Consider the following 57,671-nt stretch of genomic DNA (forward strand, 5'->3'; position numbering starts at 1 on the left):
GAATATCAGATTCGTCACCTCAAACAGGCCCAGAATCTGAAGGCTGACCCCGGAGTCCTTACGCACGGCAAAGGCCAGGTCCTCATATAAACGGTTTCCGCTTTTGTCCAGAAAAGCGTTCATTATTTCCTCAAAAAAAGTATCGGGATTCTTTCTGACCTCCTGCACCCGGTATTCTTCCTTCAGGCAAATGTGGATCAGGAATGTATAGTAATCGCCGTTTCGGAATATGCGCTCCGTATATTTCTCTTCCAGATATCCGTTCCATTCCTTCAGGGTAAATTCCTTTTTCTGCCGAAGCCAGTGAAACAGCTCGGACAGAAGAATTTCAAAGTTGTCATAGATTCTCTGTTCTATGGCCTCGTCTTCGTATATGTATGTCTCTTCGACCTGCTCCCCGATCTTTTCCCCGGTCTCCTGCTGGTCCGGACGGTAAGTCAGGAGATGATCCAGGTTCGGCAGGTAGAAGCTTTTCCGTATTTTCAGATTCGCCAGCGGCCGGATCAGTTCCCCTAAGAGATCGGCCCGGTCCCGTTCCATCATGCGGGACACCGCCTGCCTGAAATCAAAGGAGCTTCTAAGGGACTGTACCCGGGCTTTTAAGATCCGCTCATCAGCCTGCTTTTGAAGCTGGGTGCAGGCGGTCAGCAGCTCGCTGTGCTTTTGCACCGCTTTCTTTAGTTCCAGTTCCAACGCATAGATATCATCCATGGCGCGGTAATACTGGCTGGTATATTCGCCGGAAGCCTCGTCCTGGGCCGCCCGCTCCAGGGCTTTGTGGATCAGTTCGCTGTTTTTCCGGAACAGATGCTGTTCCTCCTCAAACCAGCGCATACCCGTATCCAGAAATTCTTCGTAAGCCCGGACGCCTTCAAACACATCCTGTCCCAGTATCCGCAGCACCTCATTTTTTCTGCTCTGCAGCCGGCTCACCTCATTGTTGATACGGCGGACCACCTCCGCGCCCTGGCGGAAGTTCTGGCTGTTGATCAGCTTTTCCAATAGTAGCTGTTCCACGCTGATGGTGCTTTCTTCCTTGATCTCTTTCGTGTCCAGATAGAATTCCACCGCTTCGGAGGTAATGGAATAGCGCACGGCGCCGTCCTGGATACTGCTCTTGATCAGCCGCATCCGGATTGTTTTTTGCTTCCGGTCCGCCGGGTCAAAATAGTCATATCGGAACGGTTTCCCCTCGTTTGTGATCTTATCAAAAATATAGGAAACCAGTTCCTTATTCTCCTCTTCTTCCAGATAACATTCAAAATCCCGGCGCAGCAGAGCCGTGACAAAAGTCTCATATTCTGAATAGAGGACTTCCTTTTCTTTGAAATTATTCTCTTCTATAAAAAAACGCAGAACGGCCAAAAGTATATATCCCATATCCAGCCGGCTGTATTTTCCGTCTTTAAATTGAGTAAAAGACGTCTCTGCCAGCTTAAAATACGGATAATATTTACGTATATGGCCGATCCGCTCATGATGTTCTTCGATGATCTCATGCAGCATCATATGTGTGCCTGTCATTGGGTGCTCCCTCTTTTATAAAAATAATCAATTGTACTTTTCGCCGAGCTTTGTTTCCCTTACCTTTTTTCGTACGCTCAGTACCAGGCCGGGAGAGACCGACAGCTCATCGATTCCCATATTCAGAAATGTCTCCGTCAGCGTGAGATCCGCCCCCAGCTCTCCGCAGATTCCCACCCAGATTCCCTCCCGGTGGGCGTTATCAGCGATCAGCCGGATCAGCCGCAGGATCGCCGGATGATGAGGGTCACAGATCTGCTCCAGTTTTGGATTCTGCCGGTCGGACGCCAGTGTATACTGCACCAGGTCGTTGGTTCCGATGCTGAAGAAATCCACTTTCTTCGCCAGCAGATCACTGATCAGCGCGGCCGCGGGCGTCTCGATCATAATCCCCTGTTCCACATCTCCAAACGGAATCTGCTGCTGTTTTAATTCCTCCTGCACTTCCCCTACGATCTCTGCGATCCGGTCTACTTCCTCCACAGAAATAATCATCGGATACATAATCGATACGGTCCCATACGCGCTGGCTCTGTAGATCGCGCGAAGCTGTGTCTTAAAAATCTCCGGGCGGTCCAGGCAGATCCGGATAGCCCGGTATCCGAGCGCCGGATTTTCCTCCGGTTCCATCTGAAAATAACCGACCTGCTTATCCGCCCCGATATCCAGTGTGCGGATGATTACCTTCCGGCCCGCCATACTTTCGGCCACTTTTTTGTATACCTGGAACTGCTCCTCTTCCGAGGGATAGTCTTCCGATTCCAGATACAGGAACTCGCTTCGGAACAGGCCAATTCCACCGGCATCGTTTTGCAGCACAGCCGCCACATCCCCGAAGCTGCCGATATTTGCGTAGATCTCAATCCTTCTGCCGTCCAGCGTGACATTTTCTTTCCCTTTTAACTGCCAGAGCAGCTCCTGTTTCCTTCTCTCTTCCGCCTGTCTGGCTTCCAGTTCTTCTCTTACCCGGGGTTCCGGCTCCAGATAAATCCTGCCATGATAACCGTCCACGATTCCCTCTTTTCCGTCTACGGTATCGTCCAGCGGAATGTTTACACGAAACAGGGCCGGTATATTCATCGTCCGGGCCAGGATCGCCGTGTGGGAATTGGAGGAGCCATGTACGGTTACAAAGGCCAGCACTTTATCTTTATCAAGCTGTACGGTTTCGCTGGGCGCCAGATCATCCGCCACCAGGATTACCGGCTCGGTGAGCTCCATCTGGGAACCGGTGCGGCCGGCCAGTATGCCCACCAGCCGTTCGGAGATATCCCGGATATCCGCCGCCCGTTCCCGCATATAATCATCCTCCATCATACTGAACATCTGTGAAAAATTATCGCCGGTGGAGGCCACCGCATAGGCCGCATTTACTTTCTGGGTGCGGATCATATTCGTGATGGATTCCACATAGTCCGGGTCCTCCAGCATCATCTGATGCACTTCAAAGATGGCGGCGTTTGCTTCGCCCACCTCCTTTAAAGCTTTTTCATACAGGCCGGTTAGCTGCCGCAGCGCCTCCCCCTTCGCCCTTTCAAAACGCAGCAGCTCCTCCTGGGTATTTTCCGCATGCTCTCTCTTGATTTGCTGCTGGTCCTTTCTGTAAACTTTGATCTTCCCTTCTGCTATCCCGCGAAATGCCGTCTTTCCTTCATAAATCTGCATAGATACCGGCCGCTCCTTTCGATTGTTTTTATTCAGCAGGACAAGCTTTCCGGTTGAATAAAAACTTATTTAGATATATTCTTGCCGTTTTTCCGATTTTCTTCCATATATTCTTTCAAACTGGCAAGGGCGTCCGCGAATTTTTTCGAAGAAGCGCTGGGATTTCGTCTCAGTATCCGGTCCTTTCCGGCATTCAGTTTTTGTTCCAGAACTTCATGTTCCGCTATGGCCTCTTTTAATCGAACCCGCAAAGGCTCACGGTCCGGTCCCAGCTGCAGTTCCTCCAGACGCATTTTCAACTCTTGTTTCCGAACGACCCACTGTTCCCTGGTAATCTCTTTTTTAATTTCCAGCTGCATCAGCAGATCCGACATCTCTTCCTTCGCACTGGTTATCATTTCCAGAATCTTCTTCATGCCCCATGCGTCAATGATCGATACTACGGTGTCATAAATAAAGTATATGGAAATACCAATCGCAAGAATAATAGCGGCCAGTTTCGGCAGTCTGAATATCAGGCCTTCGATTGGCTTATGTATCACTTTTATAAGCAGCACCGATAGAGCGCCCCAGCAGAGGGAACTGCTCATACAGATGTATCCTTTGTACTGGATCTTATGGCTGCTGTAATCCCAGTATTTTACCTTAAATATAGATTCCATCAGGGCGCCGATCACAAGTTCCAGCAACGTAGCCCCGATCATTCCCATCAAAAAAATAAGAGCTATATTTTCTCTCACCGGCAGCGTCATAAACAGAATCATTATGGCGCCTTCCCCATAAATAGGAATCAAAGGCCCCCGCAGAAATCCTCTGTTCACAAACCGCCGCTTGCTGACGGATACTACGGTGGACTCAAAAATCCATCCGAAAAAGCAGTAAAAAAAGAAAAACAAAAGCCACTCGTATATTTTGTAAGTATACATTTTCCCTCTCCTTTTGTTATGTGCACCTGGCTGTTCTCATCTTGTAAAGTGTTTTTGTTTGTCGTGCAAACTTGTTATACATGTGTTTTCATTCTAACATAACAGTCAAAATTATACAATAAAACAGAATCACGCCATTCATACCCGATCACGCCGGGCATCCTCTTAAAATAACAAAGTGCAGAAATGTTTTTGGAGAAATATTTTTTGTTGGTTCGGGTTACACTATCGGTGAGGTGATGATGATGTCATATGTGGCTCCCGCACTCCAGGAAAAGTTTGAAACCCTTTCCGTAGATCTGAAAAATGCGATCCTGGAGCGCAATGTTCAGCTCTACACTCTTCAGGATCTCATTAAATGTCTGGAAGATATTGTAAATGAGGCAGAAATGAATTGAGGCACAAAAAAACAGGTGCAAACCTGTTTTTTTGTGCCTCAATTCATTTCTGCCTGATGTGTCATTTTCTGTCTTGTTTCGGATATTCCTTACTGCTATAATGATTTTAGTGCTACCAATAACGGGTATGCGGTTAGCCCTCTGACAGAGGGACTGTGACCCTCTGATTACATAAAAACCCTCTTCACTTGTGATTAGGGAATTTATACGAAAGAGGGTGTTGCAAATGTTGACACTGGAAAGTCTAATCGCTGTCATCGGCCTTGTCCTGACAGCGTTTGGTCTTGGATATGCCATCGGAAGCAATCATAAACCACAAAAATAACCGCTCGGTCCTGAGAAACTTAACGGTTATTTTTTAAACCACATATTCTTGGGCTAACCGTATATTCGGTAGCACTTTCTATAGTTATAATAACACTTTTGTTTTGGAATTGCAATTCCTTCTTTCCCGTCGTTCGCGTCACCAGGTTTATATGTTCCCTACACAGTGACCCCGTACTTATTTACAACATCCACCCTGATCCCAAGCCATTCCTCCACCAGAATAATATACCTTTCCCGTTCCGACAAAGGAAACAGCATATATCCGGTCGTCGGCGCGGACAACCGGTGAGTAGATACCTGCGCCTTTTCCGCGTAGAGAGAGGCCCGCCATTGGTGATAATTATTCGTAACTACCAGCATATCCTGTGGCAGTCCATTGGATTTGATTATTTCTTTTGAGTATGTAAAATTTTCCAGTGTGCTCTGCGCCTTTGGTTCCTGGTAAATGCGTTCCTCCGCTATTCCCGAAGCTATGAGAAAACGGTTCATCACCTCTGCTTCCGTATGCTCTCCCCGCCCGCATCCTGTGACTATAACAGGCATATCCGGATGTTCCTTTAGATACGCGGCAGCCGTCTCAAGCCGGAGTCTCAGCAGATCGCCCGGCTCCTCCCCGTCTACATCCGTTCCCAGCACCACCATGGTGGACTCTGCCGTCGCATCGGCATTTGAACCTGCTGCCCTAATATTCATCACGATCATCACGCCGTCCAATACCGCCCACATCAATACCAGGACTAACATAAGCGTCCGCAGCGTCCGAAATATCCGGGCGGCGCTTTCTCTTCCCATCCGGCCCCAGAAGATATCCAGTATCAGGATCAGGATGCCCGCCACCAGAAGATGCCACAGATAATCCCGTATCCCGATCACCCCAAAAACTATCAGTGCAGCAGCCAGCACACCCAAAATAACTCGCAGCAATATAGTTCCCAATTTCTTAAGCATCACGTCACCCCTCCGTCTGCTCTTCATTTTGCAGTATCATAGGATACTCTGTGCTTCCGTAAAACAATGCAAGTGCAGCGGCGCCAGCATCTTCACACCCTCTCCTATGGCCTCGCTTCCAGTCAGCTGACGGCCTTTCATGGCAAAATAGGTATGATAAAGGGATACTATCTGCAATGGCATTTGCGTCTTGTGCGCTGCCATGGCTTCAAATTTCAACTCATACAGTTCCGTGATATCCACCACCGTGTTGGGTGCGGATGTAAAATAAAATCCCACTCCGGAAAGCTCGCAAGCAGGCGTGGAAGTCCCCTCCGGGTAGGCGGCCAGACTGCAGCTGATGGCTGACTGGGCAGCCGCCCGCCCTGTCACCACGTGATCCCAGTGCGCCTCATAGTATGACCATGGATCCGGGCAGAACAGGGTATCATACTGATTTTGGCGCACCAGCTCCGCGATCTGTCCGGCCAGCCCCGGGATGTCATTCAAGGCGCCGTCTTTTAGGTCCAGATAATAAAACTGCTCCGCGCCCAGAATATGCCCGGCCGCCTCCGTCTCCTCCCTGCGAAGGCGCGCCAGTTCCTCCGGCTTATAGTTCCCCGACATATCACCCAGCCGGCCATCCGTTACCGTGAGATAATCTACCTGACATCCCTTCCTAACCAGATATGCGATAATTCCTCCCATACCCACCTCATTGTCGTCGGGATGGGGCTGTATGCACAGTACCTTTTTGCATTGATCTATTTCGGGCGCGCGAAGAAGTGATTGAATAGCGGTATCTTCCATTTTGATTTCCTCCTTTTTAAATTTAAAATTCCTGATATTTCTGCTTCTGCATCGCGCTGATCGCGTCTTTTTCCTCCTTGCTGATCTTATAAAAGAACAGGGGAATCATGGAGATAAGGAAACAGATACCCGGGACCAGATACATCATGAAGCTGAATCCCCACTGGGTGGTTGCCGTCACCGGCTGGTTCTCCACGTAATGCATCAGTACCAGGCCAAGCCCTAAGATTCCCTTCGCCAGGGTTGCGCTGAATTTATTCAACAGCGTGTTCATGGAGAATACCAGCCCTTCCCCCCGGAACCCAAGCTTCCATTCCGAATAATCGATGCCGTCCATCAGCATGGAAGTGCTGGATACCGTAGTGACGCCCGTAAACGCAAAGCTGGCACCCAGAAAGAGTAACGCGGTCAAAATACTGTCGCCGGCCACAAAAAATGGCAGACTACTGGAGATAAAGCCCAGGATACAGGCCCACATATATACCACCCGTTTTTCAAACCGGGCCAGCAGTTTGGGTGAGACGGCCATCCCCAGGCACATGCCGATGATCAGGCTGATCCCCACGTTGATCAGCTGGCCGGAATCTCCCCACACATAAACGACAAAATACATCTGTGTGACCTGCCGCAGATTATTGACCAGGTTTACAATTAATAGAGATATCATCAGGAGCTTTAACGGCTTATTCCTGGTGATTGTCCGAAGATTCTGCCGGATCGGCACCGCTTCCTTGTCCGGACGGATTCTCTCCCGCATAACCAGGCTCGTAAGGATCATCAGCAATCCCCCGATGACCGCCAGAATCAGAGCGGCGCCGGTGTAGGCTCCCGCTTCCCGTTCCGTCCCGAACGCTTTGATGAGCATGATACCGCACACCGTGACGATGGCGGTCCCCACTGTTCCCCCGATTTTCCCCAGAGTAACCAGCTGATTTTTCTCGTCCGGGTTCTTAGACGCCACGCTGGACAATGCCCAAATCGGTATATCGCACACAGTATACGACATTCCCCAGAGGACATAGCAGATCGCTGCCACCGCTACCGCAGAGGTGCCCAGTCGAAAATCCGTAAAGCATAATACTGTGGTAATGCCGATGAACACAGGCCCGAACAGCAGATAGGGACGGAATTTCCCCCAGCGGCTGCGTGTTTTGTCCGCGATCGCCCCCATCATCGGATCATTGACGGCATCCCACAGGCTGGCGGCCACCACGATCGCGGTAGCCGCTCCCGGAGTAATTCCCAGAAGGTCCGTGAAGAAGAACATAATGTAGGTGCTCATGAAATTATAAATCATGTTCTGCCCCATCAGGCCGCCCGTATAGACCAGTTTTTCCCGTAATTTTAGTTCCTTATCCATAAATCACCCTCTCCTTTCCATTACCGCTTAATCAGCTCCGCATCGTTATGCGCTTCACCGGGCATCCTTCTGTTTGGACAAAAACTGAGCGCCCAGCCGGATTCCGCCCTCCACCGGCGGGTGTGCGAGCTTTACAATATCCGCAGGCGGGACTCCGCCCAGCCGGCATAACTGACTGACTACCGCCCTGTGATAAGCTTCACTGTGAAATAGTCCTCCTGCCAAAACGACACGGTAATCCCCCTGTCCCTCATTACGTATCGCCTTCAGAAGCCCCGCCGCCTGGAGCGCCACCAGTCCGGCGCCTTTCTCCAACAGCTCCCCCGCCAAAGGGGAGTCCGTCTCAAATACGGTGCGGGCCAATGCCGCTACTGTGGTCTGATCTTTGATATCCGCCGCCCACCAGCGCAATTCCTTTGTATCGGATACTCCGGCTGAAGCCATCACCGCGTCAAAAACAGGATCATAGCTTCGGCACCCGTCGCAGTACAGCAGCGCCTGGCTAAGCACAGCAGCCCCCATCCACTGTCCCCCGCCCAGATCACTGTAATCATAGCCCCAGCCGCCTACCCGGTGCATTTGCCCGTTCTCATCGATTCCTACACAGATACAACCGGTTCCCGCCACCACCACGATGCCGGGAGGCAGGCACTGGGCATACAGCGCCAGAACCGCGTCATTACAAAGAATGGTGTTATCTTCCCGAAACCCCTCTTTTCTCAGCAGTTCCATCTGAAATTCCCGGTCCGCGGGGGTGTCGCATCCGGAAAGGCCGAAGACGCTGACCATTAGCGATTTTCTGTCCAATCCCTGTTGTTTCAGCGCGCACAGCCCCTCATGAAGGTTGGCCGAAGCCTTCCGGCGTCCTACGGACTTATGGCTGGTAGCTCCTGCTTCGGCACGGTATCGGGGACTCCCATCCGGCGCCGCCGCCAAAAAACAGGTCTTGCTTCCACCGCCATCCACAGACAGGATAAGTCTCTCCATCATATCTCCCTCCTGTTCGTCCTGGCTATGGCATAGCCATGCCCGGTACGTTCCCTGCACATATGGATCAGACCCTCGATACAGTATTTACTCAGATCGGATAAGGTAGATATCTCCGGCGTATTGGCAGCGCCCAGCGTATCCGACACATACTTTCGGATTCCGTCCGCGTCCTCCTGATTCATCCCTCTCCCGCACAGCACCACAGCCTCCGGATTAAATATGCAGACCACATTTACCAGACAGTCCTTTACGATCCCGACCAGCTCCTGCCTATCCTGTACCTTTCTCACGGCCTGCTCCATCATAACCGGTGCAGACATTCCTTTGCGGAATACAGGGAGATACCCGATCTCTCCCGCGAAATGGGATTTGCCCTGATACAGCTGCCGGTTTATGATCAGCCCCGCCCCCACTCCTCTCTCCAGGTAGATCAAAATCAGGTTGCGGAATTTTCCCTTGTACCGCCGCCGGTGTAATCCCAGCGCGGCTAAGTTAATATCATTTTCCAACAATACGGACGTATCCGGATAACGCTCCACCAGCATCTGCGCCAGCGGATAATCTTCCCAGTCCGGTATACGGGGAATACTGCTCACCTTGCCTTCATGGGTCACGCCGGGCAGTCCGATCCCTATGGCCTTCGGAGCCTGTCCCCCGTTTTTTCCGCCAAATGAATCAATCGCGTCACATAATTTTTCAAACAGTTTGTCTGTACCGGATTCCTTAAGATGAAGTTTTTCCTGTCTGACTACCGAACCCGCAGCATCCACCATCGCACAGGTAAACTCCTCCTCGGTATGATTGATGCATATAAAGTAGTTTGCCATAGGATTGATGCGGTAACACACGGCCTGGCGTCCTCCTGTGGAATCTGCCGTACCGCATTCCTGCAGGATTCCCTCGTCCACCATGGCGTTCACGATCTTTGTCACCGTCACCAGGCTCAGATTCGTAGCCGCCGCAATCTGGGGCTTCGTGGTCATGTCACAGGACCTGGCATATTCTTCCACCAACTGCCGGTTTACTGATTTTAGAATTGAAGGGGTTCCCTTGTAACTCATGGTCTGTCCGTCTCTCTTTCTTAATAAAATTTATTAAGTATATAGTATTACTTTTTTCTCTGTTTGTCAATTCTTAGCTGTTACGCTTTGATTGCTGTCCCAATCCTTTATCTGCCTTCTTCTCCCCGTTATCTTCCTTCACCAAAAGTTAAGTCAATCTAATCTATAATATAATAAGTGCCAATAGACATTTATAATGCTTATTGGCACCCATAGTTGATCAATAACCGTTCTATCATGTTTCTGTTTTACATCTTTTCCTTTGCCCTTTTTAGGCTTCTTTAACATACGTACTGCTCTTGTTTTTACCATATTCATTTGTTATAATAATCACGGTGTTACCAATATCGGGTATGCGGTTAGCCCTCTTTCAGAGGGACTGTGACCCTCTGTTAATATAGAAATCTTATGTTCTACATAAGAAATTTGTACGAAAGAGGGTTTTGCTTATGTTGACGTTGGAAGGTCTGATTGCTGTAATTAGTCTTATACTGACAGCTTTTGGACTTGGATATGCCATAGGAAGCAATCATAAATCACAAAAATGACCGCCCTGTCCTGAGAAAACAAGCGGTCATTTTTGATTAAACTATTTTCTTGGGCTAACCGTATATTCGGTAACACCTTTTATATTATATATAATAGCACTCCCTGCGTCATATTGCAACATTTTCAATGGCTTCCCTCTTTTCTCTTACTCTTATCGGAACGCATCGTTTTTCCATGGGATACCCTGTGGCCTTACGGTATTCACCTGTTTCACACCTTCAATCCCTGACACCCACATTTCCCTTATCCCGTCCCAATCCGTTATCTTCCTTCCCCAAAAGCTAAGCCAAACAAAGTAGAGTCCTCTCTTGACTTTTCCCTTTTTCCTGTTATACTAAAAAAGCCGCAAATCCTCATTAATACTAAGGATTCACGGCAACTAACCCGTGTGTTCGAGACCTTCCACACGTAAAACAAAACTAAAGGAGATTAAAAATGAAAAACAAAAAGGTACTATTCATCACCCAGGCGGCTATGATAGCCGCTGTCTATGTCGTGTTGACACTCGTATTCGCCCCGTTTGGATTCGGGCAGGTCCAGTTTCGCATCTCGGAAGCTCTGACCATTCTTCCCATGTTCACCCCAGCCGCCATACCAGGACTGTTTGTGGGCTGCCTGCTCGGTAATATTCTGGCCGGTTCCATTCTCCCCGACATCCTTTTCGGCAGTCTGGCTACCCTGATCGGAGCCGTGGGGTCCTACCTGTTACGCAAACACCGCTATCTGGTGCCCCTCCCGCCGATCTTTGCTAATATCCTGATCGTACCCTTTATCCTTCGCTACGGATATCAGATCCTTTTACCGATCCCATTTATGATGCTGACTGTGGGAATCGGGGAAGTGGCATGCTGCGGTATCCTTGGCCTCATTCTGATGTTTGCGCTGAATAAATATAAACATCAGATTTTCAAGACGGTATAAGCTTTTTCTACATCAGATTTTCCGGGTTTAGGCACTCCAGCTCAGGCAGCACGAATCTGCCGTCCCTTCGGATCAGCATATCGTCAAAATAGATCTCTCCGCCTCCGTACTCCGGCCTCTGGATCAGAACCAGATCCCAGTGGATCGCGGACTCGTTGCCGTTTGGCGCTTCCTCATAGCAGTTGCCCGGCGTAAAGTGGATGGAGCCCATGATCTTCTCATCAAACAGTATATCCTTCATGGGTTCCAGCACATAAGGGTTCACCCCTATGGCGAATTCCCCCACATATCTGGCGCCCTGGTCCGTGTCGAAGATCTGGTTGATTCTGGTGGTATCGTTGGCCGTGGCGTTGATGATTTTCCCGTTCTTGAATTCCAGACAGACATTTTCAAAGGTAAATCCCTGATAAGGCGAAGGGGTATTGTAGGATATCTTTCCGTTTACCGAGTCCCTGACCGGCGCGGTAAACACCTCTCCGTCCGGGATATTCATCTCTCCGGCACAGGGAATCGCGGGAATATCCCGGATGGAAAAGCTCAGATCCGTCCCCGGACCGGTGAGACGCACCCGGTCGGTGCGATTCATCAGTTTTACCAGTTCCTGCATGGCTGCAAGCATTTTGGAATAATCCAGATTGCAGACTTTATAATAGAAGTCTTCAAAGGCTTCCGTGCTGGTATTGGAAAGCTGGGCCATGGACGCGTTTGGATAGCGCAGAATCACCCATCTGGTTTTGGGGACCCGGATTTCATGGTGCACCGGAGTGGAATACAGTTTCTCATACAGCTTCATTTTCTCCGCAGGCACATCCGCCAGCTCCGATGAGTTGGCAGAGCCTCTGATTCCGATATAGCAGTCCATTTTGGACATTTCAAGCGCATCCACCTCAGCTATCAGTTTCATTTGTTCTTCCGTACAGTTCAACAGGATCTCCCGCTGGACCCGCTGTCCTGTGAAATGGGCGAATGGGATTCCCTTCGCCTCATACACCTCTTTGATGACCGCCCGGGCCAGATCTTCCGTGTCTTCTCCGATATAATGTATATAGACCTTGTCATTTTCCTTCACCTTGCAGGAATACCGGACCAGATTCCGGGCCAGCTGTTTGATTCTTTCATCCATATCAGTTATCCTCTTTTCATTATTCCTGAATTATTTATCAACTTTACGATTTCCATCCCGATTCCTCCTAACCGAACGGTCCCGGGTTTGAATTCCTCTGCGTTCTATTATTTCACATAACTGATAAATACATTCCCCGCAGCCTCAAACATTTCAGAAGATGCTTTTAATCCTTTTTTCTCAATGGATCCGCCGGACGGATTCAGATAACTTACGCTTACCTCATCGTACCCGATAATCAGCACCGCATTGGTTCCATCGATCATGCCCAGCACCGGCGCGCCGTTGCTGATATAGTAAAAGGTCTCTTCCAGGGAACACCCGGTCAGATCCACCGCCCGGTTTTCCAGCTGCTCGTTCAGTATATCCACCGTCGACTGGCCGCTGTTAAGAAATTCCTGGGAATTGATATAGATATCATGCCTCTTCAGCATCACATCCAAGCATACGGAAAGACTGGTTTTACCCTCCTCGATTGTCTCCGCGGACAGATCGGCCAGCTTAGTCCGAAGCTTACGGTTGCCCCGTTCCCATACGTATTTCTGATTATCCGCAACCACGACGCCCATGATCTCATCCGCCTGACGGATAGCCGGACCCGCTTCCGCATATACGGCCTGCAGGCGGCCTCTTCCGTAGACATAAAACCGGCTGCTGGGATCCGCGGCTTCTTCCAGCACTACTTCCCTGGAATCCTCAAACAGTACCTCCTTCGGGTGAAGTAGCTTGGGCTTTGTATTTTCCACCGGCCACAGCAGGGAGATCTGATACACCGTCTCCTTTAATTCCGACACATAGCTGCCGGCATTGACCTTCTGTTCCTCCTGCGCCGCATTGGTCATGATATAGTCCTCATCTGTCCGGGTGTATCCGCCCGCACTTCGTTCTACCCGGTACAGGGTAATCCTGTTGTTGGAGACAGCCGCATCGGATATATACAGACCGGAATCCCCATAGTTCAGATCCTTGGCGATCGCGCCCTTCTGGCCTTCTTCCTCATTCAGAATCACCAGCCGGTACATCGGGAACAGGACATTCCCGGTCACTTCCGTCTCCAGATCTTCCTGCCTGGCAGCTCCGTACATAAAATCCGTATCCACGAATCCAAGCGCCCGGATATATTCCCCCTCTTCGGCATTTACCGTATGATGGAACCCGTTTTCCAGATCCATGACGGTAATACTGGTGGAGTGATACGGGTCGTTTTGTTCCTGCCAGGCGAACAGCCGGTTATCCCCCGACACATTGTAACAGCCTTCTTTGATACCGGAAGCCAGCGTCTGACAGCTTCCCGATGCCAGATCGATCTGGTAGAGGCTGCCGTTGATCATCAGGAACAATTTTCCCGCTTTATTTACATAGGAAAGGACGCCCACATCCTGATCCAATAACTGAAAGGATTTGGGGCTGCTGATAAAAGCCGTCTCCTCAATCGTATTCGATACGCTGCTGAACTTGTAGACGCAAACGCCGGATTTACCCTCATGCCGCCCCCGGTTCATATAGCCATAGACCATAAAGTCCGTATTTCCCTCTTCATCCACATCTATGATCTTGATCTCATGCTGGTCATAGGAAGCCCGCTGGTCTTTCCCGTCATAAAAGCTGAACACCCGCGACATCTTATCCTCGGTCTGGTCGTACTGCCACATCTCCCGTTCCTGGACAAAGCTGATCTTATCTCCCTTTTCATTTGTCTTAAAGTCTATCTCACTATCCCGGATTCCCAGATAGATCGACTGTTTCCCGAACTGGGCTCCCTCCTGGTCGAACACCTGCTCCATGGTCCGGTCATAGTCAAGCAGGTACATCCGGTCCTGCGTATAGCGTACCCGGAAAAACTCGGATACATGGTAACTCTCCGACTTGCCATTTTCATCCGGGGCGGTCACCGTATACTGCAATACGGCGGAGGTGGCGGTGGGACTGATCTCCTTTATGGATACTTCCGCTTCGCCGGCCCGTTTTACTTCCATTTCCCCCCAGTTCACCTGGGACAGCTTACTGTGAATGGTCACATGCTGAAACGTGGAATTGTCCCCCTGGGAATTCGGTTCCAGATATTTTGATATGTCAAAATCCGCCTCCTCTTTTTCAAAAGTGGCGTCACTGAAAGACTGCATAAAGTCAACGCAGTCCTTTGCGTGCATCTCCTCGTCATAGACGATACGGGTATAGTAATCTACCGTGGCGTCCTCTGTCTCCACGATCAGTTTCAATATATATTCCTGTCCCTGCTCTAACAGGTCTTTGATCGGCAGAACCACGCGGAAATATCCGTCACTCTGGGAAAAGTCCGTCACCTGCGTATCTTCCACCAGGCGGGTGGTGTCAATGCTGCGCACTTCATAGGTAAGATTACGTATCGCATTGCCGTATTCCCGGATCAAAACGGTAAGCTTCCGGTCCTGCGGCAGCGGTGTAATGGAATCCCGGACATAATTCGCGTCCATCTCCTGAGTATAGCCCTGCATACGGTTCACCTGCATGCCCTCTACTTCCGTATACGCCACAGGCAGCGTGGCCGCCGACATCTCGGCCGTCAGGCCGGTATTTCCTTTATCTAAAATACTGCTGAACGCAACGACTCCTCCTGCAAACACCAGCAGCAGCACAACGATCCGAATCAGTAAATTCTTCATTTGATCTTTCCCTTCACTTCAGATTGTTCACACAGCAACCTTTCCAAAGAAGGATGGACCCCCAGAAAATCCCGGCACGCCTCATACCGCTGCCGGCTGTCTTCCATTTTACGCGTTTTCACGGCACGTATCAACAAGTTCTTCGGCGTATGCTCCATGTCGATGAACTCCAACATCTGCACCCGATACCCCTGCTGCTCCAGAAGCTCTGCCCGCAGCGCGTCCGTCGCCAGCGCGGCGATCCGCTCCTTAATAATCCCGTACCGAAACAGCGGCTCCAGAACATCGCTCCTGATCTGCCCGTTCAGCTCATGCTGGCAGCAGGGCACCGATAAAATAACCTTTGCGTTCCACCGGACCGCTTTGGCCAGCGCGAAATCCGTCGCCGTGTCACAGGCATGAAGGGTAACCACCATATCCACCTCAGATACCCCTTCATAATCCGCGATATCCCCGGTCAAAAAATCCAATTTGTCATATCCATACTGTCTGCTCAACTGATTGCAGCGGTCAATCACTTCTTTTTTCAGATCCAATCCGATAATCCTTATATCATATCCTTCCAGCTCTTTCAGATAATAATACATGGCAAAGGTCAGATAAGATTTTCCGCACCCAAAATCCAGTATCGTAAGCTGCCGTCCTTTCGGAAGCTCCGGCAGCACATCCCGGATAAATTCCAGGAACCGGTTGATCTGCCGGTATTTATCGTATTTGCTTTTTACCACAGCCCCTTCCCGGGTCATGACGCCCAGATCCACCAGAAAAGGAACCGCCGTCCCCTCCGGCAGCACATACTGTTTCTTGCGGTTATGAGACAGATCTCCCTGCTCTTTTGCCTGCTTAAGGCGCTGCCGTTTTACATTCACCCTGCCTTTTTTACTGACCAGGACATTCACGTTCTCCCGCTTTGTCTCCGCCTGCAGCTGCTTAAAATGATGCTCCATTTTCTCCATCACATAGGCCGCCGCCTGATCCGTCTCCAGATTCTGATGGAACACCTGGTTATTCCGGAATTCTTCCGCCTGAAAATACACCTGGTCCCGCCGAAGCATCGGCCGCATCTTTATCTTCACACAGCCATCCGGATTCCTGGCGCCGCTCATGGTCACCTGTATCAAATCTATATTCATTATATCCTGTAATACCAGCCTTAATTCCTCCATACATTCTCCTCTGCCGTATCTGCTATCCAAAAAGTTTTCTATTGCTCTTTATTGTAATAGTTTTCCCGGATTCTGTCTACTGGGGTTTTGGGGGACCTTACAGTACAGGCTTTGGAGAACCTTACGGTACAATATAAGTACACACTTCTGCCTGCCGGATGTTTCCATAATTATCTGTCAGGGTGCTTAAAATACGGATCGTTTCTCCGGTGCTGCAGTCGTTTAGCTGGTCCTGAAATTGGGCGTAGATATAGCAGTCACTCATTACGCTTTCCTTGTAGTCTTCAGGGTTGATGTCCAGGGTTTTTTCCAGGACCGTACGGCCGTTTTGTATGACAAGGATCTTGCCGGATACGGGATAATTTAACGGACGGGGAGAGTCGTTCCCACTATATTCATAGATAGGAGTAAACGTGGCAGCGGCTGTACCGTCAATTTTGATTCCCTGACCGGATTTTGTAATAGTCAGGTCATCCACTCCTCCCACCGGCATGATAAATGTATGGACTACATCTTCTATGTCGAGGAATTCACTGCTGATTTTTCCTTCGTTAATAAAATTGATCTGAAACTTCAGGGACGTTTCATCATCTGCGATAGGGAGTTCTGCAGCAAAGCAGCCATTTTCGTAAAGGGCCCCTGCAGAATATTCCCGGATTCCATGGAGCAGGAATTCGGCGTTGGTTCCCTCTATATAGGTTTTAGGGGTTACTGTGATTTTCAGGGTTAGCTGATGATCGGATAGCTTCAGACCGGTTGGCTTTATCTCGTAGTCCGCGATCAGGCTTTCCTGCTTTTTTGCCGACTCTTCCAGATCGTTTTTGATGCCAAGGATCTGTCCCGTAACATCGGAGGTGATACTGCTGATCTGCTGATCCAGTCTGTCGATTCTCTGGTTGATACTGCGGATATTAAAGAACAATAACACAAACAGGCCTGCCAGGATCAGGAATACCGCGGCGGCTGTCAGTGCCAGTGCCGTATGCAGCTTTTTTTGCTCTTTCAGCCGGCGGATCTGTTCTTCATATTCCTGGATGCGTTCCTGTTCGGTTCCGTCCCCGGCTTCCCCCAGAAGCTGGGTCAGAGGGATACCGAACAGAGCGGCCAGCTCCTGCATCCGGTCCAGCGTGGGGCATACAGCCCCGCTCTCCCATTTGGATATGGTCTGTCGGGATACCCCCAGCTGTTCAGCCAGCTGCTCCTGGGACATACCTTTTTCTTTTCTTAGCTTTTGTATATTCTGATAAAATTTCATGCAAAGCTCCTTCCCTTGACAGGTATGTCTTATTTTAACCCTTGAGTCCCCCGGAATCCAGAAATTTTCACTTTACATCAGGTAAATTTTCAGGTGCAGTCTTGCCCATTACCACTTTGTATCATAATACAGATCTCATAAAAATCCCCCGGAATCGGATCTGCGGCCGTCTGTGTGTTCCTGACTGCCGGCAGATCTGCTTCCGGGGTATTTTCAAAGTACCTTTATTCTACTGTCTGATCACGGATCATGACTTTCTGAATTTCAGCGATGTACATGGTGTGATAATCCTTTGTAGGATACCACTTTTCATCATTTTCCTTCTCGTCAAAGTTTTGCGGAGGCATCTGCGCGTGATAGAGACGTTTACATACAAAAATCATATCCGCCTCTTCAAACGCGGCCGTCCCATCCAGAAAGAGGGGCGTCAGTCCGGCCCGTTTCACTTTATCCTCATCTCTGCCCGATACGCTGCCGCAGATGTTCAGGGCTTCCCGGTAAGCTTCCCCGAAGAACGCCACCGTAAACTTATCGCCGGCATCCACAAATTCCTTCGTATATCTGCTCTCTCTGATATAAACGGTAACCGTATTCTTTCCCCATAATACGCCTACTCCGCCCCAGCTGGCAGTCATCGTATTGAATTTATCCTCGTTTCCGGCGGTAATCAGCATCCATTCCCTCCCGATCTTGGTAAATGGATTGAACAAAAGCTCCTCCGCCTTTTTCTCTGTGAATCCCATCCGTCATCCCATCCTTTCCAGCTTAATAATGATAATCTTTGCAGACTATTATATCATATCTCATGAAATCCCAATAGACACCTCCACCCTTTTCTGGTATTTTATTAAATAACAGTATCTGTAAATGAGGAGAGACTTCCATGCATTCATCCGTTGAAACATTGAACCAAATAATAGAAAGCGGTAAGACAAAGGTATCTATGCCTTGCGGAAAGCTTCTGGCGCTGGGTATCCTGGCCGGGATCTTTATCTCCGTCGGAGCCGTGGCTTCCAATACCGTATCCAGTACAATAGAAAACCCCGCGCTGGCCAGACTGTTAAGCAGTCTGGTGTTTCCCGCGGGGCTTATAATGGTAGTTATGGCCGGCAGCGAACTCTTTACCGGTAATAACCTGATCATGATCGGCGCACTGCAAAAGCAGATTCCGATTGGGGGTATGCTTCGTAACTGGGCGGTCGTTTATCTGGGAAATCTGCTGGGTTCCCTGTTTACTGCCTTTCTGATCGCAGTCAGCGGGCAGCTAAACCTCTTCGGTTCTCAGGCGGCCGTAACCACGATCCGGACCGCGGCGGCCAAATGCGCGTTAGACATCCCGCAGGCATTTGTGCTTGGCATTCTGTGCAATATCCTGGTGTGTGTCGCGGTTCTGATGACCTACCGGTCGGTATCCGTCACCGGAAAAATCGCAGCGTTATATCTGCCGATTTTGGTCTTTGTCCTCTGTGGCTTTGAACACAGCGTGGCCAATATGTATTTTATACCGGCCGGTCTGCTGGCCGCGGCCGATCCCGGTTATGCGCAGGCCGCGTTATCGTCCGGGGTATCCTTTGATTCCCTCACTGTGATGAACGGTATAAAAAATCTTATCAGCGTATCCCTTGGCAATCTGGCCGGCGGCGCCGGCCTGGTCAGCTGCTTTTACTGGTATTCTTACAGGCGCTGACTCTTCTTTTCCTGAGCCGGCCGGCTTACGGGCGCTGCCCCTTCTTTTCCTGATGACGGCGAATGGCCTCGTAGATCAGGCGGACCCCCAGATTGATAAATAACAGCAGCATACACATCGCGGCGGCAGGAGCAGTGTCTCCCGCCCCTTCCAGATTCACGATCGCAACAGCCGCGAGAGGTACCCGGGCGGAGTAGATAAATACCACCGCCGATACGGTAACCAGCGCGTTTACGAAATAGTAAACGAACATTTCAATAATAGCAGGCAGACAAAGGGGAATGATCACTCTGCCCAATGTATGGTAAAAAGGCACCCCCATGGATTCCGACACCGTCTCGAACTCTTTGTCCAGACGCTTCAGGGATGTGACCGCGGTGGTGAAGGGAACGGAGAAAAAGTGGATGATGTCCGCGAATATCACGATCCAGATCGTGCCGTACAGAGCGTAAAACGGACTTTGAAGCGCATAGGAAGTAAAGGGAATTCCAAACCAGGAAGCGTTAAAAAACAGGATATAGCTAAGCCCTACCACGGTTCCCGGTATGGCCAGCGGGGTAATGCCGAGAAAATAGGTAAGTTTTCTGGTTTTTGGAAATTTCTGTATCCGTTCGGTCATGTAGGCGGTCAGAAAACATGCCACCGTACCCATCGCCGCCGCTGCCAGGGCAATCAGCACCGAATTTCGAAATGCTGCGGTTCCGGCGCCCGCCGCCACCCGTGTCAGATCGTAATTCTTTAACGTCAAAGTCAGGTTATAGGGCCAGAGCTTGATTAAAGACGCAAACAAGGCGACTCCAAAGAATAGCAGCATAGCCGCCGTAATCAGCCAGCAGAATCCTGCTGCCAGGCGGTCCGAGGTTTTGTGGGGTTTGATTACGTAAGGGACAGCCTTGGAGCTGATGGATGCGTTCTGCTTGCTGCTGGTGATCCGGTCGACCGCAAAGGATAACACCGCCGGGAACAGCAGCACGATCCCCACCACCGCGCCCATGTTGAAATTCTGCTGTCCCACCACCTGCTTGTAGACATCGGTGGCCAGCACATTATAGTTGCCTCCTACGACGGAGGGAGCTCCGAAGTCCGTAAAGCTGTAGGTGAAGGACACAAACAGCGCGCTGATCAGCCCGTACTTTACATTGGGGATCGTGATGGTAATCATCTTCCGCCAGGCGGAGGTGCCCATACTGTCCGCCGCCTCATATAACCGGTTATCCGCTCCGGAGAAAGCCACCATCAGGATGGTAGTGGCCACGGGAAAGCAGTAGATGCTTTCCGCTATAATGATGCCGACCTTTCCGTACAGGGGAATTCCCAGGCCGGCCGCGGTCAGTATCCCCTTATTGCCAAACAGATAGATCAGGGCGATACCTAAAAGCATGGTGGGCGCGAAGATCGGCACCATGCCGATATAACGGAAGAAATTTTTAAATCTTATATTTTTCCTGCTTAAGCTGTAAGAAAACAGGAAGGCCAGGCCGACGGATACAAGGGTCGAGACAATCGCCACAAAAAAAGTGTTTCCGACGGATTGCAGCATGGCCGGATTCGTGAAATACCGGGCGAATTGTTCAAAGCCTGCCGGACTGCCGTCGGGTCTTTGAAATGCTCTCACAAAAAGGGTTCCCAGCGGAAATACCAGGAAAATGATTAGAAATACCAGAACCGAGTAAAGGATCAGGCCTTTCAGGAAGTTTTCAATGGATATGTTCTCTAATTTCCGTTTTAAATTCTTCATACTTGATATCCTCTGTCATGCCTTCTCAAAGTGAAGCATTCCTTCCCTCGGTATGGAAAAATAGATCTGCTGGCCGCGCCTCAGTTCCATTTCTTTGAATGTCGTAAACGGGACATCCACATGGAGCGTCAGATCATCGTTTACATGACGGGTTCTGATAAGTATCCGGTAAAAAGAGCCGCGGAACTCGATGTCCAAGATATCGGAAGAGACTCCCTGGGGCATAGCCTTTTTGCTCAATTTTATTTTTTCCGGGCGGACCGCGGTCAGGGGAGAATGCCCCCACTGATAGAGCTCGCCCCGTTCTTTGTCGATAAAGTTAATCGTACCGATAAAATCGGCTACAAAAGGGTTTACCGGAGTCTCGTAGATTTCTTCCGGGGTTCCCTCCTGCATGATATTGGCCTTGTTCATCACCACGATCCGGTCGGCCATGGTAAGCGCCTCATCCTGGTCGTGGGTCACCATAATGGTGGTCAGCTTCATCTGCTTTTGGATCGAACAGATCTGCCGCCGCAGTTCCTGGCGTACCTTCGCGTCCAGCGCGGACAAAGGCTCATCCAGCAGTAAAAAGTCCGGCTCCAGAGCAAGAGCTCGGGCGAGAGCAACCCTCTGCTGCTCGCCGCCCGATAATTGTGCCGGAACTCTTCCCTTGGCATCTGACAAATGTATGATATCAAACAGCCGGTCCACCCTCTTCGTAATATCCCGCTCCCTGATCTTCTGATTCCGCAGTCCGTAAGCCACATTCTCAAAGGCCGTCAGATTCGGAAACAGCGCGTAAGACTGGAACATGATTCCAAAGTTTCGTTTGGAAGGGGGAAGATGGGTAACATCCCTGTCGTTTATGTAGATCTTACCGTCGCTTGGAGCCTCCAGTCCCGCCATGATCCGAAGCAGCGTTGACTTCCCACATCCCGACGGCCCCAGCAGGCATACAAATTCGCCTTTGTCCACCGAAAGATGTATATTGTGCAGTGCCACGTTTTTGTGGAATGTCTTGCTGACACCCTCCGCTCTTAATCCAACACTCATGCTCTAAAACTCCTTATTCTTTCTGAGCACTCTTGGCATCATAACGCAATGTCCATTCGTCCAGAGTAGTTTCCCGGTTTTTAGCCAGGTTCTCAAAATCCATAGGCTTAATCAGCTGGTCTACCGGGTTCTGCGCATATCCTTCCGGTACGCCGCTACCCACGCCGATCGCCACAATCGGATAGTTTTCCGCGTATTTTTGCATAATATTGTCGGAAATAGCCCAATCCAGGAAAGTCTTGCTGATCTCTTTTTGATCCGCTTTTTTAATCAGGGCATTTGCCTCCACATCCCAGCCGGAACCTTCGCTTGGAAATACAGCTTCCGCGATCTCCGGTCCGACTTCCGAAGCAGAGTTGATGCAGCGGTAGCCAAAGGAGATTCCGATCCCGTATTCTCCGGAAGCGGCTTCTTTTGCAGGCTGGGAACCGGAATGTGTGTAGACGGCTACGTTTTTATCCAGCGCGTCCAGGTATTCCCAACCCTTTTCTTCTCCCATCAGCTGCAGAATTCCATTGACGGTCAGCAGGCCGGTTCCGGAGGACGCCGGATTCGGCATAGCAATCAGGCCTTCGTATTTGGGGTCCAGCAGATCTTCATAGGAAGCCGGCACCGTATCGATCCCTTTGGATTTTAATACTTCTTTATTGACCAGCCAGGCGGTTTCCCAGGCGTCGATACCAACCCAGTCAGGCACTTCCGCCGCATCCTTGAATTCAGGCAGGATACGGTCCACACCCTCCGGGGCATACCCTTCCAGCATGTCATTCTGTTTTAATACCAGCAGGCTGGTAGCGGATAATCCCCATACCACATCGGCGATCGGATTATCTTTTTCAGCCAGCAGCTTCGATGTGATGATTCCGGTGGAATCTCTTGTAATATGGATGGTAACATCGGGATTCTGCTCTTTGAATTCGGTCAGATAATCCGTAACCTGTTCATCCTCCAGAGCCGTATAGATATTAAGTTCTTTTTCGTTCACAGCCGCGGACTGCGTCTCATTGGCCGGCAGCTGGGTTGTGGATGCCTCTCCCTGGGCGGCAGATTCATCTCCCTGGACGGTACCGGCAGCTGGTTCGGACGGGCTCTCCTGCGTTTTCTTCACGCATCCTGTCAGGGTGCTCATGACCATTGCCAGCATGCAGGCCGTTACAATTAATTTTTTCATTTGAAACCTCCTCATTTTCCTTCATCATTTTTTATTTCATGTTTTACACAAGCCATATTGTAATGGTTCCGTGTGAATTCCTCTTCATGTCGGAGTTAGATGTATGTAAATTTTTATAATCTGGTTGGGTACCAGGTAACGGTATATTACCCCTCATCTCCAAACCAGATCCGGCTCTTATCCGGAGCCGGATAAGCGCCCAATCGGGTCTGGGTCTGCTCGTAACGCCCGTGGTAGTCGCTTCCCCCGGTGAGAATCAGCTGATACCGGCCGGCAAGCGCCTGGATTCTCTGCATATCTTCCGGCCCGTTTGAGGGATGCCGGTACTCGATGCCGTCTAATCCCGCTTCCAGCAGAGCCGGAACCAGATCCAGATTCTGCTGCTGCCCCGGATGAGCCAGCACGGCAAATCCATGATCTGCCTTGACCGCCTCCACCGCAGCCTCCGCTTCCGGATAGGTGATATCAAAATCGCAGGGCCCTCCGTTTTTGAATATTTCCCGGTAGACCCTTCCGAACAGACAGTCAGACTGATTCGTTCTGAGCAGATAATCCAGTATGTGCTGCTTATAGATGCAGTCACATGCCATCCCCTGAATCTCCTCCCTTTCCATCATAAAACCCAGCTTTCTCAATATCTCGATCTGCTTCAGGCAATTTTCCTGCCTTTTTTTCCGTGTCTCTTTTCCCAACTTCTCAATATGTACGCTTTGGGTGTAAGCATAGCCCAGAATATGTACTTTGCGGTCGTATTTATAGTCGTAGGCGGAGAGTTCGACCCCCGGAATGATCCGGATGCCGTATCCTTCTGCCAGGCTTCCGTACAAAAACGCGCCGTTTACGGTATCGTGGTCTGTGAAGGACAGATGGGTTAGTCCCTGTTTCTTCGCCCTCTGTAAAACCGCCGCCGGCGGTTCGCTTCCATCTGATACGGTTGTGTGAATATGCATATCTGCCTGATACATTTTTCCTCCGTCTGTGCGTCTCCCCGCACATAGGTATAGGTGAAATTTAGTTCCCGCTAATGCTCTGCTGTAAATCTTCCCCCGGAAATATTGTAAATATGGTCACATAGCCCTTCCATAAATTCCAGATCATGAAAAATACCGATCATGGAGGTCCCTTCCTTCTTTAACCGCGTCAGCAGTTCTTTCACAAGAAGCTTCGTGTCATTATCCAGGGAAGCCGTCGGCTCGTCTAAGAGCAGCAGCCGCGGCGCCTTGACCATAGCATGCGCCAGGTTCAGCCGCAGTTTTTCCCCTCCGGAGAAGGTATTGGGATAAATATCCCAAAGATTTTCATTGAGCCGGAAATACCGCAGCATTTCCTCCGCCCGTTCTGCCGCTTCCTGCCGGGAAAAGCCCGCGTCCAGGGCCCCTGCGATCACATGCTGTTTCGCCGTGGTCCTCGGCAGGGTGGACAGAAACTGGGAGACATATCCGATCTCCGCCTTGCGCAGACGGATGATCGTCTGTTCATCCGCCCGCACCAGATCAATCAGGCCGGAAGCCAGCGAATCATAGAGCACTTTACCGGTTGTGGCCAGATAGGTTCTGTAAATGCACCGGAGCACCGTAGATTTTCCGGCTCCGGAGGTTCCTACGATTCCCACGAATTCTCCTTTGTTTAGCGCAAAGGAAATATGGTTACAGCTTCTGATCTCCTGTTTTTGTTCGTGTAGATAGAAATTTTTAGACAGATCTTCTATTTTTAATATATAACCCATTTTTACTCCATTCCCGTATTCATACAGTCCACTACCAGATTGCCGTTAACCATCACCTTTTGAATAACCGGCAATTCCCCGGAACTGTCCACAAACACGATGTCCGCTTTTTTTCCTGTTTCCAGCGATCCGTACTCCGAACCAATACCAACCGCTGCAGCCGGATTTTTCGTGACATAGGCTACCGCCTCCGGCAGCGCAACTGCGTACCGGCGGTTTAGCAGAAACACGGCGTAGAGCAGGGATTGGGGATAATAGTCTGATACCAGCACATCCGCCGCCTTCTCCCGGATAGCCTGCAGGGCCGACAGGTTGCCGGAATGGGAACCGCCCAGCAGGATATTTGGCGCTCCCAGCACGGTCAGATACCCCTCCCGTACCGCTTCCTTTGCCACCTCCAGCGTAATGGGAAATTCACTGATGCGGACCCCCAGCTTCCGGTTTCTCTTAAGCTTCCCGATACTGTCGTCATCATGGCTGGCGACGGCGATTCCTCTGGATGCGGCCAGATCCGCCAGGACTTTTAACTGTTCCTGCGATGCCTTTGGTTTCTGTTGTTCCTGTTCCACCAGCTGTCGGAATTCCCGGTCCGTTAAGTTTTTCCCCTCATCCGGCTGATGCTTCCGGTAAACCGACAGATCCTGATACTGTCCCTGCCCCGGCGTGTGATCCATAAAAGAGACCAGATCCGTCATGCCATTTGCAATCATCTCTTCCACCTGCGGATAGCACTCCAGATTATCGATCTCATACCGCAGATGGTAGTAATGGCGGATCAGTCCCGGCCTCTGTTTTTTCTGCCGGATCAGTTCCGCCAGTCTGCGGACCTGGGAGGCTTTACGGATCTCTTTCACATCCCAGGTTCCCTCCCGGTACATGGAGATTGAATGGAACATGGAGGTGATCCCGCACATAGCAAGCAGCCGCTCCGACTCCGCAAGCGCCATATCAAAGTCCATCAGCGCAGTGGAGCGGGGCTGGATCAGATTTTCTATCATATCCGAATGGATATCGATCATCCCTGGCATCAGATACACGCCATGGGCATCGATCACCTGATCGGTTTCCTGCATCTTCCCCTCATCCGCCGGAAGAATCCCGGCAATCCGGGAACCTTGTATCAGCAGGTCGTATCCTTCCAGCACAGAATCCGGGGTGATCAGTTTGCCTCCCGTAATTCTGATTCTTCGTTCAGTCATATTTACCTCCTGTGGCGCATTTACTGCACTCTTTTCTTTTATAATAGGGAATGCACCAGCTGCTGGGTGTAGGGATGCTGGGGATCATCCAGAATCTGGTCCGTCAGTCCCTGTTCGATAATCCGGCCGTCCAGCATAACGATGGTCCGGTCCGCCAGCATACGGATTACCGCCAGATCATGGGACACTAACAGCATGGAAATATGGAATTTCTGGCGGATCGTACGGATCAGTTCCAGCACTCTGGCCTGAACCGACAGATCCAGTCCCGTGGTTACTTCATCCAACAGCAATATGGCCGGGTTGTTTGCCAGCGCTTTGGAGATCTGCACTCTTTGCTGCATACCGCCGCTGAAATTTTTCGGCGGTTCTTTTTTTCTGCTCTGGAGAATCTCCACCGCGTCCAGTAATTCGGTTACCCTGTCGTTCATCCGGGCGTAATTCCGGTGCCCCGCCGCGATCAATTTCTCCGCAATATTTCCGGCGCTTGAATAGTCCATCTTCAGTCCCAGCATGGGATTTTGGTACACCATTCCCATGATGTGATTCTTAATAAATTTTTTCTGCTGCAGGCTCTGGCTGAAGATTTCTTCCTCTCCGCCCTCATAATCCCGCAGGTAACCCCGGCCTTCCGTTACCGGGAAATCAAAATACAGGCTTTTCATCAGGGTGGATTTGCCGGAACCGGATTCGCCCACCACACCCAGGATCTCTCCCTCATACAGCTCGATGTTCACGTCTTTACAGGCCCAGACCGTCTTGCAGTGCGGACATGTATTTTTGTCCAGTTTTCCCCCGTTTCTGCAATATTCGCAGGTTCTTCCATAACGCACGGTGAGATGTTCGACTTTAAGCACTGATTGTTCCATCCTGCCGCCTCCGTTCTCTTCTCTTTCTGCAAAATCCGGTATCGCTGCATTCATATACCTTGCGTCCGGTCCCCTCCTCGATCAACTCGTCCAGATACACGCCGGCAGCGCCGCACAGGCGGCAGCTCTTTCCCTCAAAATCTTCCTTTTTAAAGGGAACGTCCGCAAAACACAGGGATTCCACTTTTGTGTGGGGCGGAATCGCGTAGATCTTCTTCTCCCGCCCCGCTCCGAACAGGTAGAGCGTCTCACTGTCATTTAATTTCGGATTGTCATAGCGGGGAATCGGACTGGGATTCATAATGTAGCGCCCCTCGACGCTGACCGGATATTCTGAGCTGATACTGATTTCCCCATAGCGGATCAGATCTTCAAACAGATAGAGCCACATGCCGCTGTACTCCGCCTCCGCATGCATCTGCTTGGTCACCGCTTCCCTTGGCTCCACGATCCGAAGGGGTTCCGGTGTCGGCACCTGCAGAACCAGGATCTGATCTCCTCGCATGGGAATCTCCGGAATCCGGTGCCGGCTCTGGATGATACTGGCCTCCTCGGAATCCGTGGTGATTTTTACATCGGTACATTCCCGCACCAGCTTCTTGATATTTACCGCGTTGACGCTTTCATCACTGCCCTGGTCGATCACCTTCAGCACATCTTCCTTTCCGATAATGGACAGCGTAATCTGGATTCCTCCGGTTCCCCATCCTCTTCCGATAGGCAGCTCCCGTGAACCGAAGGGAACCTGATATCCGGGAATGGCCACCGCCTTTAAGATACTTCTGCGGATTTCCCGTTTTGAGCCCTCATCCAGGAAGGCAAAATTATAGTGTTTTCCGTCAATCATGTGTATTCTCCTTCTCCCTCACCCGGTCCAGCTTGGACTGGAAGGTTACATAATGCGGAAGCTTCAGATGTGATATGAATCCGCTCATTTCCAGACAGTCCCCATGGGTCAGCACGAATTCCTCATCCTGGGATGGGGTGTCCCCCGTGGTCTGAAGGCTGGCATCCGCGATGGCCATGGCGATCGCTTTATTCTCATTGCGTCCGAAGATCAGGCCGTAGCCGCCGGACAGCGTCATTTTCTCAAAATCCTCATCCGTCTCGGTGCTGGACGGCACCAGCGCCTCCACCTCAGTTACGAGTATGTCGCCGATACAGACGCATTCCTTCTCATCCAGCAGATAGGGCACGCAGATTTCCACATATCCGCACCGCAGTTCCGATACGGTGGGATGTACCGCTCCGTAACCGCGCATGGAACTGTAGGCCACGCCGCCCAGAAATCCGGCGTCGCTTCTGGCAAAGGTCTGCAGCCGGGCGCTTCTGGGGGCCGGGAAGGTCAGCAGGTTACAGGTGACGTCAAAGGGCGGGGTATCATCATCCGATGCAGCCCCCTGAAGGACCGAATCGCTCCGCAGCAGATCCGACACTCTGGAGCATATGATATCCGGCGCTTCCGCGGTGTTCGGGTCTTTTGCACTATCCGGGTCTTTTGCACTATCCGGGTCTTCTGCTCCATCCGGGTCTTCCGGGCCTGCACCGGCGGTATGATCCGCATCACTTCCATTCTTCGTATCCAGCAGAGAAAAATCCAGCAGCCTATGGGAATAATCATAAGCCGGCCCCAGAATCTGGCCGCCTGGGATATCCTTGAAAGCAGCCGAAATCCGCCGGATCAGACGCATACTTCCCATATCCACCGGCAGCGAATAGTAATCTCTCTGAAGGGTGGAACGGTAAGCCCGCAGAAGAAATACCGCCTCCTCCACGCTGCCCTCACATTGTTTCAGCGCCAGGGCCGTATATTCCCTGGAATACAGCCCCGCCTCGCTCATGATCTTATCGATCAGCAAAGACATGTGTTCCTGTATGCTCTTCACGCTGATATCTTCTTCGCTGTTCCGAAATATCTCCAGCAGGCGCAGGGATTGTTCAATCGCTTCCTGTCCGCCGGTAACCGCTACATATGCCATGTTTTTTGCTTCCTCCTATTCCGCCATTTTGCAAAGTCTGGGCACGCACATCAGATCGCCCTGGGGCGTTACCAGAAACAATTCGATTCCCAGCGGATATTCCATACGGATTTCCTGCCGGATACGAATCAGATTTTTTATGTAAAGGGTAACCGGCACTTCCAGGGTATCCTTAATTCCAGGGCCGGTCAGCTCGATCCTCTGTTCTCCTGTTATCTGGTCACACAGGATGAGCAAAGTCGCCGATTCCTGCGGGTCCGCATAGGTTCCCCTCTTCACATTCCGGAAGATTTCTTTTATAGAACCGTAGTTCATCTCGGAAGACAGGAACAGGTAATCCGCCTCCTCAAGTGCAGCCGGGGCGCACAGGGTCAGATCGTGAAGCAGATTCTGCAGATTCTGGTTTTTTTCCACGTACATGGTCTGTTCATTGTCCAGAAGCGTACAGCCAATGGCGGACAGCGGTGCGAACCTCTCCGAAAACTTTTCCGCCTGCCCGGCGATCGATACGACCGTTCCGGGATTAGACTCCGCCTTTAACATCTGGCGGAATACCCGCTGGCCGTCATGGACAAAATCAAACTCATAGGCCAGCTGCAGCGGTTTTTCTTTTAAGTATTCCATGCTCTTACGCCTCCCCCATAACCTGAAAGTTTACTTTCGACTTCAGTATCCTGGCATTTTGTTTTGCACGGGATTTCTCCTGGGCTTTTCTTAACCCCTCCAGTTTAGTCAGAATCCCGGCGCTCTCCTTTACCTGCCCGTTTAACGCGGCGTCAATCACGGCAGCCGCCAGCACCTTATCAAAATCATCTCCTGCCAAAATGCTGCTCCCCTTCACTCCATTCACCATCACCATGCATTCGCAGGCCAGCACCTCGCCCAGATAAAACAGTGATCTTTGAATCGACTCCCGCACCTTCACCATAACCAGCGTTTTCTGGGGCTGTTTCATAATCTGAACCGGGTATGCCTCCCTGACCGGCGCAGCGATCTTTACCGCCTCTTCTTTTGTGGCTCTTGCCAGTATGGTTGTAATTTCTTTTTTTGTCATAAAAGCTCCCTTTTTCCATATGATTCATTTTTCTGATATCCTGCTCAACAACGCCATCATAGTCAGCGTTTGTAAAGTTGCCATGTTTCGTTTGTAAAACTCATGTTAAACCAAAGCCGTACCTCTTGTTACACGACATGCCGTCTTGCTATAATACCTTCTATAAAGTGAGGATGCGCCAATGGAGGAAAATATGAAAAGCAAACCTGTTACCTGGGAAGAAATTACCGATACATTAATCAAGGAAATACGCCAAAACCAATACGGCAAAGATGAAAAGATGCCCAGCGAAAACGATATGGCCGCCCGGTTCGGCGTCTCCCGCACTGAGATCCGGCGGGCTTACGGCAGATTAAAGGAGCTGGGCTACATCTATTCGATGCAGGGCTACGGCAGCTTTTTCTCCGGTAAAAAAGAGAAGCTTCCGCTGCAGATGAATGATTCGCTAAGCTTTACGGAAAAGATGAAAAATTTAGACGTATTATATGAGTCGAAAAATATTGAGGCCCGGATTATCAAATATAACTCTCTGATCTACGATATGCTGGAGGCCCCGCCCGATACGGTTGTTTATAAGATACTCCGTCTGCGCATGATAAATGGAGAACCTGCCGCCATACATACCAGCTACCTGCCCCAAAACTATTTTCCAAAACTTCACCAGGATGCCTCAAAGATCATTTCCGTATATGAATATATCCGATCCTGCGGCTATGAGAATCTGGTCAGCGATAAGATCCAGCTATCCCTTTCCCCTCCCGGCCGAAAAGAGAGAGACCTGCTGAAGATTCCCGGTTATGAGTCCTGCCTCGTCCTAAGCGAAATCTGTATATCCCGCCCCAGCGGAACTATTTTAGAGGTAGCCCGCACCGTGTACCGCAGTGACCGCTTTATCTTTCAGCTCTGATCTCTTTAACACGCTTTCCCTTATCTTATATTTCGTGATAAAATAAAAGGGCCGTCCAAGCATTATGGAAGACCGCTGCAACCGACGGTTGCGCAGATTCCATTCCCGCTTGGTAGCCCTTATTTCTAAACTAATCTATACTAAGATATAACCGATACGATTCTTTGACTTATATTCCAAAGCCCACTACAGGAGGTTTACTATGACTTTAGGCCAAAAGATACAACAACTCAGAAAAGCAAGCGGTATCTCTCAGGAACAATTAGCGGAGCAGTTACATGTCTCCCGCCAGTCCGTCTCCAAGTGGGAGCTGGATGACGCCGTCCCGGAGTTGAGTAAAATCATATTGCTCAGTGACCTGTTCGCGATCACCATCGACGAACTTCTCAGAGATTCTCCCCGAAACGCGGGGCCTTCCCCCGAACCGGAAGCCCCCGCCTCCCACAGCGCCGGGACGAATACATCTCCCGGTGGTATGCTGCTCTCGCAGTTGGCCCGCATCAATACCAGCCATCAAGAGATCCTTACCGGTTTTAAAACCATGATCCTGGGTCTTTTTCTCCTGGTTGTTGATTTTCTCCTCTGCTGGGTCTATCAGCTCAAAGAGCAGATTATTGACAATGCGTGGATGCCCGACATCACCTTCTATTTTTCAAAGCAGCCTATGCCTGTATTTTTCTTTCTGACCGCTTTGATTATAGCGGCAGGCCTGATTCTCATGGGCTTTGGCTTTGTCGGCAGATATATGGAGTCCAGGTCCTAGTGGTCCGGCACTCAGCCTTTCTTCCAACGTACCAGGGTTGCCGTGTGCTGACCGTCCCCTTCCGACTCAATTACATACTCTCCAAAATCGGCCGGAATTACCGCCGCCTGGTACAGATTTATCTGAGTCCCATACTCCGGATTATTTTTGCTGTAGATTCTCGCAGTCTTTCCAACAGTCAGGGTTATAATATGGCAGTATTTCCCTTCCGTGTCGTATTCCCCCTTGTGCTGATAGTGAATCCGTTCGATCTCAAAAGGCATCTCCGGCACGGAAGAATAACGGTCAATATAGTATTCTTTGGTCCATTTTATCACGGAAGGTTTCGCCCGCAGTTTCTTATCCACGTAATCCTCCCTGCGGAACTTAGAGACCCGGAAAGAATGATCCAACTGCATATTCAGAGGTTTTCCGGTCATAGTCTTTGTCTTGTCATCCCAGGAATTTCTGGCAAAATCATAGCTGAAAAAGGAATATTCCGTGCCCGCGATAGACGGACAGGTATCCAGTTCCAGTACCATCTGATTACCGCCATGTCCATGGTCTGTGCCCGGCGGGATCAGATACAGGTCGCCCACATTGGATTCCCAGTTGCAGACATAATCTTTCCAGTCCCCGATCACCTCATGGTTATTGGACTTCCTGCATTTGGCCTCCCACTCTTCCAGATCCGCATCATTGTAAAATCCCATCCAGGTGTTGGCTCCCTCGTAGGCTTCCGCGATATAGTAGGTCTCATATCTTCCGATCGGCTCATTAAAATTCGTTTTTACATAATCCGTACTGGGATGCGTGTGGATCGGCATGGAAATCCGTTCCGCCGGCTGCTTATCGGGAAAATACCCGTCATCCAGCCATGCGTCCAAAGGGAACAGATGCGGATAAGTCTCGCTCAGATACCTGCCCAGCAGTTTATCCGGGTATTGCATGAGATTCACAAAGGGCAGATTCAGCTGCTCTTCACGGTCCACATCGATGAGAATGGATAATTCCGGTCCGGCCAGCTCATTCCAGGCATTGCATTCCAATCCCGGGACATCCCAGAAATCTTTATACCGGTATGCTCCCCAGGGACCCGGCTGATAGATTTCCACCTCTTTTACCGGATATTTTAACATCGTCCGGATCACCTCATCATAAGCAGCTTTCGGCAGAATCTTTAATTCTTCTTTTTTCACAGCCTCCACATAATAGTCCATTTTCTCGATGATGAAATGCTTCTGGAAGTGCAGCAGATAATAATCGCAATAATAATATTCCTTCCAGTCATATTGCGGATCCGGCTGATCCAGGGCAAAGGGGATTAATTTTCCGTCCCACATACTCCACAGCAGAGGCTGTCGGGTCATATCAAAATAATAGGTACGCGCATAGAAATCATACAGTTCCGGAATTGCAGCCCCATAACCGTATACGACAACCCCTTTGCCTAACCGGCTCTTTAAATCCTTTATTTTCTCAGGGTCCGTTAAATCCACGATTCTCCCGTCCATATTGCAGTAGCCAAAAGACGGGTCCTCGGTTATATACTCTTTTTTGTACTCCCGTATCTTCTCCATGGGCAGGTAAACCGACTGTACCGGAATAAACTCCACCTCCGTACACAGTTCTTTTAGTTCCGCCAGAATACCGGCAAAATCTACCCCGTACCAGCCGTCCAGGGCTACCGCGCCTTTTGCTTCCAAGATATCATCCGCTATCTTGCGAATACAGTTCTTCTCCCCCATCACAATGGAATTCTTTGCTTCCGGTGAAATCTGAATTTTGTTTGTGGCATTGTGTCTTCCTTCATATAACGGCATATCCTTTTCCTCCTAATTTTTCCTTATGAATTTTATTTTACTGAGCATTAAATTTCCAAATACAGGCCTACCCTCAACGGTACAGACTTCCCCAAACAGAAACAGGCCGGGGGATACCGTCACAATCTCTTTATCCAGCATACCTTTGATACCTGCGCATCCAAATACCAATGAATCCGAATCCTCATAGAAGGCAGCCACCGCACGCTGGACGTCTTCCGGCCTGATGTATCTCACCTCCATGATTTCCTCCAGGTCCCGACCGCTTTCAATCTCCCCGTTTTGTACGCTCAGATGGGCATTCACGCCCCCGGACGCCGCCAGCGTCAGATGTTCAAAATCCGTAGCGGGAAGTCCCAGCTCCGCTTTCTTTTGCGCCAGCCATAAGACCGCTTTTGTCCCGTTGATCTGCAGCACTTTCCGCTTTCCGCTAAGCTTTAAGCGTACCTCCTCCAGAACCTCCGGATATATATTTTTCATACTAACCTGATACTCATACCTCTCATCCGTGATCAAATAGAGGTTTACCTCAGTTCCATGGCTAATCAGCCCAGTGCGCCCATTCTCATCCGCAGCGGCGCCTCCCCCCGCCACCGGACAGTTCAGTATCTTCGAGAATTCATCTAAAAACCATTCTTCATTCCCCGCGTTTCCGAACAGAATAATGGCGGCCTTAACCGAACTCTTTTCCGGCAGTTTTTTCAGCTGTTCCAGGGCTTGCGCATAAGTTCCGTAAATGTGGCAGCCGGCCGGTTCATAGGGCAGCAGCGCAATTTCCGAACCTGTATCTTCGGACGGCCCGGCAATACCAAGGCTTGCGCATCCGAAGACATCTTTCGGCGGCTCGGCGCCGGGAAGATAAAATCCTATTTTCATTTTTCCCTCCATATGTATATTTTTACGTATTGATGATAAGAATTGGTTCTTTATTTAACGCCTGCGCCACATCCGGCAGTTCCTCTCTTCGGAAACCGCCATCCGCCAGCACTTCATAGCTAAACTCCATAATGCCGCAGCTGTTGGCGGCGAAATTGGTATCCCATGTATTGTCAAATATCATAGACAGAAGCCGATCCGGATGTTCCGGCATCTTTGCCGCGCGTTCCGACACATGCGGCTCTCCAAGCGCCGTCAACGAGGTATCCATGCCATTCCACAGCCAGCTGCGTTCCCCCTGTTCGTACCAGGCAAATCCATCCGTCGCATAATAATCCATACAGCTTCCCGGCAACTGTCCTTCTCCCGGAATATAAGGCAGATCCGCGTTACTAAACAGCGGGACCGTATGGACCGGGGACTGAAATGCCAGATAAAACACCTCGGGATCAAAAGAGGATTTCCGGTTGATTTTGACATGCAGCCGCGCCCTGTTCTCCTTTTTATATAGGATAAGCTCCCGGCGCCCCCACTCCAGGGACGGATGGCTGAATTCCTGGCGGTATGTTACGGTATATTCATTTTCCTCCGTTTTGACCGCATTCTCAGTCTTTGCCGCGATGATCTCCAGGGACTCTTCCCTCATACGGGCTCTCTTCTCATCCTCTTCCAAAAAGATATCCTTCAGCACCCAGCGGGGGGCGAAACCTTTCGGGCGGCAGGACAAAAAGGCTCCGAATTCTCCATCCAGCACGACCGCTCCCTTTCGGCATACACGGCCGGGCCAGCCCCTTTGATTAAGCTCTATGTCCAACGACGGCTCCGTATCCTTCCCGCAGCCTGCATCCCCTTGATTTTCAGAAAGCAGGCGGTAGCCCCGTGCTTCAAACGGCTGAAGATTATCCGCCCAGAATCTCGCGATCTGTTCCGGAACACAATCGCTGAAAGTCTTCGAGACGTTCTCCCTGCTCAAATGGGATTCCGCTTCCGGCCGCTTAAAGTTAGAGGGCCCTTCTTCCATAAGCAACGGGTATCTCTTATGACTTATTAAGTCTTCCACTGCGCAGTAATCCCCTCTGAGACAATGATAGGGGAACCGTACCCAGGTGCTCGCCGGATACTTTCCGGGATTGATAAGACAAAGTTCTCCCGTTGTCTTCCCGCCCCTTAAAAGCTCCGCAGTCAGATTTTCCGATAGGGCCAGCGCCCGATAGGCAAATACATTTTTTTCCGCTGCCATCATTCTGGCATCTATGGAAAATGGCGCGGCCACCGATTGCCAGGAACCGTATGTATGCTCATGGAACATGCACAGCTGCTTAAGCGCATCCTCATAATCGGCGCGTTGCCTTTTCGACATTCCTGCCGTATCCGGTTCCCCGGCATTCCGGCGCGTTTCCATCCGGTTCTCTGCCAGCATGGCCGCTGCTTTCAGGTTCACCGCCGCCCGTTTCCCTGCCGCCAGTTCCACCGGTGCGCTGACCGTGCCGTTCGCCCACCAGTCCACCCATTCGCCCTTCTTTACCGGTATTCTATCTTTGTTTTCCTCCTCCATCCGGTGCATCGCTTCCGTGGCTGTCGTCATCCGAATCTCCGGTTTTAAACCCAGTTCCCGCCATTTCCGCACAAAATCCGCAATGGGGCCAAAAGGCGGGTCATTGTCTATCCGGTAGTTATTCGTAACCGAAACCAGAAGCCGCTCATAGGGATAACCACCGTATATTTTATTCTGTGTGAATCCATCTCTGGACTGCTCCAGATTATCACCGCTGTTTCCCTCCAGCAGTTTTATCGTCTCCAGGCAACGCCGGTGAGCGGAAAGTACGGATTCCTCGTCCGCTTTCCAGATATCCCCCGGCCCCGGAGGCCGGTAGCACAGGTCCGAAGCGGCCGGTACCGGCCCAATCCGCCAGTTTTCGTTAAATAGAAAATAGCCGTCGCAGTATCCGGAATTCAGCCATACAAACATCTTTCTGCCGTCCGGCATCTCCCAATAAAACGCGGAGGGAGTGGGACACGGCGGCAGCGCGTTATATGTGTTAGGACCGATCCAAAGCGCGTTCATCCCCTGATCCAGCGCCCGCATCAAAGCGGCCCTGGGCATACCGTTTACATCATTTTGCATAATGGAACAGGGCTTCCACTGTTTCGTTAATTCCCGGGGCAGCCACTTTACGATCCGGTCCCACTCCTCCGGCGTGTGGAATGCCGTGGTATTAAAAGCCATCCCGCATATATCCAGCTTCCCGGCCTGCAGCGCGGTTATCAGCAGACTGCGTTCACGTTCTTCTGCGCTCTGCCACCAATCCGCTACAGGAAGCGCGGTTTCAGCCGTCCAGTAAAAGTCGGGGTCCTCCATCGCCAGCTGTAACGCCTGGTCCACATACTCCTTTTGGAGCCTGCGCGCGTACATCGGATGGTCTGTAAAACCAAAATCCGTATGAGAATGATGTATAAGATCGATTTTTTGAATTGACATATGTACACTCTTACCCTTTCACAGCGCCGGAGGTCATCCCCTCGATAATATATTTCTGACACAGGAAGTACACGATCAGCACCGGTATAATCGTCAGAATCACATCCGCAAATACCAGATTCCATTCGGAAGCGTACCTTCCGCAGAAATTGTAGATCGTCATCGGCAGCGTCCATTTTTTCGGATCACTCATAAAATATAACGGCAGCTGGAATTCATTCCAGACCGACAGGAACACCGTCACAATAATCGTGGCGTTTACCGGTTTCAAAAGCGGGAACACGACCCGGAAATATACCTGCAGAGGATTACAGCCATCTATGACGGCCGCCTCATCAATGGTAGTCGGGATCGACGGAAAGAAGCCGTGGTAAATAAAAATGCAAAAGGATACCGATGTGGCTACCTCCAACAATATCAGGCCGGTTAACGTGTTCATCAGATGAAGCGTCTGCATAATCTTGATGGTCGGTATCATGGATATATTAAATATCAGCCCCAGAATCAGCAGATAGTATAGGAAACGATTCATCTTCGACCGGTTTCTGGAAAGCACATAAGACGCCATGGAGCTTAACAGGACACAAAAGAGAACGGAGGTTCCGGTTATGAGCAGGCCGTTTCCAAAGGCCCGCAGCACATTGGCCTCTTCAAATACTCTTACATAATTTCCAAACTGAAAGCTCTGCGGCAGGGATATGCTCAGCAGATCCGCCTCCGCCGACGTTTTCAGGGAATTGATGACTGCCAGAGCGATTGGGTACAAAATCGTCAGGGAAAGTATCCACAGGACGATCTCCAGAAGTATTCGGGCAAACCTGCTCTTTTTCGTTCGTATACCCATCAGAACTCCACCTCCCTTTTCTTCAGCAGGCTTAAGCCTGCGAAAGCAAATCCCGCGATCAGAATGTTCAGCATCAACTCATAGGCCGTAGCCATACCGTATCTGCCGGAAGACAATTCTTTGTAAACCATGGTGGCCAGCACCTGTGTCTGAGTGCCAGGTCCTCCTTTGGTGATCGACAGAATCAGATCGAAGATCTTCAGACCGCCTACAAAGCCAAGAAACAGATTAATGGTGACGGAAGAGATCAGAAGCGGAAATGTTATACGAAAAAATCTCTGCACTCCGCCTGCCCCGTCGATGGCGGCCGCCTCATAGTAGTCTTTCGGAATCCCCTGCAGTCCGGCGATATAGATTACCGTGGAGAATCCCACTCCCTTCCAGATGCCTGCCCACAGAACACTGTTCATGGCGGTAGAGGGGTCCGCCGTCCACTGGCGGGCAAGGCTGTCAAGCCCAATCCCCCTTAATATCGTATTGATGACGCCGTACTGGGGATTATACATTGCTGTAAACAGCAGGCCGATTGCCAGGGGACACAAAACGACAGGGATAAAAAATACGGTTCTGAGTAACGTCTGTGATTTCAAGCCCTTGTTCAACGCCAGCGCCAGCATAAGCGCGAGCACATTGGTAAATACCAGCGTGCCGATGGCATAATATATGGTGTTGCCGATGGCTCTCCAGAACACTTTGGACATGGACGGATCTGTAAATATCTGTATAAAATTATCAAGCCCGTTAAAATGCACGTCCGATACATAGATATTCCAATCCGTGAAGGCAAACACCTCTCCGAACGTAATCGGTATCAGATAAAAAATCCCATACAGTAGAAGAACCGGTATGGCAAAATAGAGCGGGTAAATTCTGCTTTTCTTCATTCACAGCACCTCCTTTATCTGTTTTTCTTTATCATACTGATCCGGGCTTTTTTCTTAAATAGACAATCTGAAGGTCGATATGGACATTCTTAATTTGTGTCCAATATCCCCTATACTCCCTCCCCCGGCATTGATATAATAAAAACAGAGCATGATCAACGGACTTTCCCGCTGTACCGGGCAGTTCTTTCAGGAAGAGAGAATGGAGTGAACTTATTTTGAAGGCTATCGTGAAGAGGCGGACACTTCGAAAAAATTTATTTTGGTCTTTTGCGCTGATCGTTATATTGATCGCAGGTTTATACCTCCTGCTTTTTTTTGGCAGGGATTATAAAAGCTCGAAAACCAGATACCTGAAAGACTGGGAAAGGCTTGTCTCCCAGATCGCAAGCCAGACAGACGACTACTTCACTTCCATGAACAATATCACTGTTCAGCTGGTATACAGCAATATCATTTATGAATCCCTGGCGGCCGCCAATGCGGATACGAACAGCTCCAATTTTTTTGACGACAATTCCCAGATCAAGAAGAACTGTTCCCTGATCATGTCGGCTTACAGTTCCATTACCAACCAGGCTTCCAGAGTGAGTATTTTTGGTATGCGGGGCGACTATTGTTCGGTAGGCTCATCCAGGAGGAATCTTCGCACATCCGATATCTTGCAGCTGGATATCCTAAAAGCTTCAGATGAAAAAGGCGGGGCTTTGTGCATCCGCGGCCCGTTTCCCGATCCGCTCTCAGAGAACCGCAACGACGGCAGGTACATCTACAGCGCATCCAGAATCATGAAATATGGCTATGCCTCCTATGGGTATGTGGAGGTACAGCAGCCTTATGAGGCATTGCACAGAATATGCAGCGTATCCCCGGATATGCAGGTCTTTGTCTATGACGACAGCGGGAATATGCTGTATCCGCTGCGTACCCCGGCGCAGAATTCTTCGGAACAGGATCTTCTCCGGCTGCAGAATGTAAAACAACATCTGACCCATGCGGATTCCTGCCTGATAAGAGCAGACGATGAGATCCTGGGCGGCGCCAAGCTTAAAAATAACCTGATTCTGGTTGCCGCCGAGAAGCAGTCCGTGCTGTATTCCAATTTGTACCAGGTGCGGAACACTACTGTATTTTTCACCCTGATCGTGTGTTTTCTCTGCATACTGATCGTATATTCCGTAAGCGGCTATACCGCCCAGTCCGTAGAAAAATTAACCAGCGCGGTAAAGAAAATTAATTTTCAGGATTATACACTGCCCATAAGCCCGGAGGAATGCACGACGGATGAGACAAGGCAGCTGGCCGAAGCGACCGGCCATATGCTGCAGAAGCTAAAGCAGTTCGCCACGCTTACGTCCGAAGCCCAGGCCCGGGAACTTCAGGCTACGATCGCCGCCCTGCAGTCTCAGATTAATCCGCATTTTATGAACAACACGCTGGCCGCCATCAGTTCATCCGCCATGGAAAGCGGTAATATGAACGTGGTCTATATGTGCTCCCATCTGTCCCGTATGCTTCTCTATACCCTGGATGGGGAACAGGAAGCCACTCTGGATTCCGAAGTGGAGTATACGCGGCATTATCTGGAGCTCATGCGGTACCGGTATGGGGGCGGGTTAAAATATGACATTGAAATTCCCCCTGCCATCCTGTCGGTCCGGATACCCCGGCTGATCCTTCAGCCACTGGTAGAGAACTGTATTTATCATGGTTTTGACTGTGACCGGGAGTTGCGGGTCATACAAATAAAAGGGGAACAAAAGGACCGGACCTGGACGGTCCGGGTTATAGACAACGGATGCGGGTTTTCCCGGGAAGCGCTGCAAAAGATTACCGCCGACCAGGAAAAAATCCGGGGATTGCTGGACAGCGGCCGCTCCTCCTTTATGAGGTCTGAAGAGCTTGGCGTATTAAATACTTTTTCCCGCCTTTACATCCGTCAGAAAGAACATACTGTATTTGAGATTCATTCATCAACGGCCGGCGCAACGGTTATTATAGGAGGACAGATTCATGATTAAAATATTTATTGCTGAGGATGAACAGTTATTATTGAACGGACTAATCACATTTCTAAACGCGTCGGATCTGCCCTTGAAAATTATCGGTTCCGCCTTAAACGGTCAGGATGCATGGCAGCAAATACAGAAAAATCCCCCCGATTTGCTGATTACCGATATCCGCATGCCCGTATTGACCGGTCTGGAGCTGATCGAGCGGGCCACCAGGGACTATCCTGAAATCATGACCATCATCATCAGCGGTTACAGCGACTTTGAATATGCCAGAATGTCTCTGCGCCTGAATGTTTCCGATTACCTTCTAAAACCCCTCATGCCGGACGAGGTAATCCGCGCGCTGTCTGATGTGGCAGCAGTCATTGAGGGGCGTAAACAGCAGGAAGTCACGAATTATTTCCGGCTGGCGTTTTCCCATTCCCCCCAGCCGCCGCACGTTCCCGCCGTACTGGCCGCCATCCCTTTTTATCTGTGCGCCTATTCCTGCGCCGGTCCCATCGTCACGGAGGATCAGTTATCCATCCTGGAATCTATTCCCCAGTATACGGGACAATTCTCTGATTTGATCCGGGAGCTGCTGCCGGACGCCGTATTCTGGATCGTCCGGGGTAAATATACGAACGAAAACGTCATGATCCTGGGGTTTCCATCGGATCCTTCCGTCTACGAGGACACCCTGGCGAAGCTTTGGAAACGGCTTCTGGCTTTTATCCCCAATAACACCATGGTGATCGGCCGTCCCCTTGCGGACAGTCAAAACATACTGGAAGAGATCCGCAGGCTGCGTTCTTCTCTGAAACAGCATATCATATTAGGGATCTCCCAGACATTATACTATGACTACGAAATCAGCAATCCGGCCTATCCCTATCTGCCTAAAGATACGGAGGCCAGGCTGTCTTTTGCGATCTCCTCGAATCAACAGCAAAAATTCGCCGCGGAATATGCCCGTTTTCTGCAGGCCTGTCAGGGAAAGCACTATTCCCAGATGCAGATGGAGATCCTGCTTCGGCAGATCTTACATTTATTCAAATTCAGTTCCACTACACTGCATACGGATCTGGAACTGGATCTGATGCAGGCGGTAAGCTCATCCGCCACCTTCCAGCTGCTGCTTGACCAAACCAGCCTTATCTTTCAGATTCCTTTCCAAAAAGAAGAGACCGGGCTCTTGTCCGCGGTCTCAACCTTTGATTTTGCTTCCGAGATCAAAAATTATCTGGAAGAAAACTATAATCAGTCTATCTCTTTAAATGACCTTTCTGAGGAATTTCATTATTCCGTAGGATATCTGTGCAATGTCTTCCGGAATGCCTATCACGTTACTCCTCTGCGCTGCCTGAATCAGATCCGCATCGCGCACGCAAAGACGCTCTTAAGCGGAAATCTTGATATCCTCCTTAAAGATGTGGCCTCCTGTGTGGGCTTCACCGATCCGCTTTATTTCAGCCGGCTCTTCAAGAAAGAAACCGGAATGTCTCCCAGTGAATATCGGGAAAAATGGGAGGCTGGAGAAATAAGCGGATGAGCGTCCTTTATCCGGCAGTTATTCCTGTACCCGCTGCTATCTCATGGGGAAATCCATGATCACATGGTTTTTTATTTATGGTGTTATCCCGGATTATATTAGACCGGAACCGCTTCTCTTCCATGATATTGTGGTAGTGGATCGGGACTACGGTCTGATATATGATATTTTCCCGTACTTCCATGCCTCCGCTGGCTTCATCCATATAGATGCCGCCGGGAAAGCCTTTTTGGCGGGTGTACGCTTCATCCTGATTCCCTTTCCAGGAATTGTGAACCATAACTTCTTCGGGATAGGAACTTCCCTGGTAATTGCCCACGATCAGATTTTGCATTATTTTGGTACCGGGCATCAGCCCCAAGGTGTATATTCCCGCGCCGTCATGTAACTGTGTAAGCACATGATGGATGTAATTGCCGCGTACCTCATGTTCCCTGCAGACGCTCTCCTCCTTGTAACGTTTAAAATGCGGCAGCGGCTTGTAGGAATAGCGGGTGTCGGAATCCGGGTCCACATAACCCCAGCCCCAGCCCAAAGAGACAGCCGAATAGGGCAGATCGCACAGCTCATTGTGAATGATTCGGAGTCCTTTCGCATAACCGCACAGAATTCCTACCGAGCCCTTGAATTCTGCTCCTGCATTGTGGATATAGCAATTTTCCACGGAATTATCCCGCACGATCTCCCGGCTATCCGCCGGATGGGCGTCGGTCTCCTGAAAATCTCCGGCCTGGATGCCGTTTCCGCTTATATCGCTGAGTTCGCAGTACATCAGCCGGTTACTGGCAGAGCCGTGCTGTATGTCTACCGCCCCATTTCCAAGATGCAGGAACCGGCAGCCGTCAAAAGTAATTCCCTCGGCATGGTCCAACACGATGCAGGATTGTGTCTTTTTAAAATAAGAATAGGTGAGCGCGTCATCATCCGGATCTTTTAAAATGTTGGCCTGTACATCGGGATGGCCGTTTACCCCCGGGTTCAGGAAGGTTGTATACCGGAATGTAAGACCGCGAAATACCAGGTTTTTCACCGGTCTGTCCTTTTCTCCCCGCACGACCAGCAATTGTTCGGCTACCGGCAGTTCTACCGTCTGTTCCTCTATGGAAATGCCTTTAGGCTGCGCCACATAGAGAACGCTCTCCTGCCTGTCCAGATACCAGCCGCCGTCTGTGCCTAACAGTTCGTATAAGTTTTCCACATAGCTGGGACCGTCGATCTGCATGCCAATTTTGATCTGGCAGTCTTTGAAGCAGGGCTGTTTCATTTTCAGGAAAATACCTTCTTTTGTTTCGGTGACGGACTCTACCGGACAGACAGAATGTGTCCAGCCCACATCATAGACAAATTCTATATCCTGCGGATTCCGGCATGTGAGGAACATCGGGTCCTGTGTCAGGTATCCCTCATAAAGATCGCACTGCTTCTCTCCGTTAAAATGGCTGCCTGTTTTCCGGTATCTTTGAAAGGTATCTGAACGAACCGTTTCCCAGGCCCTGTTTTTCTGTATCCCGGTCTTGGTTCTGGCAGCCCGCTGCCCATCTATGTACAGATGTCTGGAATACACGCCTTCCGGGACTTTAGCCTTCCATATGGTATATGCTTCCTCTTCCGACTCCTTTTCCCAACCGGATATGCGAATGGCTCCCCCGAGGAAAGGCTGTTCCCCCGGATAAGCCTGATAAGTTATTTTTGTCCCATCCATAGCGGAGTCCTCCGCCGTAAAAATTTCCGGGGTCTGATACCGGTATTCACCGCCCCGCAGATATACGGTGATATCACACCCAAATTCATTTTGCAGTTCTTTCGCTTTTTTCTTTGCCGCACTAAGGGTTGAAAACGGATCTTCCTTTGTGCCTGTGGCACCCGGATTAGCTCCGGGTGCCACATAGATGTTCAGGTTCTTCATATAATATATGCCTCCAAGTGAACGATTCCTTTATCTGCTGTTTGTGCAAGGCCGCCCGCCGTCACCAGCCGGGAATCCCCTGTGCCTTAGCGTTCTTCGCGATCTCATCATCGATGGCTTTTAATACGTCGACAGGCCCGCAGTTCCCCAGGAACATTTCCTGGATCTGCTCGAAGGACGAATTTCCATAGCTTGCCGGGATAAAGTCAAACCAGCTTACTCCGCTCTTTCCTTCCCGCACCGCCTCCTGGGCTTCCTTAATCTGGGGAAGCAGGCTCTCAATTGATACATTGTCAAACCAGGGAGACTGCTGTTTCGCGGTATACATTTTCTCCACAATATCCGGCCGCGCCAGGAAGTTGAATAATTGGAGCGCTTCGTCAATATGTTCGCTGTTCTTGTTGATGTACAGGGAATTCGACGAGGTAACCCCGTAGCAATCGCTTCCGTCTACCGGGAAAGGCATAAAGCCAAGTTTTTCCGCATAATCCGGATATTTTTCAATTCCTTCTCCAAAACAGGAATCATTGAACACTAACATGGCCGCTGTCCCTTCATATAAAGCGCTGAATTGGCCGCTCCAGGTATCCGACATAGCCGTCTCTCCAAAATACCCTTTTTTGTAAAAATCATTCTGACGCTCCAGGCATTCTACCGCCTCAGGCAGATCGGCAAGCTTTACCTTGTTTTCCGCGTACTGATCCCAAAAGTCGGGTGTCTTTGCCGCTATGTAGGATCCCCAATAAGTATCCAGCCACGTTTCCACCGGCCAGACATCTCCACCCGCCAGGTAAATGGGTGTGATTCCCTGATCTTTGATTTTCTGGCAGGCAGTTTCCAGATCTTCAAATGTCTTCGGTATCTCCAGATTCAGGTCTGAGAAAATCTGCTTGTTGTAATAGATTCCCCAATACTGCGCCCCCGCAATGGGGAAACCATAGACGACGCCGTCCCAATTGGAGAATTTATCCAAAAGATCCTGATTCACATTTTCAAGACAGGGGTCGTTGGTGATATCCAGGAAATTCTCTTCTGCCAGCAAAGCTGCCTCCCCGGTTCCTCCATTATAATATTCCACGATATCCGGCAGCTCTTTTGTGGCGATTTTGGCTCCCATAATATTGTTGTTCATGTCGTCGGGGTTCGTGATTAACTCCACTTTGATTCCTGTCTCTTCTTCAAACTGTTGATAAACCTCGCTGTCTACGTCCTTAAACCAGCTTTTGGAGCCCATAAGCGTCAGCGTAACGCCGCCGGATGTCTCTGCATCTTTGGACGCGGACTGTCCGTTTTCATTTTGCTGTCCCTCCGGCTGCGATGCTTCCTGTGACGGACTATCCGGCTGCGCGGCAGTACCGCCGCTGTCCGATCCGCAGGCAGTCAGCGAAAAAGTAAGCATCAGTGCCAGTAACATACTGCAGGTTTTCTTCATACATATTACCTCCCGTTTCATTGATGTAATCATTATATCCGTTTTAAATTCAAAACCAAATGGATAATATTTCTATACATATAGACAATCTTAACATTCCGCTTTCCTCTACTTTTTCCTTGTCAAAGGCCGTGTTATACTTGCGCTAACCGATCATCTGCGGGAAGGGGGAAGCAAGATGCAGAACGCGCAGCTTCATAAACAATTAAGGGAAGTCATCGATTTTCTCTGTCATCACGGAAGCTCCATACGTTTTTTATCATCCGGAATCTGGGTGGACCGGGAATGGGACACTCCAAAGCAGAGCACAAAACCAATGTTTGAGATCATATATCTGATAAGCGGTCAGACAAGTATCTACCTGAACGGCATCACCCATGCAGTTAAAAAAAATGATCTCCATCTACTGGAGATCTCCGGCAACAGTATGGGGGGAGGAGGGCATTTTCAGATGTATTATCTGGATTTCAGCTTTGACATCCCCGCTCTGTCCGACCAATTTTACGGCTGCTGCAAACGCCTGTCCGTTAATCCGGAGTGTATCAATCTGGCAGGTCTGGAATCCTATTTTCTGGAGATGCATTTTGAAAATATCGCCGAGCAGGAATTCCGTCAGCAGAAGATACTGTGCAGTCTTCAGGATCTGTTTATCTGCCTGTACCGCCGCTGCGCGGTATCATCGGAGCATTCCGCAGGACACTCCGGCAGACAGCAGTTTCTCTATGACGTGCTGAATTATCTGGAACAAAACTATATGTATCCGCTGTGCCTAAAGGATATCTCCGGTCTGGTACATCTGAATCCCCGCTATTTAAGCCGGCTGTTCAAAGAAGCCACCGGGCTGACCATTCAGCAGTATCTCATCCGGCTGCGGATCGGAAAGGCCAAAAAATTATTAAGCGCCACTTCCCACAGTATCACAGATATCGCTTTGGAAACCGGTTTTTGTGACTGCCAGCATTTCTGCAAGGTTTTCAAACAACTGGAAGGAATCACTCCGACCCAATACGGCCGCAGTATCCCTTCCGGTTAATATACCCTTATTCGCTTCTGGGCCGCAGCATCCGCAGTCCGGTTATATCTGTTCCTGTTATAAAGCTTCCAGTTCGGCTTTCCGCTTTTTCCATTCTTCACGTGTGGAGAAGAACCGGATATCCAGCCGGCATGTCACCTCTTCCTGGGGTTCCAGCCAGCGAAGCGTACCGTATTTCTCTTCCGGCGCTATACCTTTGATATGATTGTTACAAGGTTCCAAAGCCATAATATAATCTCTTTTTTTCGGGTACATCCATTGCCCCAGATACGGCAGGTTTGCCTGATTATATCTCACCTGTACCCCGGTATACTGACCGTCCTTTTCATTCCAAATCAGATAACCGGTATTTCCTTCGCTGTCCGCCCGCAGCTCATGCAGATACGTGTAGTGGGCGGCCCGGGCGGAGGGCGCCGGCATTTTCTTTTGCTGTTCCATATGCTGCTCCGAAAATTCATCCCACCCCTGGGTATGCCGGACCGGGATATACATCCTGGTATCCGGGTTCAAAAAGGGATATCCGAAATTCATATGATACAAAAGCATAAGCGGGGACCGGTCGGACGACTGGTTGCGGATCCGGTCTTCTATCTGTATGCGTCCGCTTAAAAGAACGGTCCTGACGGACCTTCTGACACTCAGCTGGACGCCCTGATGCCGGGTTTGAAAAACTCTGCCGGCCACTTCCATCACATAGTCCTCTCCCTGCCAGTCCGACTCGCAGCGTTCCAGCCTGGCCGGAAGGTTGGACACCTGCCCATGAAGGCCGTAGGGCTGTCCCTTAAATACACAGGGATCGCCCGCCTGCGTCAGGCCGCAGGTAGTCAGGAAGCCTCCCCCGAAGCTCTGCAGCCATTCTTCGCCCCGCTCATTATAATATTGCGGAGCCGTGACTCCTGCGGCCGCCTGGAACGTAAAGCCCCAGTCCCGGTACACCAGTTTTCCCAGATCCATCCCTCTGTCGATTAATATCGTGAAGCGCAGTCCATGCCCGTCATCCACGTCAACCGCCTCCACCCCCTTAGCCTTTCCCTCCAGCATCTGATAGCGTTTCATACCGCCGATCTGACTGATATCCCCTAGATAATCCATCATTTCCCGGTGCGGCATATCAAGCTCTCCTCCTTAACCAGAATTTTTATTTTTGGAATTCGATTTCCCAAAGGGAAGTGCCGGTGGCAAAGAGTCTGGCTCTTCGTCCTATCCTATTGTCATTATCGTAATCTTCGGCGGGAAATACGCTGACATACCATCCTGTCATACTGCCGTCCGGAGCGGTCGCCTGCCTGGCGTCTTCCCCATCCAGAACTTTAACCGGTTCAGACCATCCCAGCGGATTGGAAATATCGGGATTAAAGGATACATAATACCCTTCCATGTTCCAGGTCCCGTCATTTACCCGGTTCAGGAACATAACATAGGTGTTAAGCCAGGTGTTCCAGTGCACGACCGGTCCCCAGAACGCGTTGGCCTGTTTGCTGTGCCAGTCTTCGAACACCGGGATGACCGGCTGCGCGTATCCGCCGATTCCAGGTTCCCTCCATTCACCGTCTCTCCACTTCCAGACCTTGCCTGCAGGCCGGTCCAGATCTTTCAGGCTCATCCGGGCAAATCCCAGTCCCTGGTTCTCTTTTCCTCCGTAAAACGTGGTGATGAAAAAGTATACAAACTCTTCCTCCTTATCCACGCAGGTCCCAAAGTCTCCTTCCCCTCCAAAATACCAGGCGTCCGAAGATGTGGAGGATACCAGATCCTCCGGCGCCGAGATGACAAATCCCAGATCTTTCCAGGTCTTTCCCTTGTCTTCCGACACCAGCGCTCCTATTTTTGGCTTTGTAGGGTACCGCTCAAAAAATTTGCTGCCCGGCGGTATGCTCATGGTTCGCAGAGTCTCTTCTTTTTCCTGCTGCACCTTACTGCTCCCGTAATATTCTCCCGGCTTCTCCAGGCCGTCCGGTTCCAGATGGTACCAGCCATAGAGTTTCCCACCGGGGACCTTCCAGATCCCTTCCAGCCACTGGCCTCCGTTCTGCCGCACATCGAAAGTCACAGGCTCACTTGCCTCCAAATCATAGAGGCTGGTGCCGGAGGTCCTCCACGGCAGCTCCCAGGAATTGAAAATATACAGACGTTCTTCTTCCGAATCCCAGAACCCGGGACTGTGGCAGTCCGTTTGGCTCTTATCATTCACTTCCGGCACTCTGGCTCCCGGATAGACAATCTTCGGGGCAGGTATTAATTTCACTGTTGGCATTTTATACCTCCTAACCTTTTTTCCACCGCAGCTGCACCACGGTACAGCTTCCAGCTCCTTCGTTTATCAATTCATAATCCCCAAAACAGGCCGGAACGATTACGCTCTGCCATTTTTCAATCTGAGACTGATACTGGGGATTTTCCTTGGATCTGAGTACGACCCGTTCTCCGGCCGTCAGTGTCAGGATCTGCATATATTTTCCTCCGGTCGAATTCTCACCCCTTTTTTCAAAGTGGATTCTCTCGATATGAAACGGCATCTCCGGCACGGTATCGTATTGATCGGTACTATAGTCTCTGTTCCATTCCCGCACCCTTGGTTTGGCCAGCAGATGATCCTTTACCCATTTCTCCCTGCGGCACCTGTCCATGCGGAATCCATGTTCCGTATGCATCTTAAGCGGCCGGCCTGTCATATCCTGAGTGGAATCTTCCCAGGATTTTCTGGCAAAATCATACAGGAAAAATGAATATTCCGTTCCCGCATTGCTGGTACAGGTATCCATCTCCAGGATCAGTTGGTTCCCGCCATGTCCATGGACCGTTCCGGGCGGTATCAGATACAGATCCCCTTCGCTGCTGTCCCAGCGGATGACATAATCCCGCCAATTCTCGATCGGAATCTGGTTCTCAGATTCCCGGCATAGTTTTTCCCACTCCTCCAGATCCGCATCCTCCCGGTAACCCAGCCAGGTATTCGCGTCCTGATAAGCTTCCGCCACATAATATGTCTCATATCTCCCAAGAGGCTCTTTAAAATTGCGGCGCACATAATCCGTGCTGGGATGCAGGTGCAGCGGCATACTGGTCCGCTCTGCCGGCTGAGGGGTATCAAAGTATCCGTCATTGAGCCATACGTCAAAGGGCAGCACGCCGGGATAAGTCTCGTGAATATATCGTCCGACGAACTCCTCCGGATACTGCATCAGATTCATAACCGGCATCTGAATCATTTCTTCGTTCCCGATATCTACCAGTATACTAAGCTCAGGCCCTGCCGTTTCGTTCCACGCATTACAGCCCAGGCCCGGTACGTCCCACAGATCTTTATACCGGTATGCTCCCCAGTTGCCCGGCTGAAAAATCTTCACTTCTTTGACCGGATAGCGGACAAGAGTTCGGATGATTTCATCATAACTCTGGCGGGGCATACATTTGGGATGCTTCGGATTTACGCACTCCACATAATAATCCATACGCTGCAGCGCGTAATCTTTTTGCCGTAACAAGAGATAATGGTCTATGTAATAGTATTCTTTCCAGTTATAGTCCGGATTACTGCTCTTAAAGCCAAAGGGTATCAGCTTGCCGTCCCACATTTTCCAAAGAAGCGGCTGTCTGGTATAATCAAAATAGTAATACAGATCATATAAATCATCCAGTTTTCTGCTTCCCGAACCATATCCAAATACAAGGATTGCAGAACATTTTGCCGTCTGCTGCTTTCGGCGCTCAGACAGACTTTCCCGCAATACCGCACATTTCTCTTCGTCCATCAGATCCTCAATTACACCGTCCTCACACACGATGCCAAAACTGGGATCTTCCGTCAGATAAGGCTGTTTATACCGCATGATAAGGTCTATCGGCTGAAACAGCCCGGCAGCCGGGACTGTTTCTATCCCGATCTTCATACTCTTGCCGAGTGCGCTTACTTCGTTTAGAAGCGGAGCCCATTCTACCCCGTACCACCCTTCCATAGCTACCAGAACTGTACTTTTTGTTGACGCATACTTTTCGCGGATCTGATCCAGAATGGAACGGGCAACCTCTCTGCCTCCGCTGACCACAGACGCGGCCGTCTGTTCGGATACCTGAATGCTGTTTTTTGCATTGTGTGCGTATTCATATAATGGCATTGTTTAACCTCCTGTTTTACTTATATACTAAGAATAATCAAACGAACCTTCATTTTCTTGAAAAAATGTGTATGTTTAGTGTATAAATGTAACTCGTATCCGTACCATATAGCCGGAAGCCGTTGGTAACGTTCAGATAATGCCCGCGTCGCTGTCATTCAAAAGATAAGTAGAATAAACATAAATTCCACCGTTTTGAATCACATCCGTAAATTCCCCGTCTTCCGTAATATCAGCCAATGCAAGCGGATTTACCGTAACATCCGTCTGATCTGCGGCATCAGGGGTAAGACCATATTTATACAGTTTTAATTCAGATTGGATACCTGCAAGTTCAAATTTCGTATGAATATCTTTCTGTGCATTGTTAACAACAATAATGGTAACATTGTTGTCCTGTCCAAGAAATGTTGCAACATCCAGATATTTCATATCGGAATAGGAATACACAACCGTCGGCCTTTTAGATAAATAACGCGATAACATTCCTTGTATATAATAAGTATTCGGATGTGGCGTCACATTCTCAAAAAGGCAGTCATTATCAGGATCATAGGAATCGATCATCTGCCAGTTGCCGTCCAAAGCGCCGCGGTTCATATAATTCCAACGCAAAAATCCGTCACACCCGGCATTTGCTTCCCGTAATGTCCAGCCGGCCAATTCCAGGTTTTTCTCATACGTTGTATTGATAAAAGGAATATGTACCCCGTATTCCCCTATAAAGAAGGGCTTACCCTCGCTTCTGGCGCCGGCGATCCAGTCTAAGTACAAAGGCGGCGTATCTTTGGTAATAGAATAAATGTGATTTTCATAGACGCCTAAACGCTCATCCGGCATAAATTTATTAGCAAAAATATAGTCCGGTCCGGCTATAGGGATTTGCAATTTAATTTTCTTAAATGCAGCTGTTACCGCATTTAAGCCGTCATCCAATGTCGCGCCGTTATCCCAGCTTCCCTTAATCACATTTGCGGTATTAAAGTCCGTTCTGTCATAGTAATCAGCCATGCAAAAATCTTCCCCCTGTTTTACTGCGTCATCAGGCCACCCCGCAATAACAGGATTCGGCTCATTGCCGATACATACACACTTAATACAGGTATATCCTTTCTCATTTACAAGATAATCAACCATTCCTGAAAATGACTCCGCCCAAGCCTTAACATCTCTCGGTGCTTGTGTAATCGTTGATACTACATGTTCTGGAAAATTCCACTTGCAGCGATGCCACATTTCAGTTAAAAAAACATCTACTTCTTTTTCCTGGCACCAATCCAGGATCTGTATAATATTCCTCATTTCATTATTATCCCAATCATAGAGCCCAAATCTTTCAGGCATATACATCGCCTGCTCTATCTCTAACCGGATAAAATTAATTCCCAGCCATTCCGCATGTCTGAAAATTTGCTTCCATCTTCTTTGATCTGTATGATGGGGGATCGCTCCAAAGGAACTGACTCCCATCGTATCTAATGTGTTTGTGTTCGGGTAAAACACAGGTTTATCAAACACCTCCCAATTCTGCCCGATCCCGTAAGCCATTTTATGTACAAAATCTTTCAGATCGATACGAATCCTCGCCAGATTGCTATTTTCCATAATGTTCTCCTTCCATCATGTGCTATTCTTTAATCGCCCCTGCTATAATTCCTTTTGTCATCTGCTTATTAAATAATATAAAGATAATAATTGCCGGTACCGTACTTAAAAACATAACGGCAAACTGCACGGTATAATTTGATGTATACTTCCCTGAAAAATTCATAACCGCAAAAGGAAGCGTCCGGATAGTATCACTGCTTGTATAGGTCGCCGCCATAATAAATTCATTCCAGCAATTAAAAAAGGTCATTGTGGCAACGGTTACCGCAGCAGGTTTGGAAAGCGGAATCACTACATTTTTTATAATTCTTAACACGCCGCATCCATCCATAACAGCCGCCTCTTCCAGGCTTCTTGGTATCCCCTCTATAAAACCTGACATAATAAAGAGTCCCAATGACATACTGAATGCGATATATGGTAAGATCAATGCTATACGGGTATTTAAAATACCGTAAGCTTGAAACGCAAAAAAATTCGGTAATAAGGTGGTATGAATGGGTATCATGATCCCGGTTATTAATAATGTATAGACAAATCTGCTGCCTTTCCATTTCATTCGGATCAACGCATATCCCAAACAGATACTTAAAGTAATGACTACGGCTATCGTTATTCCGGTAATGAATAAACTGTTTAACAGATAATTAAAAAACTTTCCGTCTACAATCGCAGAAAAATAATTTGACCATAACGGCGGAGCCGGAAGCTTCATAATAGAATCTCCATAAAAATCGCTGTTGCTCAATAAAGAATAATCCAGCAGCCACACTAATGGAAACAGATTAAGCAACGCAACCACAGAAAGCAGGATCAGAAGTCTTGCCCTTTTCCATTTCTTCTTTTTCTCCGCAATCATTTATTTTTCCCCTCTTTCCGCTGTTATCTGTTTCGTTATAAAATTTGCAATTAAGCAAATCACAATGAATACTACTGAAATTGCATTCGCATAACCATATTTTTGGTCGGAAAATGCTTTCACATATAAATAGTTTGCAACAAATTGTGTCGCATTACCCGGAGCGCCATTCGTTGTAAGATAAACTGTTTCCATCATCTTCAAAGCATTCACGATTGCAAGAGTTATATTAATACGGATAATTGGTTTTAACTGTGGTAAAATTATTTTCGTGATTAGATGACCATCCGCCGCGCCGTCAATCCGAGCCGCATCTATCTGGTCTGCGGGAATGCCCTTTACACCTGCATAGTATATAAGCATAGACCAGCCAAACCCAACCCAAATCTCTATCAGAACAATCGCAATCAATGCTGTGGTTGTTTCCGTCATCCAAGCTTGGCACCACGATGTAAGCCCAACGGCTTTTAATATTTTATTGACAAGCCCAAACGTAGGATCCAGCATATTCATCCAAAGTTTCGCAGTTACGACTACCGAAGTCATACTTGGTATAAAAATCAAAACTCTGAATATTTTTTCCCATACTCCACCCGCTTTATCGACATAGATCGCACAAACGATACTTAAAGGATGTTGAATGATAATGAGTCCGGCTGATAAGATAAAAACATTTCGAATAGACAGCCACATGATTTTGTCATCCATAATTAACTTTTTATAATTTGTTAAACCCACAAACTTCATAGCGTCAATGCCGTTATAGTCAGTTACGGAGTAAAAAACGCTCATAAAGATAGGTACTAAAATAACGAGGCAAAAAATAATTATACCTGGCAATACCAGAAGGGCGATCATTTTTTTGTTGCTCAATACCTTACTCATTATCATTCCTCCACGGTAATCAATTGTCGCTTATGCACTAATCGCTTTATTTTTCCATATCGCTTTTTGCTGTGTCCGCAGCTTTATCTAATTCGGCAAGGCATTCCTCCGCAGAAGCATTTCCCGAAACAGCATTTTGACAAATAGACATACACGCCGTCATAAACTCAGATGTGCTGCTGTCATAAAAATCTACTCCGCTGGTGGAAGATGCATTCGCCAAAATTTCGACTAAATCTTTTTGCAGCTGGCTGTCATTATCTGAGACATATTTGGTTGCGTCCTGAGCCGGGAAATTTAATCCGTTTTCCCAGGATAACTTTGCCCAATTCTCCGGTTTCATTAAATAATTCAAAAATTTAATACATTCATCTTTCAATTTTGAATTCGCGGAAACTCCATATCCTCCTCCATACCATGCTACCAAGTCCGTATTTTTCCCATTTTCTGTAAACGCCGGTAAGTATCCGGCCCGTACATTCTCCCTGAATTCCTCAGGTAATGTCTCGTCCGTTGCCATTCCCATATCCCATTCGCCCATGTAATACATGGCCGCTTTTCCCTGTGTAAATAAGTTCATCGCCGCACCGTATTCACTGGCAGCGAATCCTTCCTGGGCAAAATTGGATTTTGTTAATTCCTGCATTAATTCAATTGCTTTTATAAAATTATCGTTACCGCTAAACTGGATTTTTCGGTCAACGGCATCATAGATCTCCTGCTGGTTACCGGAAGTTTTCAGTATAACTTCCTGAAAATACAGCGCCAGAGGCCATTGTTCCTGGCCCGAAAGCGAGCAGGGGATGATACCATTCTTTAAAAACACCTCACTGCAATGTTTCAATTCTTCCAGATTTGTCGGAAAATCCAGGTCATATTGATCAAATAAAGCCTGATTATAATATAAAACCATAAAATCAGTATTTCTTGGCAATCCGTAAAGCTTACCATCGAATTTGTATCCATCTAATGCGCCTTGGATAAAATCATAGTTTTCATAATCTTCCTCCGATAGATCTGCAAGCGCATTGCTGTTGAGCAAAGGGGTGATTTCCGCAGGCAGCGAATTGACATAGAGCATATCCGGCAGATTATTGGACGCTATATACGCTTTTAATTTTTGGCTAAAAGAAACATCATCCAAAGTTTCTACCTCAAACGTAACGTTGGGATTTTCTTTACAATAATTGTCCATAATCATTTGTTCCAGTTTACCTTGCCCGGTCGATCGGTCCGGTAAGTTAGAAAAAAAACGGATTGTGATTTTCTCATCTGTTTTCGCATACTGACTATCATTGTCGTTCGATGCCGTTTCACCGGCACACCCTGTCATGGCGAATACAATGCTAATAACCAATAAATACGCTAAAATTTTTTTCATAGTAAACCTCCTTTAAATTATGATTGCAATTCTGCTGTCAGTTACAAATTTACTGTAGCATCCGCATGTTTTTGTATCAATTACACATTTTTATTATTTGTTTTGATATTTACGCATTTATTCCATGCTTATTGTCATACTTGTTCATAATTGATATTATGACACTGAAGAAGTTTAAGGAGGTACATCATGATTCATTCCATCTATTCTGTGTTTATGAATGCCAAATACAAATATAAACTAATCTTTTGTTTCTCCTTAATCATTATTATTTCTACAACCGCAATCACTGCGTATCTATATAATACCGCTTCGCTGTATGTTTACTCAGAAATTAAGAGTAATAATGAGTTAGCGCTCTCGAATGCCAAGTCGTTTCTGGAAATGGTAGCAGAGGAAACCGAATATATCTCTACCGTATTGTGTACGGATTCCTCTATTCAATCGGAATTAAAAGCACAGCCTTTGAATAACGCCGCCGCACATACAAATACTATAAATTTTATATCTACCATTTTTGCAACAAACAACTATCTGGGAAGCGTCCAAATATATAGCAATTATGAGCAGCCCTATTACTACTCTTTTAATGATATGAGCCGGGGAGCCGCAAGCTTATCCGCTCTGATGCGTACACCGCTTTACCAACAGGCTGTTGAGGCTTCCGGCGCTCCCGTATGGGATTATATTGAGGCCGGTGAAAACGAATATATGGAGTACAGTGCTTATCCGAGAATACTTTTGTGCCGCATTATCAAAGATAATTATTCCCAAAAGACAATTGGGGCGCTGATTCTGGGAATACGCCTGGACTCTATCTCTAATAAATTAACCGCGCTTATTCCAAGTGAGGGAGCGCTTGCCGTACTGGACGACGGGCAGAATATTTTATTCTCATCGGCTGAATTTCACGGTTCTGAGCTAGAATCATTAAAAAAACCTTCCGGGACATCAACTCGCACCTTGTCTTCTGATCATTCTGAGTATATTTATACGTACGGTGTACTCCCTTCCTTTCATTGGCTTTTGGTCTACGAGTATTCCAACAGTTCCATGTTGTCGCTTCTATTTCACGCCAAAACAGTTTCTTTTCTAATTGTTATTATTTCACTAATATTAGCGGTTCTCGTATCCATTTATTTGAGCAACATACTCACTTCTCCACTGCAAAAATTATTAAATGCAATGAGAAAGTTTCGGTCCGGGGATTTTAATTCTCATGTAAATTTTTCTTTTTACGACGAAATTGGGGAGTTAGGCAAGGGATATGATGAAATGGTAGATGAAACAAGGCGGCTCATCGCAAGCACCTGGCAGTTGGAGTTAAAAAAACGGGAAGCAGAGCTGGCGTCACTGCAATCTCAGATCAATCCTCATCTGCTATATAATACCCTGGATTCCATTTACTGGCATTTGATGTCCAAAAACACCGAAAATGCAGCTCAGACAATCATCTTGCTGTCAAAGATATTCCGCCAGACATTGAGCCAGGGAAAAAGTTTTATCTCCGTCTCCTCGGAACTAGAGCTGGTCACTAACTATCTCTCTTTACAACAGATGCTAATGCATGACCGGTTACACTTTGATATTCTGGTTACCTCCGATGCGGCAGACATCATGATCCCGAAATTAATCATTCAGCCTTTTGTGGAAAATTCTGTTATTCATGGATTACAGCCAACAGCTGCTAATGGTTATCTAACCGTAAATGTTTACATTGAACAAAAACAGTTAGTGATTTTAATTACCGATAATGGGATTGGCTGTTCCACAAACAGCCTGGAAGAATTATTTGAAAAAACCAAAGATCGCACGAACTATAGCGGTTTTGCCATTAAAAATGTATATTCCCGTTTAAAACTCCAGTATGAAGATGAATGTTCCATTGCCTTTACCTCACACCCCGGAAAAACCGAAGTAGTGATACGGATACCATTATTGAATGCAGAAACAGAAAATTGTGCCAAAAATTAAAAGGAAAAGAGAAGTATGGAAAGTTTAATGATTGCAGATGACAATTACGATGTGGTATATGGTATGGAAACAAATATCGACTGGAATCAATATGAAATCACCCTATTACCTTATGCATTAAACGGCAGAGACGCTCTGGATAAAATTATAGTTAATACGCCCGATATCTTAATCATAGATATCCGTATGCCTGAACTTGGCGGACTCGACGTATTAAAATACATAACCGAACACGGTTATAAAACGAAGACCATTATTTGCAGCGGATACGATGA

The 57,671-nt window shown here is 48.9% G+C and carries 48 protein-coding genes (2 of these 48 running past the window's edge); 10 read left to right on the top strand and 38 right to left on the bottom strand.

Features of this window, described 5'->3' with window-relative positions; genetic code table 11:
- The 3 genes from KTH89_RS06365 to KTH89_RS06375 form a co-directional block, all read right to left on the bottom strand.
- Window positions 1-1,524, bottom strand: partial view of a hypothetical protein gene (locus tag KTH89_RS06365; RefSeq protein ID WP_238721085.1) — the 5' portion only. The gene continues 30 nt to the left of window position 1, outside the view; the window shows 1,524 of its 1,554 coding nt (coding positions 1-1,524); its start codon is at window positions 1,522-1,524; its stop codon lies beyond the left edge, outside the window.
- A 27-nt stretch (window positions 1,525-1,551) separates the two neighbouring features.
- Window positions 1,552-3,189: a phosphoenolpyruvate--protein phosphotransferase gene (ptsP, locus tag KTH89_RS06370; protein ID WP_238721086.1), complete on the bottom strand. Its 1,638-nt coding sequence runs from the start codon at window positions 3,187-3,189 to the stop codon at window positions 1,552-1,554.
- A 65-nt stretch (window positions 3,190-3,254) separates the two neighbouring features.
- Entirely contained in the window at window positions 3,255-4,115 is an 861-nt protein-coding gene (locus KTH89_RS06375; protein ID WP_158342102.1) for a putative ABC transporter permease, read from the bottom strand.
- A 239-nt stretch (window positions 4,116-4,354) separates the two neighbouring features.
- Between KTH89_RS06375 and KTH89_RS06380 the strand changes: the two genes are divergently transcribed.
- On the top strand, window positions 4,355-4,513 hold the full coding sequence (locus KTH89_RS06380) for a hypothetical protein (protein ID WP_238721123.1): 159 nt from the start codon (window positions 4,355-4,357) through the stop codon (window positions 4,511-4,513).
- Between the two features lie 483 nt (window positions 4,514-4,996).
- Here KTH89_RS06380 and KTH89_RS06385 read toward each other — a convergent pair whose 3' ends face one another.
- Genes KTH89_RS06385 through KTH89_RS06405 form a run of 5 tightly spaced genes read right to left on the bottom strand, consistent with a single transcriptional unit; the run spans window position 4,997 to window position 9,988 of the window.
- Complete coding sequence (locus KTH89_RS06385) at window positions 4,997-5,788, bottom strand: YdcF family protein (RefSeq protein ID WP_238721087.1); 792 nt, start codon at window positions 5,786-5,788, stop codon at window positions 4,997-4,999.
- A gap of 36 nt (window positions 5,789-5,824) precedes the next feature.
- A complete protein-coding gene (locus tag KTH89_RS06390) occupies window positions 5,825-6,577 on the bottom strand; it encodes a PIG-L deacetylase family protein (RefSeq protein ID WP_238721088.1) in 753 nt (250 codons plus the stop codon).
- Between the two features lie 22 nt (window positions 6,578-6,599).
- Window positions 6,600-7,937, bottom strand: a complete 1,338-nt coding sequence (locus KTH89_RS06395) for an MFS transporter (protein WP_238721089.1) — start codon at window positions 7,935-7,937, stop codon at window positions 6,600-6,602.
- Window positions 7,938-7,991: 54 nt separating this feature from the next.
- Window positions 7,992-8,927 carry an N-acetylglucosamine kinase gene (locus KTH89_RS06400; RefSeq protein ID WP_238721090.1) on the bottom strand — a complete coding sequence of 312 codons (936 nt, stop codon included), beginning with the start codon at window positions 8,925-8,927 and terminating at the stop codon, window positions 7,992-7,994.
- Window positions 8,924-9,988, bottom strand: coding sequence for an ROK family protein (locus KTH89_RS06405; RefSeq protein WP_158342112.1), 1,065 nt, complete (start codon window positions 9,986-9,988; stop codon window positions 8,924-8,926). Before KTH89_RS06405 ends, KTH89_RS06400 begins: the two co-directional genes overlap by 4 nt.
- 984 nt (window positions 9,989-10,972) lie before the next feature.
- On the opposite strand from KTH89_RS06405, the gene KTH89_RS06410 reads away from it, so the two are divergent.
- A complete protein-coding gene (locus tag KTH89_RS06410; RefSeq protein ID WP_238721091.1) occupies window positions 10,973-11,458 on the top strand; it encodes a QueT transporter family protein in 486 nt (161 codons plus the stop codon).
- 7 nt (window positions 11,459-11,465) lie between these two features.
- Here KTH89_RS06410 and KTH89_RS06415 read toward each other — a convergent pair whose 3' ends face one another.
- The 5 genes from KTH89_RS06415 to KTH89_RS06435 form a co-directional block, all read right to left on the bottom strand.
- Window positions 11,466-12,581 carry an aminopeptidase gene (locus tag KTH89_RS06415; RefSeq protein WP_238721092.1) on the bottom strand — a complete coding sequence of 372 codons (1,116 nt, stop codon included), beginning with the start codon at window positions 12,579-12,581 and terminating at the stop codon, window positions 11,466-11,468.
- 107 nt (window positions 12,582-12,688) lie between these two features.
- Window positions 12,689-15,223, bottom strand: coding sequence for a hypothetical protein (locus KTH89_RS06420; RefSeq protein ID WP_238721093.1), 2,535 nt, complete (start codon window positions 15,221-15,223; stop codon window positions 12,689-12,691).
- Entirely contained in the window at window positions 15,220-16,389 is a 1,170-nt protein-coding gene (locus tag KTH89_RS06425; protein WP_238721094.1) for a class I SAM-dependent methyltransferase, read from the bottom strand. Before KTH89_RS06425 ends, KTH89_RS06420 begins: the two co-directional genes overlap by 4 nt.
- A gap of 121 nt (window positions 16,390-16,510) precedes the next feature.
- Window positions 16,511-17,644: a helix-turn-helix domain-containing protein gene (locus tag KTH89_RS06430; protein WP_238721095.1), complete on the bottom strand. Its 1,134-nt coding sequence runs from the start codon at window positions 17,642-17,644 to the stop codon at window positions 16,511-16,513.
- Window positions 17,645-17,868: 224 nt separating this feature from the next.
- Entirely contained in the window at window positions 17,869-18,387 is a 519-nt protein-coding gene (locus KTH89_RS06435; RefSeq protein ID WP_158342123.1) for a flavin reductase family protein, read from the bottom strand.
- A gap of 140 nt (window positions 18,388-18,527) precedes the next feature.
- Between KTH89_RS06435 and KTH89_RS06440 the strand changes: the two genes are divergently transcribed.
- Entirely contained in the window at window positions 18,528-19,331 is an 804-nt protein-coding gene (locus KTH89_RS06440) for a formate/nitrite transporter family protein (RefSeq protein WP_238721096.1), read from the top strand.
- 25 nt (window positions 19,332-19,356) lie between these two features.
- Here KTH89_RS06440 and KTH89_RS06445 read toward each other — a convergent pair whose 3' ends face one another.
- The 11 genes from KTH89_RS06445 to phnG all read right to left on the bottom strand — a co-directional run bounded on the left by KTH89_RS06445 (window position 19,357) and on the right by phnG (window position 30,102).
- Window positions 19,357-21,069, bottom strand: coding sequence for a putative 2-aminoethylphosphonate ABC transporter permease subunit (locus KTH89_RS06445; RefSeq protein WP_238721097.1), 1,713 nt, complete (start codon window positions 21,067-21,069; stop codon window positions 19,357-19,359).
- A gap of 15 nt (window positions 21,070-21,084) precedes the next feature.
- Complete coding sequence (locus KTH89_RS06450) at window positions 21,085-22,104, bottom strand: ABC transporter ATP-binding protein (RefSeq protein WP_238721098.1); 1,020 nt, start codon at window positions 22,102-22,104, stop codon at window positions 21,085-21,087.
- A gap of 13 nt (window positions 22,105-22,117) precedes the next feature.
- Complete coding sequence (locus tag KTH89_RS06455; protein WP_238721099.1) at window positions 22,118-23,275, bottom strand: putative 2-aminoethylphosphonate ABC transporter substrate-binding protein; 1,158 nt, start codon at window positions 23,273-23,275, stop codon at window positions 22,118-22,120.
- Between the two features lie 146 nt (window positions 23,276-23,421).
- A complete protein-coding gene (locus KTH89_RS06460) occupies window positions 23,422-24,240 on the bottom strand; it encodes a PHP domain-containing protein (protein WP_238721100.1) in 819 nt (272 codons plus the stop codon).
- A 56-nt stretch (window positions 24,241-24,296) separates the two neighbouring features.
- Window positions 24,297-25,001 (bottom strand): phosphonate C-P lyase system protein PhnL, encoded by a 705-nt coding sequence (locus tag KTH89_RS06465; RefSeq protein ID WP_158342134.1) that lies wholly within the window; start codon window positions 24,999-25,001, stop codon window positions 24,297-24,299.
- Window positions 25,002-25,003: 2 nt separating this feature from the next.
- Entirely contained in the window at window positions 25,004-26,200 is a 1,197-nt protein-coding gene (locus KTH89_RS06470; RefSeq protein ID WP_238721101.1) for an alpha-D-ribose 1-methylphosphonate 5-triphosphate diphosphatase, read from the bottom strand.
- A gap of 38 nt (window positions 26,201-26,238) precedes the next feature.
- Window positions 26,239-27,069, bottom strand: coding sequence for an ATP-binding cassette domain-containing protein (locus KTH89_RS06475; protein WP_158342137.1), 831 nt, complete (start codon window positions 27,067-27,069; stop codon window positions 26,239-26,241).
- Window positions 27,050-27,916: an alpha-D-ribose 1-methylphosphonate 5-phosphate C-P-lyase PhnJ gene (locus tag KTH89_RS06480; RefSeq protein WP_158342139.1), complete on the bottom strand. Its 867-nt coding sequence runs from the start codon at window positions 27,914-27,916 to the stop codon at window positions 27,050-27,052. Before KTH89_RS06480 ends, KTH89_RS06475 begins: the two co-directional genes overlap by 20 nt.
- On the bottom strand, window positions 27,909-29,048 hold the full coding sequence (locus KTH89_RS06485; protein WP_238721102.1) for a carbon-phosphorus lyase complex subunit PhnI: 1,140 nt from the start codon (window positions 29,046-29,048) through the stop codon (window positions 27,909-27,911). The genes KTH89_RS06480 and KTH89_RS06485 overlap by 8 nt, the downstream gene beginning before the upstream one ends.
- A gap of 15 nt (window positions 29,049-29,063) precedes the next feature.
- Window positions 29,064-29,672, bottom strand: a complete 609-nt coding sequence (phnH, locus tag KTH89_RS06490; protein ID WP_158342143.1) for a phosphonate C-P lyase system protein PhnH — start codon at window positions 29,670-29,672, stop codon at window positions 29,064-29,066.
- A 4-nt stretch (window positions 29,673-29,676) separates the two neighbouring features.
- A complete protein-coding gene (phnG, locus tag KTH89_RS06495; RefSeq protein WP_238721103.1) occupies window positions 29,677-30,102 on the bottom strand; it encodes a phosphonate C-P lyase system protein PhnG in 426 nt (141 codons plus the stop codon).
- 193 nt (window positions 30,103-30,295) lie between these two features.
- On the opposite strand from phnG, the gene KTH89_RS06500 reads away from it, so the two are divergent.
- Window positions 30,296-31,009, top strand: coding sequence for a GntR family transcriptional regulator (locus KTH89_RS06500; RefSeq protein ID WP_238721104.1), 714 nt, complete (start codon window positions 30,296-30,298; stop codon window positions 31,007-31,009).
- Between the two features lie 202 nt (window positions 31,010-31,211).
- Entirely contained in the window at window positions 31,212-31,772 is a 561-nt protein-coding gene (locus KTH89_RS06505; protein ID WP_238721105.1) for a helix-turn-helix domain-containing protein, read from the top strand.
- An 11-nt stretch (window positions 31,773-31,783) separates the two neighbouring features.
- Here the strand turns inward: KTH89_RS06505 and KTH89_RS06510 are convergent, their stop codons facing one another.
- From KTH89_RS06510 to KTH89_RS06530, 5 genes are read right to left on the bottom strand one after another with little or no spacing between them, the layout of a single operon-like run.
- Complete coding sequence (locus tag KTH89_RS06510) at window positions 31,784-33,574, bottom strand: cupin domain-containing protein (protein ID WP_238721106.1); 1,791 nt, start codon at window positions 33,572-33,574, stop codon at window positions 31,784-31,786.
- Between the two features lie 12 nt (window positions 33,575-33,586).
- A complete protein-coding gene (locus KTH89_RS06515; protein ID WP_238721107.1) occupies window positions 33,587-34,450 on the bottom strand; it encodes a hypothetical protein in 864 nt (287 codons plus the stop codon).
- A gap of 22 nt (window positions 34,451-34,472) precedes the next feature.
- A complete protein-coding gene (locus KTH89_RS06520) occupies window positions 34,473-36,929 on the bottom strand; it encodes a glycoside hydrolase family 38 N-terminal domain-containing protein (RefSeq protein WP_238721108.1) in 2,457 nt (818 codons plus the stop codon).
- Between the two features lie 10 nt (window positions 36,930-36,939).
- Window positions 36,940-37,773 (bottom strand): carbohydrate ABC transporter permease, encoded by an 834-nt coding sequence (locus tag KTH89_RS06525; RefSeq protein WP_238721109.1) that lies wholly within the window; start codon window positions 37,771-37,773, stop codon window positions 36,940-36,942.
- On the bottom strand, window positions 37,773-38,657 hold the full coding sequence (locus KTH89_RS06530; RefSeq protein ID WP_158342160.1) for a carbohydrate ABC transporter permease: 885 nt from the start codon (window positions 38,655-38,657) through the stop codon (window positions 37,773-37,775). Before KTH89_RS06530 ends, KTH89_RS06525 begins: the two co-directional genes overlap by 1 nt.
- A gap of 218 nt (window positions 38,658-38,875) precedes the next feature.
- Here KTH89_RS06530 and KTH89_RS06535 point away from each other — a divergent pair, with 218 nt between their 5' ends.
- Window positions 38,876-40,678: a sensor histidine kinase gene (locus tag KTH89_RS06535; protein WP_238721110.1), complete on the top strand. Its 1,803-nt coding sequence runs from the start codon at window positions 38,876-38,878 to the stop codon at window positions 40,676-40,678.
- Window positions 40,671-42,203 carry a response regulator transcription factor gene (locus KTH89_RS06540; protein ID WP_238721111.1) on the top strand — a complete coding sequence of 511 codons (1,533 nt, stop codon included), beginning with the start codon at window positions 40,671-40,673 and terminating at the stop codon, window positions 42,201-42,203. Before KTH89_RS06535 ends, KTH89_RS06540 begins: the two co-directional genes overlap by 8 nt.
- Before the next feature lie 7 nt (window positions 42,204-42,210).
- Here KTH89_RS06540 and KTH89_RS06545 read toward each other — a convergent pair whose 3' ends face one another.
- Together KTH89_RS06545 and KTH89_RS06550 are read right to left on the bottom strand one after the other, a co-directional pair.
- Window positions 42,211-44,109 (bottom strand): right-handed parallel beta-helix repeat-containing protein, encoded by a 1,899-nt coding sequence (locus KTH89_RS06545; protein WP_238721112.1) that lies wholly within the window; start codon window positions 44,107-44,109, stop codon window positions 42,211-42,213.
- A gap of 61 nt (window positions 44,110-44,170) precedes the next feature.
- Window positions 44,171-45,541, bottom strand: coding sequence for an ABC transporter substrate-binding protein (locus tag KTH89_RS06550; RefSeq protein WP_238721113.1), 1,371 nt, complete (start codon window positions 45,539-45,541; stop codon window positions 44,171-44,173).
- Between the two features lie 178 nt (window positions 45,542-45,719).
- On the opposite strand from KTH89_RS06550, the gene KTH89_RS06555 reads away from it, so the two are divergent.
- Entirely contained in the window at window positions 45,720-46,574 is an 855-nt protein-coding gene (locus KTH89_RS06555) for an AraC family transcriptional regulator (RefSeq protein WP_238721114.1), read from the top strand.
- 57 nt (window positions 46,575-46,631) lie between these two features.
- Here the strand turns inward: KTH89_RS06555 and KTH89_RS06560 are convergent, their stop codons facing one another.
- The 7 genes from KTH89_RS06560 to KTH89_RS06590 form a co-directional block, all read right to left on the bottom strand.
- Window positions 46,632-47,684, bottom strand: a complete 1,053-nt coding sequence (locus KTH89_RS06560) for an aldose 1-epimerase family protein (protein WP_238721115.1) — start codon at window positions 47,682-47,684, stop codon at window positions 46,632-46,634.
- A 28-nt stretch (window positions 47,685-47,712) separates the two neighbouring features.
- Window positions 47,713-48,828, bottom strand: coding sequence for a hypothetical protein (locus KTH89_RS06565; RefSeq protein WP_238721116.1), 1,116 nt, complete (start codon window positions 48,826-48,828; stop codon window positions 47,713-47,715).
- Between the two features lie 10 nt (window positions 48,829-48,838).
- Complete coding sequence (locus KTH89_RS06570) at window positions 48,839-50,689, bottom strand: cupin domain-containing protein (RefSeq protein WP_238721117.1); 1,851 nt, start codon at window positions 50,687-50,689, stop codon at window positions 48,839-48,841.
- Window positions 50,690-50,821: 132 nt separating this feature from the next.
- The gene (locus KTH89_RS06575) at window positions 50,822-52,237 is read right to left on the bottom strand and encodes a cellulase family glycosylhydrolase (protein WP_238721118.1); all 1,416 of its coding nucleotides are present in this window, start codon (window positions 52,235-52,237) and stop codon (window positions 50,822-50,824) included.
- 79 nt (window positions 52,238-52,316) lie between these two features.
- A complete protein-coding gene (locus tag KTH89_RS06580) occupies window positions 52,317-53,156 on the bottom strand; it encodes a carbohydrate ABC transporter permease (protein ID WP_158342176.1) in 840 nt (279 codons plus the stop codon).
- Window positions 53,157-54,041 (bottom strand): carbohydrate ABC transporter permease, encoded by an 885-nt coding sequence (locus KTH89_RS06585; protein WP_238721119.1) that lies wholly within the window; start codon window positions 54,039-54,041, stop codon window positions 53,157-53,159.
- Between the two features lie 46 nt (window positions 54,042-54,087).
- A complete protein-coding gene (locus KTH89_RS06590) occupies window positions 54,088-55,422 on the bottom strand; it encodes an ABC transporter substrate-binding protein (RefSeq protein WP_158342178.1) in 1,335 nt (444 codons plus the stop codon).
- 189 nt (window positions 55,423-55,611) lie between these two features.
- Here KTH89_RS06590 and KTH89_RS06595 point away from each other — a divergent pair, with 189 nt between their 5' ends.
- Window positions 55,612-57,396, top strand: coding sequence for a cache domain-containing sensor histidine kinase (locus KTH89_RS06595; protein ID WP_238721120.1), 1,785 nt, complete (start codon window positions 55,612-55,614; stop codon window positions 57,394-57,396).
- A 15-nt stretch (window positions 57,397-57,411) separates the two neighbouring features.
- Window positions 57,412-57,671, top strand: partial view of a helix-turn-helix domain-containing protein gene (locus tag KTH89_RS06600; protein WP_238721121.1) — the start only. The gene runs 1,366 nt beyond the window's last position; 260 of the gene's 1,626 nt are visible here — the first part of the coding sequence; its start codon is at window positions 57,412-57,414; its stop codon lies beyond the right edge, outside the window.

This window comes from Diplocloster agilis (assembly GCF_019042275.1).
GTDB classification, from domain to species: domain Bacteria; phylum Bacillota; class Clostridia; order Lachnospirales; family Lachnospiraceae; genus Diplocloster; species Diplocloster agilis.

Coding starts and splice junctions, on each gene's coding strand:
- ptsP (WP_238721086.1), bottom strand. CDS start 3,189: ATGCAGATTTATGAAGGAAAGACGGCATTTCGCGGGATAGCAGAAGGG.
- KTH89_RS06375 (WP_158342102.1), bottom strand. CDS start 4,115: ATGTATACTTACAAAATATACGAGTGGCTTTTGTTTTTCTTTTTTTAC.
- KTH89_RS06380 (WP_238721123.1), top strand. CDS start 4,355: ATGATGATGTCATATGTGGCTCCCGCACTCCAGGAAAAGTTTGAAACC.
- KTH89_RS06385 (WP_238721087.1), bottom strand. CDS start 5,788: ATGCTTAAGAAATTGGGAACTATATTGCTGCGAGTTATTTTGGGTGTG.
- KTH89_RS06390 (WP_238721088.1), bottom strand. CDS start 6,577: ATGGAAGATACCGCTATTCAATCACTTCTTCGCGCGCCCGAAATAGAT.
- KTH89_RS06395 (WP_238721089.1), bottom strand. CDS start 7,937: ATGGATAAGGAACTAAAATTACGGGAAAAACTGGTCTATACGGGCGGC.
- KTH89_RS06400 (WP_238721090.1), bottom strand. CDS start 8,927: ATGATGGAGAGACTTATCCTGTCTGTGGATGGCGGTGGAAGCAAGACC.
- KTH89_RS06405 (WP_158342112.1), bottom strand. CDS start 9,988: ATGAGTTACAAGGGAACCCCTTCAATTCTAAAATCAGTAAACCGGCAG.
- KTH89_RS06410 (WP_238721091.1), top strand. CDS start 10,973: ATGAAAAACAAAAAGGTACTATTCATCACCCAGGCGGCTATGATAGCC.
- KTH89_RS06415 (WP_238721092.1), bottom strand. CDS start 12,581: ATGGATGAAAGAATCAAACAGCTGGCCCGGAATCTGGTCCGGTATTCC.
- KTH89_RS06420 (WP_238721093.1), bottom strand. CDS start 15,223: ATGAAGAATTTACTGATTCGGATCGTTGTGCTGCTGCTGGTGTTTGCA.
- KTH89_RS06425 (WP_238721094.1), bottom strand. CDS start 16,389: ATGGAGGAATTAAGGCTGGTATTACAGGATATAATGAATATAGATTTG.
- KTH89_RS06430 (WP_238721095.1), bottom strand. CDS start 17,644: ATGAAATTTTATCAGAATATACAAAAGCTAAGAAAAGAAAAAGGTATG.
- KTH89_RS06435 (WP_158342123.1), bottom strand. CDS start 18,387: ATGGGATTCACAGAGAAAAAGGCGGAGGAGCTTTTGTTCAATCCATTT.
- KTH89_RS06440 (WP_238721096.1), top strand. CDS start 18,528: ATGCATTCATCCGTTGAAACATTGAACCAAATAATAGAAAGCGGTAAG.
- KTH89_RS06445 (WP_238721097.1), bottom strand. CDS start 21,069: ATGAAGAATTTAAAACGGAAATTAGAGAACATATCCATTGAAAACTTC.
- KTH89_RS06450 (WP_238721098.1), bottom strand. CDS start 22,104: ATGAGTGTTGGATTAAGAGCGGAGGGTGTCAGCAAGACATTCCACAAA.
- KTH89_RS06455 (WP_238721099.1), bottom strand. CDS start 23,275: ATGAAAAAATTAATTGTAACGGCCTGCATGCTGGCAATGGTCATGAGC.
- KTH89_RS06460 (WP_238721100.1), bottom strand. CDS start 24,240: ATGTATCAGGCAGATATGCATATTCACACAACCGTATCAGATGGAAGC.
- KTH89_RS06465 (WP_158342134.1), bottom strand. CDS start 25,001: ATGGGTTATATATTAAAAATAGAAGATCTGTCTAAAAATTTCTATCTA.
- KTH89_RS06470 (WP_238721101.1), bottom strand. CDS start 26,200: ATGACTGAACGAAGAATCAGAATTACGGGAGGCAAACTGATCACCCCG.
- KTH89_RS06475 (WP_158342137.1), bottom strand. CDS start 27,069: ATGGAACAATCAGTGCTTAAAGTCGAACATCTCACCGTGCGTTATGGA.
- KTH89_RS06480 (WP_158342139.1), bottom strand. CDS start 27,916: ATGATTGACGGAAAACACTATAATTTTGCCTTCCTGGATGAGGGCTCA.
- KTH89_RS06485 (WP_238721102.1), bottom strand. CDS start 29,048: ATGGCATATGTAGCGGTTACCGGCGGACAGGAAGCGATTGAACAATCC.
- phnH (WP_158342143.1), bottom strand. CDS start 29,672: ATGGAATACTTAAAAGAAAAACCGCTGCAGCTGGCCTATGAGTTTGAT.
- phnG (WP_238721103.1), bottom strand. CDS start 30,102: ATGACAAAAAAAGAAATTACAACCATACTGGCAAGAGCCACAAAAGAA.
- KTH89_RS06500 (WP_238721104.1), top strand. CDS start 30,296: ATGAAAAGCAAACCTGTTACCTGGGAAGAAATTACCGATACATTAATC.
- KTH89_RS06505 (WP_238721105.1), top strand. CDS start 31,212: ATGACTTTAGGCCAAAAGATACAACAACTCAGAAAAGCAAGCGGTATC.
- KTH89_RS06510 (WP_238721106.1), bottom strand. CDS start 33,574: ATGCCGTTATATGAAGGAAGACACAATGCCACAAACAAAATTCAGATT.
- KTH89_RS06515 (WP_238721107.1), bottom strand. CDS start 34,450: ATGAAAATAGGATTTTATCTTCCCGGCGCCGAGCCGCCGAAAGATGTC.
- KTH89_RS06520 (WP_238721108.1), bottom strand. CDS start 36,929: ATGTCAATTCAAAAAATCGATCTTATACATCATTCTCATACGGATTTT.
- KTH89_RS06525 (WP_238721109.1), bottom strand. CDS start 37,773: ATGGGTATACGAACGAAAAAGAGCAGGTTTGCCCGAATACTTCTGGAG.
- KTH89_RS06530 (WP_158342160.1), bottom strand. CDS start 38,657: ATGAAGAAAAGCAGAATTTACCCGCTCTATTTTGCCATACCGGTTCTT.
- KTH89_RS06540 (WP_238721111.1), top strand. CDS start 40,671: ATGATTAAAATATTTATTGCTGAGGATGAACAGTTATTATTGAACGGA.
- KTH89_RS06545 (WP_238721112.1), bottom strand. CDS start 44,109: ATGAAGAACCTGAACATCTATGTGGCACCCGGAGCTAATCCGGGTGCC.
- KTH89_RS06550 (WP_238721113.1), bottom strand. CDS start 45,541: ATGAAGAAAACCTGCAGTATGTTACTGGCACTGATGCTTACTTTTTCG.
- KTH89_RS06555 (WP_238721114.1), top strand. CDS start 45,720: ATGCAGAACGCGCAGCTTCATAAACAATTAAGGGAAGTCATCGATTTT.
- KTH89_RS06560 (WP_238721115.1), bottom strand. CDS start 47,684: ATGCCGCACCGGGAAATGATGGATTATCTAGGGGATATCAGTCAGATC.
- KTH89_RS06565 (WP_238721116.1), bottom strand. CDS start 48,828: ATGCCAACAGTGAAATTAATACCTGCCCCGAAGATTGTCTATCCGGGA.
- KTH89_RS06570 (WP_238721117.1), bottom strand. CDS start 50,689: ATGCCATTATATGAATACGCACACAATGCAAAAAACAGCATTCAGGTA.
- KTH89_RS06575 (WP_238721118.1), bottom strand. CDS start 52,237: ATGGCTTACGGGATCGGGCAGAATTGGGAGGTGTTTGATAAACCTGTG.
- KTH89_RS06580 (WP_158342176.1), bottom strand. CDS start 53,156: ATGATTGCGGAGAAAAAGAAGAAATGGAAAAGGGCAAGACTTCTGATC.
- KTH89_RS06585 (WP_238721119.1), bottom strand. CDS start 54,041: ATGAGTAAGGTATTGAGCAACAAAAAAATGATCGCCCTTCTGGTATTG.
- KTH89_RS06590 (WP_158342178.1), bottom strand. CDS start 55,422: ATGAAAAAAATTTTAGCGTATTTATTGGTTATTAGCATTGTATTCGCC.
- KTH89_RS06595 (WP_238721120.1), top strand. CDS start 55,612: ATGATTCATTCCATCTATTCTGTGTTTATGAATGCCAAATACAAATAT.